47 protein-coding genes and 4 pseudogenes (2 of these 51 cut by a window edge) are annotated in these 57,671 nt (G+C 60.8%); 27 read left to right on the forward strand and 24 right to left on the reverse strand.

What is annotated here, in order from left to right; translation table 11 throughout:
* The 3 genes from LB566_RS26485 to LB566_RS30445 all read left to right on the forward strand — a co-directional run.
* Positions 1 to 423 carry the 3' portion of a YihY/virulence factor BrkB family protein gene (locus LB566_RS26485; RefSeq protein WP_318012877.1) on the forward strand. It extends 183 nt beyond the left edge of the window, so only the last 423 of its 606 coding nucleotides appear in the window; its start codon lies beyond the left edge, outside the window; the stop codon is at positions 421 to 423.
* A gap of 487 nt (positions 424 to 910) precedes the next feature.
* Positions 911 to 1,735, forward strand: coding sequence for a Ku protein (locus tag LB566_RS26490; RefSeq protein WP_224628822.1), 825 nt, complete (start codon positions 911 to 913; stop codon positions 1,733 to 1,735).
* A gap of 392 nt (positions 1,736 to 2,127) precedes the next feature.
* A complete protein-coding gene (locus LB566_RS30445; RefSeq protein WP_263493820.1) occupies positions 2,128 to 2,253 on the forward strand; it encodes a hypothetical protein in 126 nt (41 codons plus the stop codon).
* 438 nt (positions 2,254 to 2,691) lie between these two features.
* On the opposite strand, the gene LB566_RS26495 is transcribed toward LB566_RS30445, so the two are convergent.
* From LB566_RS26495 to LB566_RS26520, 6 genes and pseudogenes are all read right to left on the reverse strand, one after another.
* Positions 2,692 to 2,895: a CsbD family protein gene (locus LB566_RS26495; protein WP_224628825.1), complete on the reverse strand. Its 204-nt coding sequence runs from the start codon at positions 2,893 to 2,895 to the stop codon at positions 2,692 to 2,694.
* Positions 2,896 to 4,185: 1,290 nt separating this feature from the next.
* A complete protein-coding gene (locus tag LB566_RS26500; RefSeq protein ID WP_140554252.1) occupies positions 4,186 to 4,587 on the reverse strand; it encodes a response regulator in 402 nt (133 codons plus the stop codon).
* On the reverse strand, positions 4,584 to 8,201 hold the full coding sequence (locus LB566_RS26505) for a CheR family methyltransferase (protein ID WP_224628828.1): 3,618 nt from the start codon (positions 8,199 to 8,201) through the stop codon (positions 4,584 to 4,586). The genes LB566_RS26500 and LB566_RS26505 overlap by 4 nt, the downstream gene beginning before the upstream one ends.
* A gap of 6 nt (positions 8,202 to 8,207) precedes the next feature.
* Complete coding sequence (locus LB566_RS26510; RefSeq protein ID WP_224628831.1) at positions 8,208 to 9,266, reverse strand: chemotaxis protein CheB; 1,059 nt, start codon at positions 9,264 to 9,266, stop codon at positions 8,208 to 8,210.
* Between the two features lie 942 nt (positions 9,267 to 10,208).
* Positions 10,209 to 10,997: pseudogene (locus LB566_RS26515) on the reverse strand (alanine--tRNA ligase-related protein).
* Positions 10,998 to 11,639: 642 nt separating this feature from the next.
* On the reverse strand, positions 11,640 to 12,020 hold the full coding sequence (locus LB566_RS26520; RefSeq protein WP_224628835.1) for a hypothetical protein: 381 nt from the start codon (positions 12,018 to 12,020) through the stop codon (positions 11,640 to 11,642).
* On the opposite strand from LB566_RS26520, the gene LB566_RS26525 reads away from it, so the two are divergent.
* Complete coding sequence (locus LB566_RS26525) at positions 12,007 to 12,519, forward strand: helix-turn-helix transcriptional regulator (RefSeq protein ID WP_224628837.1); 513 nt, start codon at positions 12,007 to 12,009, stop codon at positions 12,517 to 12,519. The genes LB566_RS26520 and LB566_RS26525 overlap by 14 nt on opposite strands.
* Positions 12,520 to 12,561: 42 nt before the next feature.
* On the opposite strand, the gene LB566_RS26530 is transcribed toward LB566_RS26525, so the two are convergent.
* A complete protein-coding gene (locus LB566_RS26530; protein ID WP_224628838.1) occupies positions 12,562 to 13,701 on the reverse strand; it encodes a helix-turn-helix transcriptional regulator in 1,140 nt (379 codons plus the stop codon).
* Positions 13,702 to 14,236: 535 nt separating this feature from the next.
* Between LB566_RS26530 and LB566_RS26535 the strand changes: the two genes are divergently transcribed.
* From LB566_RS26535 to LB566_RS26550, 4 genes are all read left to right on the forward strand, one after another.
* A complete protein-coding gene (locus LB566_RS26535) occupies positions 14,237 to 15,391 on the forward strand; it encodes a YadA-like family protein (RefSeq protein ID WP_224628841.1) in 1,155 nt (384 codons plus the stop codon).
* A gap of 92 nt (positions 15,392 to 15,483) precedes the next feature.
* Positions 15,484 to 16,056 (forward strand): hypothetical protein, encoded by a 573-nt coding sequence (locus LB566_RS26540; RefSeq protein ID WP_224628842.1) that lies wholly within the window; start codon positions 15,484 to 15,486, stop codon positions 16,054 to 16,056.
* A 481-nt stretch (positions 16,057 to 16,537) separates the two neighbouring features.
* Positions 16,538 to 20,596 carry an autotransporter domain-containing protein gene (locus tag LB566_RS26545; protein WP_263498379.1) on the forward strand — a complete coding sequence of 1,353 codons (4,059 nt, stop codon included), beginning with the start codon at positions 16,538 to 16,540 and terminating at the stop codon, positions 20,594 to 20,596.
* 521 nt (positions 20,597 to 21,117) lie between these two features.
* Positions 21,118 to 21,486 carry a hypothetical protein gene (locus LB566_RS26550; protein WP_224628843.1) on the forward strand — a complete coding sequence of 123 codons (369 nt, stop codon included), beginning with the start codon at positions 21,118 to 21,120 and terminating at the stop codon, positions 21,484 to 21,486.
* A gap of 32 nt (positions 21,487 to 21,518) precedes the next feature.
* Here the strand turns inward: LB566_RS26550 and istB are convergent, their stop codons facing one another.
* Both istB and istA read right to left on the reverse strand, forming a co-directional pair.
* Positions 21,519 to 22,331 carry an IS21-like element helper ATPase IstB gene (gene istB / locus LB566_RS26555; RefSeq protein ID WP_224628844.1) on the reverse strand — a complete coding sequence of 271 codons (813 nt, stop codon included), beginning with the start codon at positions 22,329 to 22,331 and terminating at the stop codon, positions 21,519 to 21,521.
* Positions 22,321 to 23,809: pseudogene (gene istA / locus LB566_RS26560) on the reverse strand (IS21 family transposase). Before istA ends, istB begins: the two are co-directional and overlap by 11 nt.
* A gap of 437 nt (positions 23,810 to 24,246) precedes the next feature.
* On the opposite strand from istA, the gene LB566_RS26565 reads away from it, so the two are divergent.
* The 5 genes from LB566_RS26565 to LB566_RS26585 all read left to right on the forward strand — a co-directional run bounded on the left by LB566_RS26565 (position 24,247) and on the right by LB566_RS26585 (position 28,492).
* Complete coding sequence (locus LB566_RS26565) at positions 24,247 to 25,236, forward strand: NADP-dependent oxidoreductase (RefSeq protein WP_224628845.1); 990 nt, start codon at positions 24,247 to 24,249, stop codon at positions 25,234 to 25,236.
* A gap of 80 nt (positions 25,237 to 25,316) precedes the next feature.
* Entirely contained in the window at positions 25,317 to 25,967 is a 651-nt protein-coding gene (locus LB566_RS26570) for an HD domain-containing protein (RefSeq protein WP_224628846.1), read from the forward strand.
* An 84-nt stretch (positions 25,968 to 26,051) separates the two neighbouring features.
* The gene (locus tag LB566_RS26575) at positions 26,052 to 26,474 is read left to right on the forward strand and encodes a cupin domain-containing protein (RefSeq protein WP_224628898.1); all 423 of its coding nucleotides are present in this window, start codon (positions 26,052 to 26,054) and stop codon (positions 26,472 to 26,474) included.
* Between the two features lie 224 nt (positions 26,475 to 26,698).
* Complete coding sequence (locus tag LB566_RS26580; protein WP_224628847.1) at positions 26,699 to 27,757, forward strand: GlxA family transcriptional regulator; 1,059 nt, start codon at positions 26,699 to 26,701, stop codon at positions 27,755 to 27,757.
* A 93-nt stretch (positions 27,758 to 27,850) separates the two neighbouring features.
* Positions 27,851 to 28,492, forward strand: coding sequence for an HD domain-containing protein (locus tag LB566_RS26585; RefSeq protein ID WP_224628848.1), 642 nt, complete (start codon positions 27,851 to 27,853; stop codon positions 28,490 to 28,492).
* 275 nt (positions 28,493 to 28,767) lie between these two features.
* On the opposite strand, the pseudogene LB566_RS26590 reads toward LB566_RS26585, so the two are convergent.
* The 12 genes and pseudogenes from LB566_RS26590 to LB566_RS26645 form a co-directional block, all read right to left on the reverse strand.
* A pseudogene (locus tag LB566_RS26590) lies at positions 28,768 to 28,945 on the reverse strand (DUF779 domain-containing protein); the annotation flags it as partial.
* Positions 28,946 to 29,453: 508 nt separating this feature from the next.
* Positions 29,454 to 29,813: pseudogene (locus LB566_RS30600) on the reverse strand (IS630 family transposase); the annotation flags it as partial.
* Positions 29,814 to 29,909: 96 nt separating this feature from the next.
* Complete coding sequence (locus LB566_RS26600) at positions 29,910 to 30,908, reverse strand: sugar-binding transcriptional regulator (protein ID WP_224628851.1); 999 nt, start codon at positions 30,906 to 30,908, stop codon at positions 29,910 to 29,912.
* 81 nt (positions 30,909 to 30,989) lie between these two features.
* The gene (locus tag LB566_RS26605) at positions 30,990 to 32,045 is read right to left on the reverse strand and encodes a hypothetical protein (RefSeq protein ID WP_224628853.1); all 1,056 of its coding nucleotides are present in this window, start codon (positions 32,043 to 32,045) and stop codon (positions 30,990 to 30,992) included.
* Entirely contained in the window at positions 32,046 to 33,128 is a 1,083-nt protein-coding gene (locus LB566_RS26610) for an ABC transporter ATP-binding protein (RefSeq protein WP_140554244.1), read from the reverse strand.
* Positions 33,129 to 33,205: 77 nt separating this feature from the next.
* Positions 33,206 to 34,531, reverse strand: coding sequence for an iron-containing alcohol dehydrogenase (locus LB566_RS26615; protein WP_224628855.1), 1,326 nt, complete (start codon positions 34,529 to 34,531; stop codon positions 33,206 to 33,208).
* The gene (locus LB566_RS26620) at positions 34,524 to 36,053 is read right to left on the reverse strand and encodes a xylulokinase (protein ID WP_224628857.1); all 1,530 of its coding nucleotides are present in this window, start codon (positions 36,051 to 36,053) and stop codon (positions 34,524 to 34,526) included. Before LB566_RS26620 ends, LB566_RS26615 begins: the two co-directional genes overlap by 8 nt.
* 67 nt (positions 36,054 to 36,120) lie before the next feature.
* Complete coding sequence (locus LB566_RS26625; protein ID WP_140554240.1) at positions 36,121 to 37,650, reverse strand: ABC transporter substrate-binding protein; 1,530 nt, start codon at positions 37,648 to 37,650, stop codon at positions 36,121 to 36,123.
* Positions 37,651 to 37,697: 47 nt separating this feature from the next.
* On the reverse strand, positions 37,698 to 38,597 hold the full coding sequence (locus LB566_RS26630; protein WP_140554239.1) for a carbohydrate ABC transporter permease: 900 nt from the start codon (positions 38,595 to 38,597) through the stop codon (positions 37,698 to 37,700).
* Positions 38,597 to 39,508, reverse strand: a complete 912-nt coding sequence (locus LB566_RS26635; RefSeq protein ID WP_224628859.1) for a carbohydrate ABC transporter permease — start codon at positions 39,506 to 39,508, stop codon at positions 38,597 to 38,599. Before LB566_RS26635 ends, LB566_RS26630 begins: the two co-directional genes overlap by 1 nt.
* Before the next feature lie 260 nt (positions 39,509 to 39,768).
* On the reverse strand, positions 39,769 to 40,815 hold the full coding sequence (locus LB566_RS26640) for an NAD(P)-dependent alcohol dehydrogenase (RefSeq protein WP_140554237.1): 1,047 nt from the start codon (positions 40,813 to 40,815) through the stop codon (positions 39,769 to 39,771).
* 701 nt (positions 40,816 to 41,516) lie between these two features.
* A complete protein-coding gene (locus LB566_RS26645) occupies positions 41,517 to 41,693 on the reverse strand; it encodes a hypothetical protein (RefSeq protein ID WP_181172663.1) in 177 nt (58 codons plus the stop codon).
* Positions 41,694 to 42,480: 787 nt separating this feature from the next.
* On the opposite strand from LB566_RS26645, the gene LB566_RS26650 reads away from it, so the two are divergent.
* From LB566_RS26650 to LB566_RS26665, 4 genes are all read left to right on the forward strand, one after another.
* Entirely contained in the window at positions 42,481 to 42,732 is a 252-nt protein-coding gene (locus tag LB566_RS26650) for a hypothetical protein (RefSeq protein ID WP_224628860.1), read from the forward strand.
* 487 nt (positions 42,733 to 43,219) lie between these two features.
* Positions 43,220 to 43,549: a hypothetical protein gene (locus LB566_RS26655; RefSeq protein WP_224628862.1), complete on the forward strand. Its 330-nt coding sequence runs from the start codon at positions 43,220 to 43,222 to the stop codon at positions 43,547 to 43,549.
* Positions 43,550 to 44,109: 560 nt separating this feature from the next.
* On the forward strand, positions 44,110 to 46,815 hold the full coding sequence (locus tag LB566_RS26660) for a PAS domain S-box protein (protein WP_224628864.1): 2,706 nt from the start codon (positions 44,110 to 44,112) through the stop codon (positions 46,813 to 46,815).
* Between the two features lie 64 nt (positions 46,816 to 46,879).
* Positions 46,880 to 47,287 carry a response regulator gene (locus LB566_RS26665; RefSeq protein WP_140554232.1) on the forward strand — a complete coding sequence of 136 codons (408 nt, stop codon included), beginning with the start codon at positions 46,880 to 46,882 and terminating at the stop codon, positions 47,285 to 47,287.
* Positions 47,288 to 47,364: 77 nt separating this feature from the next.
* Here the strand turns inward: LB566_RS26665 and LB566_RS26670 are convergent, their stop codons facing one another.
* The 3 genes from LB566_RS26670 to LB566_RS26680 are packed head-to-tail and all read right to left on the reverse strand — an operon-like array spanning position 47,365 to position 49,210.
* On the reverse strand, positions 47,365 to 48,069 hold the full coding sequence (locus tag LB566_RS26670; RefSeq protein ID WP_224628866.1) for a thermonuclease family protein: 705 nt from the start codon (positions 48,067 to 48,069) through the stop codon (positions 47,365 to 47,367).
* Positions 48,066 to 48,599, reverse strand: coding sequence for a thermonuclease family protein (locus LB566_RS26675; RefSeq protein WP_140554229.1), 534 nt, complete (start codon positions 48,597 to 48,599; stop codon positions 48,066 to 48,068). The genes LB566_RS26670 and LB566_RS26675 overlap by 4 nt, the downstream gene beginning before the upstream one ends.
* On the reverse strand, positions 48,596 to 49,210 hold the full coding sequence (locus LB566_RS26680; RefSeq protein WP_224628868.1) for a hypothetical protein: 615 nt from the start codon (positions 49,208 to 49,210) through the stop codon (positions 48,596 to 48,598). The genes LB566_RS26675 and LB566_RS26680 overlap by 4 nt, the downstream gene beginning before the upstream one ends.
* A 567-nt stretch (positions 49,211 to 49,777) precedes the next feature.
* Here LB566_RS26680 and LB566_RS26685 point away from each other — a divergent pair.
* The 10 genes in view from LB566_RS26685 to virB9 are tightly spaced (at most 46 nt apart) and all read left to right on the forward strand, a layout consistent with a single transcriptional unit that may run on beyond the window.
* Positions 49,778 to 50,260, forward strand: a complete 483-nt coding sequence (locus LB566_RS26685; RefSeq protein ID WP_224628870.1) for a lytic transglycosylase domain-containing protein — start codon at positions 49,778 to 49,780, stop codon at positions 50,258 to 50,260.
* Positions 50,261 to 50,271: 11 nt separating this feature from the next.
* Positions 50,272 to 50,610: a TrbC/VirB2 family protein gene (locus LB566_RS26690; RefSeq protein ID WP_140554226.1), complete on the forward strand. Its 339-nt coding sequence runs from the start codon at positions 50,272 to 50,274 to the stop codon at positions 50,608 to 50,610.
* A 3-nt stretch (positions 50,611 to 50,613) separates the two neighbouring features.
* Positions 50,614 to 50,913, forward strand: coding sequence for a type IV secretion system protein VirB3 (locus LB566_RS26695; RefSeq protein ID WP_140554224.1), 300 nt, complete (start codon positions 50,614 to 50,616; stop codon positions 50,911 to 50,913).
* 2 nt (positions 50,914 to 50,915) lie between these two features.
* On the forward strand, positions 50,916 to 53,330 hold the full coding sequence (locus LB566_RS26700; RefSeq protein WP_140554268.1) for a VirB4 family type IV secretion/conjugal transfer ATPase: 2,415 nt from the start codon (positions 50,916 to 50,918) through the stop codon (positions 53,328 to 53,330).
* A complete protein-coding gene (locus LB566_RS26705) occupies positions 53,327 to 54,391 on the forward strand; it encodes a lytic transglycosylase domain-containing protein (protein WP_224628871.1) in 1,065 nt (354 codons plus the stop codon). The genes LB566_RS26700 and LB566_RS26705 overlap by 4 nt, the downstream gene beginning before the upstream one ends.
* 11 nt (positions 54,392 to 54,402) lie before the next feature.
* Positions 54,403 to 55,098 (forward strand): type IV secretion system protein, encoded by a 696-nt coding sequence (locus LB566_RS26710; protein WP_140554221.1) that lies wholly within the window; start codon positions 54,403 to 54,405, stop codon positions 55,096 to 55,098.
* Positions 55,095 to 55,316, forward strand: a complete 222-nt coding sequence (locus tag LB566_RS26715; RefSeq protein WP_140554220.1) for a hypothetical protein — start codon at positions 55,095 to 55,097, stop codon at positions 55,314 to 55,316. The genes LB566_RS26710 and LB566_RS26715 overlap by 4 nt, the downstream gene beginning before the upstream one ends.
* 9 nt (positions 55,317 to 55,325) lie before the next feature.
* Positions 55,326 to 56,327, forward strand: a complete 1,002-nt coding sequence (locus LB566_RS26720; protein WP_140554218.1) for a type IV secretion system protein — start codon at positions 55,326 to 55,328, stop codon at positions 56,325 to 56,327.
* Positions 56,328 to 56,373: 46 nt separating this feature from the next.
* On the forward strand, positions 56,374 to 57,066 hold the full coding sequence (locus LB566_RS26725) for a virB8 family protein (RefSeq protein WP_140554217.1): 693 nt from the start codon (positions 56,374 to 56,376) through the stop codon (positions 57,064 to 57,066).
* A protein-coding gene (virB9, locus tag LB566_RS26730; protein ID WP_140554215.1) for a P-type conjugative transfer protein VirB9 crosses the window boundary here: on the forward strand, positions 57,066 to 57,671 show its 5' portion. 207 nt of this gene lie beyond the right edge of the window; the window shows 606 of its 813 coding nt (coding positions 1–606); it begins with the start codon at positions 57,066 to 57,068; its stop codon lies off the right edge, out of view. The genes LB566_RS26725 and virB9 overlap by 1 nt, the downstream gene beginning before the upstream one ends.

Consider the following 57,671-nt stretch of genomic DNA (forward strand, 5'->3'; position numbering starts at 1 on the left):
ATTGGGCTGCTCTTCGCAGCGATCTACAAGGTCTTGCCGGATCGCACGCTCAAATGGCGCGATGTTGCCGTCGGGTCGGTGGTCACTGCGTTGCTGTTCACCATCGGCACGTCGCTGATCGGCTGGTATATCGGAACCAGCGCGATAGCGATTTCCTACGGAGCGGCAGGCGCGCTGATGGTGGTGCTGCTTTGGGTCTATTATTCAGCGCAGATCTTCCTCTTCGGTGCAGAAATTACGCGCGCTTACTCGGTCAGGCGTGGAAGCCGACCAGACCTTGCGCCGATAGTGGTGTTGAGCGGCAACAAGATAGATACGCCGCGCCGGCCTGAAGTGCATGACGGCGAGATCGCCGCGTGGATTGTCGTAAGCAGCCTGATCACCGCGCTGGTCTCGCAATTGTGGTGGCGAAAGCAGGATTGACGCCGCGCGGGGGCACCGTTGCAAAAAGCGAAAGCCGTAGCATCTTGATCCAGCCCCATATGGGCGCGACACTATTGAGGATAACAGGGTCCCGGCCGCAGGAGCAAGGCGAAGGTTATCCGTGCTGTCCGGCAGCCTTGATCCGTGGAGCGCGGCGCGGTCGTCCCGCGCGTTTGGACGCTCGACGCCTGTGGCTTTGGCAGAAGGAGTCGGTCTGCCACAGCGGGAGGCTCGGCACATAGCGCGGGCCCGCGCTGTGCTCCGGCATTCAGGTCCCGTGGGGAGGACTTAGGCGGTGCGAAGGCACTGTTTCGTTACCCTCGGACCTGCAAATCGGGGCCTTGGTCTCAGCCCTGAAACATAAGCCCATCTAACGGTATGGAAAGCCGCACCATCCGCGATCGCGTGCGTCGATGCTGATCAGGCGGGCGGAACGGAACGATCCGGCTGACGTTTGTGCCAAGGATCGGCGCGACAGGAGGACTGCATGGTGGCCCCACGAGCAGTTTGGAAAGGGTTTCTAAAAGTCGGGTCCGTGTCGTGCGGAGTGAAGCTTGTGGGTGCAACCAGCGAGGCGTCGAAAATCCACTTCAAGATTTTGAATCGGAAAGATGGATTGCCCGTCAAGGCTGCCTATGTTGACGAAGACACGGGCGATGTCGTCGATAGCGAAAACCAAGTCAAAGGCTATGAGGCAGACGCGGGCGATTTCATAAAGGTCGAACCGGACGAGATCAAAAAGCTCAAGATGACGTCTGAGCACACGCTTGAGGTCGACGAGTTTGTCGCCATCAAGGATATCGACACGCGCTACCTGGAAAAACCTTATTACCTGATCCCTGCCGACGGCGCCTCCACCGAGGCCTTCTCAGTGCTGCGCGAAGCGATGGCCAAGAAGGGTGTGGCGGCGCGGTCCTGCGTGGTGCTGTACCAACGCGGGCGCGAAGTCGTGATACAGCCATATGGCAAGGGAATGCTGCTCACCGAGTTGCGGACCCATGACGAGATGATCTCGGAAGACACGGTATTTGAAGATCTGAAAAGCCATGAATACGATCAGGACCTGCTCGAAATTGCGGGCCTGCTGATCGACAAGAAAGTGACCAAGTTCGATCCGTCGAAATTTGAAGATACCTACGAGGATGCGCTCATCGCGTTAATCGACGCAAAGCGCAAGGGCAAGCAGCCGCCCAAACCGGTTCCCCCGCCGAAGGAGAACGTTATCGATCTGGCGTCGGTTCTCCGCAAGAGTCTCGCCAAGGAAGGCATCAAGGACCGTCCCAAAGCCAAGGCCGGACGCAAATCAGCATAGTCGCAGCTTCACTGCCGCTCAAGGTCCCGTCCACCAGACTGAACTCGATCTGCCTCAGGCCGACGACATCGGCATCAACGATCCGGCGAGCGACCCCGACGATGCCATCGAGCTCGCCTCGATGGCGTTCGGGTCTGCGCCGGCCGGACCGAAAGGCGGGCCTGTGTTCAATTCGCTCCGAAAGGCCGGCAATTCGGTAAAAAGAAACGCTGCCTCGTTCCGGCTGCCGCGTTTTTCGAGTTCACCGGCACGAAACACCCGAAGGCGAAGCATCGCTTACGCTTAACGGCCCACCGTTCCTTGCGGTTACTGGATTTTGGCGGGAAGGCCGTCGGCAACAAGCCGCCGACCTTCACCAGTGACGACCGACCTCGGCCCAGAGGTCGCACCAGGTGGTAGCACTTCAGCCGGAGAATTGGACGGCGTGGATCAATCTCACCGGGCCCGAGGCCGAGCTTTTGCGGGCGCTTCCCGCCGGATCGCTCGCGGTGGAGACGGTGCGCCTCAAGCGCTCGTGACTCAGTTGCGCAAGGATCTCGGGAACGCTCAGTAGCGCAAGATCGAGGATGCGCTTGTATTCTTCGGTTCGTCGACGGACACCCGTCACACCGCCGTTCTCTCGGTCGGTCCTTGGATGCCGCCGGATCCGAAGCAATGCAGCCGCCATTGCCGTCGGGCACACCGCCGAGCAGCTTGTGGGTCATGACAGAAGTCCGCGATCCAGGGAGGTTTCGATCAAGGCATAGTCATCTGGGAAAGCGACCTGATGCGGTCAACAGCGCTCGATGTTAGATGGGGCAGGGGCCCAGCTGGGTGGGAAAGCGGCATATAGGCGACAGCTACCGACTAACGAGGTCTTTAGCCAATCGAAGGCCCTGTCGGTCAGCCGGCCCGAAGATCACCACTCAAAAAGGGCGCTGCGGTGTGACAGCGCCATATTTGATCTGAAACGATCCCTACCAGCCCTGCCGACCATACCAGTCGTCGACATCCCTACGAACACGATCCTTCTCGATGCCATAGCGTTCCTGAATCTTGCCTTCGAGCTGGTCGCGGTTGCCGGCAATTCGGTCTAGATCGTCGTCTGTGAGCTTGCCCCACTGTTCCTTGACCTTGCCTTTGACCTGCTTCCAATTTCCTTCGATGCGGTTCCAGTCCATGGTCTTTGACCTCCCTTAGTTTCGGGTGAAATTGAAACGGGCGGCAGGCTCGGGGGTTCCGATCAGATCAATCGGATACCAAGGGATCGATTACCTATTTTGATGATCAATAGCTGCGGGATCGCGCCGGATAGCAACAGCACCAGAGTATTGGGTGACATAGCGCCCCCTCGGACGGCGCGGCGTACGCTCTTCGGTTGGCGTTACCCGTCAACGGCTGCGGCGTGCAGGGGAAGTCTACATATTAGAGGCACTTCTGTATTGGAGCGGAGGCGGCCTGGTTGAAAGCTTCGGCGCCTTGCCGACGATGGGGCGATCCGCGAGCATTTTGGCGATAGGTGTCGTTTTGGGTTGCGAAGCGACCGCACGCCGACGGTTCAAGATCGCACCCATTAATTTTCTAACGTCCAAAGACATGATGACCTCCCATAATCATCAGCCCCTCCGCATACCCACACTATGCGCTTGCCGAGCATCCTGCATGCAAAATTGTGGTCCCGGTGAGCTTTTTTTCGCCACGCGTCATTCAACAGTCCTCAAGCACGCCACCCGGCCACTCTTGGTTGCCGTCGAGGCGCGGGTCTCTTTCAGCCTTCACAAGATGCCAACGAGAGTTTCACCATTGCCTGGAGAGGCTAAGCCACCTCATCGTTGCTGGTATCCGTAGGGGTGATGAACGGCTGTTTGAACCCGGCCGCCTGATGCGAGGAAGCCCGCGCCTCCGGCGGGAGGACGCGGGCCGATCGAGAGCCGATCTTCGACAGACATCGGAGGGCGATGTCAGTCGCTAACCTAAAATAATTAGAAAGCTCTAACGTTCCAAGCGAGATGTTTGACGGCTGGCTTCGGACCCTGCGCGTGGTCGACTAATGCCTTGTGGAAGGCCCAAACGCCGAATTCAGCCGGTTGCTGACATTCAGTCAGCCTTCATCCACAGCACCTGTTTAACTGAATCTTCGGCGGGAACGGGCAGACGTCGACATTCGTTGTACCATGCCCGCAGGCGACCGGCGCAATGCACACTGGCGTTCTGGCGCGTGAGTCGACCGACTGAGCCCGCTACCTGCAATCCCCCAGGGCCTGAATTTCTCGGTCAAGGTCTGACACGCGGGGTTGCCGGCGCCGCTCCGTTTGAAGACACCCTTGCCACCGCCCTGAACCAAACTTCGACGACAGCAACGGAGTACGCGGCGCGCCATGCCGACATTTCTCGTCCCCTTTGAAACATCTTGGCTGTGCCAAACGATAGGATCTCGCGCGGAAGCAGCATGGTCGGACGGATCGCCTCGTTCAGAGGCGTCCTCTGGGGGATTCCGCTTCTTTGTCCTGAAATTGCGCAACGGCGCTTGTCAGCGCCTTCTCGGAAACGGGCTTCGACAACTTCGGGATTTGCTTGAACGCCTCGGGAATAATTGTCACGCTGTCATAGCCGGTCAGAAAAAGAAACGGAATACCACGCGAAGCGAGCAATTCCGCTATCGGGAAACTCTGTTCCCCGGCGAGATTGACATCGAGCACGGCACCGTCCAGCGGAACGCTGTCTATCTTTTCCAGTGCCTGTTTCACCGATGAAGCAGGGCCGATCACCTCGCATCCCGATTCCATCAACTGGTCGGAAAGGTCCATTGCGATCAGAAAGACATCCTCTACGACGAGGACGCGAAGGCCACGCAAAGGGAACTGGTCATTCATGCAATGGTCCGGAACGGAAGCGACGTATCGCTTCTCGTGCCCGTGCTGGAAAGCGGAATTTTCAAAAGGCAAACCAAGCCCGTTTTCCTGAACTGCAAATCGGCGCTTCCGCCCAACTCATATTCCAAACTCTGCTGAATGAATGTCGTTCCGAAATTCCTCTTGATCGATTCCTCCACGGCCGGCCCGTCGATTTCTTTCCAGGAGACAGACAGGGGACCGTCGGGCTCTCCGATGCGCCAGTCGATCTCGACGCGCCCGTTCTCGACAGCGAGCGCTCCGTATTTGGCGGCATTGCTCGCAAGCTCGAAGAACACCATTCCCAAAGTCCCGGCAGCACTCGCATCAAGCTGGAACGGAGCGCCTTCCAGGATAACATTCCGCTGACGGTCGGCCGCATAGGGAGCGAGCGTTGTCCGCAACAGTTCCTTGAGGTCCGTGCCCCCCCAGTTATGCCGCGACAGGAGTTCGTGGGTGCGCGCCATCCCCTGAAGGCGTTCCTGAAAGGCGGTTGAGAAATCGGCTATCGAATGGGAGGAGCGCACCATGCGGGAGGTCAGGGCGGCGACCGTGGCGAGGATGTTCTTTACCCGGTGCTGCAATTCGTGCAGCAGTCTTTCCTGGTTGCGCTCGGCCTGCTTGTGACGCGATATGTCGACCACGGTGCTGATCGCCCCGCGAACTTTTCCAGCTTCGTCGAACAGTGGAGTCGCGGAAACCATGACGTCTACACCGACGGCGCCCGGTTTCTCGATGCGCGCCTCGTACTGCGCCACCGCCTCGCCCGTCCGGATCGCCGTTGCCAACGGCTGATTCACGGCTTGCACGGCCTTTCCCTGCCTTGTAACGTCGAAGCCACCCGGTATCGACGTCAGCTTGGCGCCGCTCAACGGTTCGCCAACCAGTTCAGCGGCGCGTTGATTGACCCGAAACTCTTGGCGATCGCCATCTTCGGCAATGACGATGCCCACGGGCACGAGATCCAGCAGCGTTTCCAGGCTTTCGATCCGGTTGCGCAGATCATGAGTCAGCGCGTCGATCTTCTCCTCCGCGCGGGCGATCTTCGTAACGTCGACGAAGGTGACGACCACGCCGGCGATGACATTGTCGAGCGTGCGGTATGGCAGCACGCGCATGATGTAGCGGGTGTTGCTCTCGGCGGTTTGGACCTGCCGCTCGATCGTGCCGAGCCGCCGCAGCACCTGCTCGATATCGGCCTGGAGGCCGTCGGCGGGGAATCGGGGGCGAACATGCGCAAGCGGCCGGCCCACATCGCTTTCGACGAGCCGGAACAGATCCCTGGTCGCCGGAGTGAAGCTTTTGATGGAGAGATCCCGGTCCAGGAAGATGGTTGCGATCTGCGTGCTTTCCAGCAGGTTCGCTATGTCGTTGTTGGCGCGGCTAAGCTCGTCGACACGGATATTGAGCTCCGAATTGACGGTCTGCAGTTCCTCGTTGATCGATTGCAGCTCTTCCTTCGAGGTCTCCAGCTCTTCGTTGGACGACTGGAGTTCCTCATTGATGGAGGACAGTTCCTCATTGGAGGATTTCAGTTCCTCATTGGAGGATTCCAGCTCTTCCGTGGTGATCTGAAGCCGCTCCCTGGTCTCTCGGAGTTCCTTTTCGAGTTGGCTGACATTCGCGCTTTCTACATCCGCGGTGAGGTGCGCAGACCCGCTTTCGGCGTCCGGCTTCAGGTCGCCGACATCCCTGAACACCAGCATGTAAAGCGGATCGGACGCGTCATGCGGCGGAAGCGGCTGCACGACCAGGCTGATAGTCTGGTCGCCGCCATTGGTGGCGATCGTGATGTTGTTCTGGAGCGACACCTGTCCCGTGTTGACCGATTTATGCAGGCCGGCCCGAAGGTCCATTCGCAGGCCGCGCCGCGCCATTGCGAAGATGTTGTGATCGGGAGCGCCGGCCGCCAGTTCAAGGTATTTTCCGGTACTGGCTGAACTGTGCACCAGTTCCCCAGCCGCGTTGACCACGACATAGGCAGGAGAATACCGGTCGAGAAGCAGGCGCTCCGCGCGCTCATGCGCTCCTCCTCCAGCCACCGTAGAGCGCGCCTGCTGGGGTGCACGCCGCGGGGCCGCAGCAAGGGGAAATTCCGGCAGTTTTTGGGCCATGCCTCCGCGCCTTTGGAAAATGCGACTTGGCTTGTCAATGGTGGCGAACAGGCGCGCGTGGCGGGTGACGTTTTCCGAAGAGCCGAGAAAGAGGTAGCCGTCCTGGCGCAGCGCATAGTGAAATAGCGGGATGATCTTTTCCTGCAATTCGGACCTCATATAGATGAGGAGGTTACGGCATGAGATGAGGTTGAGTCGCGAAAAGGGCGGGTCGCGCAACAGATTGTGCACTGAAAAAAGGCACATTTCCCTCAGTTCGGAGGCAACCCGGTACGTTCCATCCTCCTGCGAGAAGAACTCCTTCAACCGCTTCGGCGACACGTCCGTAGCGATGGCCGCCGGATACCGGCCTGCACGTGCTACTTCCAGCGCGCGCTCGTCGATATCGGTCGCGAATATCTGCAGTTTGGGCGATGCCGTGCCCCGGAGCGCGTTCTCCCGCAGCAGCATGGCTATTGAATAAGCTTCCTCTCCGGTGGCGCAGCCCGGCACCCATACCCTTATCGTTTCGTCGGGTTTCAGGTCCTCGAAAAGCTTCGGCACGACGAGGCGTTCCAGCGCTTGGAACGCCTGCGGATCGCGAAACAAGTTGGTCACGCCGATCAAAAGGTCCTGGAACAGCAGATCGATTTGCTGTGGCTCCTCCCGCAAACGTTGGTAGAACGCGGTCGGATCGTCGATCTGTAACACCTGCATCCGGCGCTGAATGCGTCTCAGTATCGTGTTATCCTTGTAGCCGCTAAAATCGTGACCGGTGCGGGCGCGAAGCAGGCCGGCGATCCGGGAGAGCTGTTCGGAGACATCGCGCTTGCGGCGGTCCCCTTCACCATCGGCCGCGACGCGGCTGGCGTGCCGGAAATAGTCCATCAGCTTGGCAGCCATGTCCTCCGCCGGCACGACCATATCGACCTGGCCGGCATCAACGGCGCTGCGCATCATGCCATCGTATTCGGCTGCCTCCTGCGCCAGCGTAAGTCCGCCATGCTCCTTGATGGCTCTCAGCCCAATGGTGCCGTCGCTGCCGGTACCGGAGAGAATAACCGCGGCAGCGTTTTCCCCCTGGTCTTCGGCAAGCGAAATGAAAAAGTCGTCGATCGGGGTTCGCCGAGCGTGGCTGCCCGCCATCTTCACCATATGGAAGTGGCGGCCCTTCACGGTCACTGAGACGCCCGGGGGGATGACATAAATCCTGTTCGGCCCGATGGCGGAGCCCTCGATTGCCGTCTGGGTCTCGATGGAGGTGCAGTGCTGAATGATGCTCGCAAGCACGCTCTCGTGCTCGGCGTCCAGGTGCTGGATTACCACATAGGCAAGCCCACCGTCGGGCGGAACATTGGGAAAGAAGCTTTTGAGTGCTGCTATTCCACCTGCCGACGCGCCGATGGCGACGATTGCGAAGGAAGCGCTCGGCTGCGCCGCGGATGCGCCGTTGAACTCAGTCCTCGAAGCCGCTTGCGTCGCCTTGGTCGGCCGTTGCGTCATTTCTCGTTACCGTACTCGCCTGCTCTCGAGAATGCGCTCGATCACCTCGGCATCTGCTTGATATTCTTTCGCCCGATCGCGCAGCTGCGTGGCGATTTCGGACCGGTCCTTCGCTTTTTCGCGATCCGCCATTCGTCGGGTGAATTCGGCCCGCTGCTGATGCGCCCTGAGAAGGCTCCACAGTATTTCGTCCGCCTCGGCCGACTGCGCCTCCATTATAGCGTCCGAGGTAAAGGCGTGCCCGGTATGGCATCGATACCGGATCATGTCACCGTCCTCAATCTCCCACAGAGGCCCATGGCATTCCGGGCATGTAAACACCGACAATTCGCCGAGTCGATCTTCTTCTTTCATGGTAGAGTGCTCCTGTGTGGCGATCGCCGCTTCGAGCCTCATGGCCGCAGGGGCGGGAAAGGTTTCGCCAGCCGGTTCGGCCACCAGTGTTGCCAAGAGACTGCCCAGTTCCGCGGCCGGTGCGCAATGGTCAATTTCGACATAGCGCAGCGCGTTCTGCACCATGTCCGGCACCAAGGCGTCGTTCGGGTGCTGAAGCACCGTGATTCCTCCGACGGCCCTGACCGCCCGCAACCCCGCCGTTCCGTCGGAGAGGGCTCCCGACAGGAGAACGCCGATGACTTGCGCGCCGTAACTCAATGCAGCCGAACGAAACAGGGGGTCGATGGCCGGCCGAGCCAGGTTTTCGCGCGGTCCGCGCCGCAACATCATGTGGTTATCGTGAAGCAGCAGATGGAAGCCAGGCGGCGCCACATAGATATTGCCTACGGTGAATGTCGCGCCGTTCATGGCCTTATAGGTGGGCAGGGGCCCGATGCGATCGAGGATTTCCGGCAAATAGCTTGCCGGGCCGACATGTAGCACAACAAACACTGCTGCCCTCAGCTCGGCTGGAAAATCGCTGACCACCTGTTTCAGCGCCTCGACACCGCCGGCGGACGCTCCGATCACGACGATGGAATGGTTGCGCGGACCGAATTCTTCCCCTGCCCCAGGGCGGTCTGCCTGCGCAAGAGTCACATGCGGAACATGGATGCGACGCTTGGCCATGGCTCACCTCCGGGCTCGAAACACTCTCGCAGCAACGGCCGCCGGCGACCCTTGCCAACGGATGCATCAAGACAATGGGTGGATACGAACTATGTTCCGGCTGAACCATAGCCTCGAAGCGGGGAAACTCGCGCGTGTGGGATTGCAGTGGCCAAACCTGCCTTCGGAAAATGTGAACGCTCTTCGGGTCAGCGTTGGGAGGATCGCCTGCACCAAGTCGATCGTCGCTTTCTGGTTTCACTTCGCAATCCGACGAGCAGGTTCGGCCCCAAATGCAGTCGCTCCGGAACATGCCTGAACGCGCTGGCCGACGGTCCCGTGCGCCGACCTTTCGCTGTCGCTGTCGCTCATCGCTGAGGCCGCGGCCCCGCCATCCTGTCACCAGACGCCTCGATCAGATCGCCCGCGGGTCCAGCGGGTCGAGCGCAACGTCGGCATTGCCATCGAGACGCTGTCTGCGCGGTACGACGCGTTCGTTGACGCCCTTGGCCGCAGGTTGAGCAAAGGACGGAGCGCTCCGGTGCTCTTCGCCTACGCCCGTCCGACAGAGATGCTTGCCACGACTGCGTGACGCAGCAAACCTCTGGTACTTCAAACTAGCAACTCTGGCGGTTGCACCGGTCGACGAAGATCGCGCGAATGCGGTCCGTTTCGATCCGTAGCACTCTTGTATGAACCTCGAGCTGGTCGCGTTTCGGGGCGATCGTTCAAGGTCGTCACGCGCGAGCTTGCCCCACTACTCCTTTACCTTGCCTTAAATTGCTTCCCGTTCCTCGACGTGATTCCAAGTCCACAATGACCGTCCTTTCACTATTCGCCGGCGTCAAGAACGACGGGTCAAAGAGGATACCTCTATGTGGCAACCGCTTTCCCAATCGCCGCCGCCTCCTTCGAGGCAGCGGCATTCCTCCAAGCGCAGTAATTTGTTCGCCCGCGATCTAACTAGCGCATATCTGCAACATCGATACCGTGCGTGTCGAACCACCATTCCGGACTTTTGTCGCAATAGCGGTCGCGAAGCCGCAGGTACTTGGTGCGAAGTCGCTTCTGGCGTTCAATCTCTTCCTCAAAGAAAGGGTGATCCAGCGTGCTGCCCATCACGTAAATGCGGCGAAGCAGTTTGCGCAGAACATATCCCTGCTCCTTGTTGCCGGGTCGATATCCGCTTTCCATCACCCTCATCGCTGTATCGCGCAAGGTAGCGAGTGCGTGGTCTACCGGGGTGTCGTTGACGATCATGTCGAGGCGCTCAAGGCCGAAGCCAACATCGATGCAGGTCCCGAGCGGATTGACGATGTTCCCGATCTCGATCCCGCACTTGTAGAACTCTGTGCAGTATCCGCTGATATTCCCACGCTCCACGTGCATTCCGGATCCGGGGTAATGGGCACGCGCCCGCGATAGAGCGGGCTCCATTCAGGCAGCCGGTCCGGATGAATGGTCACGTGATCCGGAACCAACCCAGCGTGCCCAGAAACTCGAGCCAAAAGTCTATTGCTTCGCCGAGGGTCATCTCCCTGAACGAGAAAAGGCCGAGCATGGTGAAGTGGAGAAAGTGGGTTCCGTCTCCTATCTTATCGAGGTCGCCCATACGTAAGCATGCCTGGCTGTTGGCGACGGTTCCAATGTAAGAGGGATCCGAGAAGAGGATTTGTACTGCTGCATTCCAGCGCTGCAGAAGAGCGTGGTTTCGTCGTGCGGCTGTACGGATTCAATGCGTGTGAAATTGATGCCCTTTTGGCGCCGGGCAGCATTGCCACCAGTGCATAGGAGATGGCGAACGGAAGCAACCCCGCCACGGCGGCACGTCCGCTCTCGAACATCGATTGGCCCACCCGCAGCACCCCCCTGTAAACGCAGGCGCATTCGAGGGCGGAACCTGGACGAAATGCGTATCCCCGAAAAGTCGGCATATTCCGACTGTAGGATGACTTTGAAGGTCATCTGCGCATTGAAGTATGGCGGGTCTTCGCTGTCGGACTGGCCGCTGCTTCGCTTCAAAACGGTATCAACCAGGAGCAATCCAGGGTTGACCTCAGCTTTCAGCATGGCATTTTGATTTGTGCGGGAATCGGTTGGCGTCTGGGAGCGTTGGCGATCCGGGTCGGTGATGCTGACTCTGAAAAAGGCTTTGCGCCCATGTTCGACGATCTTACGGACAAGATCTACGAAGCTGCCTTCGTTCCGGATTTGTGGGCTGGTGCCCTGGAGGCAGCCAGCGGCCTTTCGAGCTCGGCCAGCGGCGCGATCTTCGTTCTCAGCGACGGCTCGCCTGTTCGCGGCAGGTTCAGCGGTGATTCCCCGGTTCTGGCTAGATCTCTCGAGCACATTCGGCCGGTGTTCAAGGAATTCCTGATCGGCGACAACTGGAAGTTATCCCCTGGCGTCATGCGGATGTACGAGATGCAGCCAGTAAGCTTCGTCCATGTAGAAGCTTTCATGACCGCCCAAGAGATCGAGCGCGATCCCCAGCGGGTGCGCCTGAGAGCGGAGGGTATCGGCGCCCATCTTTGTTCGACAGTTGCCATGCCGAGCGGAGAACTGGTCACATTCGTCTTTCAGCGGTGGACCACGGATGGCGCCTACGATCAGGCGTCGGTCGACCGGCTCGATCAGCTTCGTCCGCACTTCGCACGCGCTGGCCTGGTTTCGGCGCGACTGGGAATGGAACAGGCCAGGGCGAGCGTCGGCGCTCGAGGCCATCGGGTTGCCGGCTGCGGTGATGACAGCATCGGGACGGGTGCTGACGGCCAATGTCCTGCTGGACGATATGCCATCCGTTTCCATCGCGACGGCTCATGGTGGTCTCGCGCTTGCCAATGCGCCCGCCAATTCTCTTTTCCAAGAAGCCATCATCCATAATCGCCAGGATCGCATCGTGCGCTCGATTCCCGTTTCGGCCAGGGAAGGCCAGCCGGCGCTGGTCATTCATCTTCTGCCGCTGCGCCGCGCCGCGCATGAAATCTTTTCGGGCGCGGACATAATGGTTGCGGCGACGGCGATGAGCCCGAGTTCCATCGTGCCTTCGCCAACCCTGCTTGCCGGTCTGTTCGATTTGACGCCCTCCGAGTCGCGCCTGGCCGCTGCACTTTCGCAAGGGAAGCCCCTGAAGGATGCCGCATCCGACCTGAAGATGACGGTGAAAACCTGCCGCACCTATCTTGAGCGAATTTTCGCCAATGGAACCCGCCAGCAAAGCCAACTTGTCGCGTTGCTGAGGAGCGCAGAGCCCTTACCGGGAGCATTGCGTTGACGGTCTCTAATCAGCAAATCCAGGAGGCAGGGCTCGTACGGACTACCGGCTACGCCCGCTGAGCGGTTCCGTGCTCTTCAGCAAGGCCACCAGTTCGCTCTGCTGGTGAGTGCGGGTCTTGGAGAAGATCCGTTCGAGATAGGTGCGGCAGGTTTTCACGGTGATGTTCGAACTTTCCGCGGCTTCCTTCAGTGTCCGCCCGGAAGCCAATGCGGCGGCAAGCCGGGCCTCGGCCGGTGTCAGATTGAACAGGCCGCGGACATGCGTCTCGAAGCCATCTGAAATACGCCGGGCGACCTCCGTGACCATGATCACCGCGCAACGTTCCGACGCGAGACCGTAGGCGCGGGCATCGACGAATGGCGCAACTGACAGCACAAGCCGCGTCAGCTCCGATCGCTTTTGGTCGGACGGCACCACCAACGTTCCGCCGGTTCCAGGCATGACGCCATCTTTTAACGAGCAGGCATCCGCGACCAGCCGTTGAAGTTCCTGCGCATCCCTGAGATCGGAGGCGACGATCGTGCCGCCGTTCAGCCTCAGAGGGCTGTCGGGCGGCGCCAGCATTGCCTCGGCGGCTTCGTTCATCTGCTCGATTTGCTGATGGCCGTTGACCAGAAACACGCCGAAGGGCAGGTGCGAGAAGGCCGATGCCAATGCCGACGTGTTCTCCAGACTCCGGCCGATCTGCCCGGCGCGCATCACATGCGGTACGATCTTTTGTAAAAGGTCGATGTCGTCGGTGCGGAATGCGTCCTGCCGTGAGCCGCGATGAATATCGAGCAGCCAGTGCGCGCCGCTGGAGGCGAGCAGGTTACAGACCAGCCCTTGATACATGTCGCGCGGCCTCATCCAGTCCTGCCAGAGTTCGCGGCGGCGGAACGCTGTCTCGTCGGATGTCAGCGGCCAACGATTGACCGTGCCGAGGGGCAAGGCGGCCGAGGCCGCAGCCAGGGGGTCGCGCAGCATGGCTTCGATACCTTTCTGCGAATTGAATTCCGGATCCAAGTCGGATGCCACCGCATCGAGCGTTTCCGGGCTGACGCGCACAATGCAGGAGCGCGAACCTCCGAACAGGTCGCGCAGGCCGGTTATCGCACCGAGCCAGCGTTCCTGGTCGTAGGCCGCCTCATAGATCTGGCCGACCACGGCGGAGACCGCTTCGATGGTGACAACAGCCATTGGGAGCTTTCCGATCCTGGGGAATGATCAGGTTTCGTGAAGAAGCCTAGCACACGGAAGCTCTCGCGCAAGTTGCATCAGGGGTGAATTGGGCGATGCTGCCGCCAATCCTCCCTCATCGATAATTAGCAAAAAAGCATGTGTGCCCTGCAGGCAACATCCAAGTCCAGCAAGCCAGTAGCTGGGCCACAAACCGACGAACAGTCGTCATATGACGACTGGCTAATGCCGACCGGCGCGGACAGCTTGTTCCAGTCGTTCTTGGGACAGGTTAACTTGGAGGGGCCACATGGCTTGTTGGGGAACTCGAGCAGCCTATGCTGCGATAGTGATTTTGACGTCTGCGCTGGCACCCTTAAACAGTCCGGCGTTTGCTCAGGTAATAGGCGACGAAGATGGATGCGACGGGGACGTCCAAGGCGATTTCGCGTGTGGAACATCATCGGGCGCGGTAGGAGGAGGAGGCACCGCCATTGGTGCTTCCAGTGGGGCGGGACATGAAGGAACAGCCGTCGGGTACAACGCCCAAGCCGGTATGGCTGGCAAGTTTGCCAATGTCGCGGTCGGATCGGGCGCCAAAGCGCTGGGTGAGGGCGCGATAGCGATCGGTGGCCGTCTCCCTGAGGCGGGGCAGCCGGCAACTCAGGCGCTCGGGGATGGTTCTATCGCGGTGGGAAATCAGACCGAGGCAGGAGGCTATGCCGCGGTGTCGCTCGGCTACCAGTCCAAGGCGGGCGGAAGCAGTGCCGTCGCGCTTGGCAATGGAGCCCAAGCCAACTATCAGGCGTCGATCGCTATTGGCAACGGCGTAGTTACCGATCGCGATAACCAGATTGCGATCGGCAATGGCAACCAGACATACACGATGCGCGGGATCAACCGACAGGCTAGCAAGGACGCGCAGTCCGGAACAACCTATCTGGTCACCTCCGATGACGCTGGAAATATGGCTACCTCCACCTTCGACCTCGCGACCCTGGAGAACCTGCCTGCACAGGTCGCCCAGAACAGCACCGACATCACCAATCTGAGCACCACGGTGAATAGTCATACGACGCAAATCACGGCCAACACGACTGAGCTTGCCGATCATCAGACGCGCATAACCAACAACACGGCGCAGATCGCGGCCAACACGACCGAGCTCGCTGATCATGAGACGCGGATCACCAGCAACACCAACGCGCTGATCACGCACACCACGCAGATCGCCGATCACGAGACGCGTATCACCAGCAACACGACACAGATCGCGGCCAACACGACCGAGCTCGCTGATCATGAGACGCGGATCACCGGCAACGCCAACGCGCTGATCACGCACACCACGCAGATCGCCGATCTTGACACCAGGGTGACGACGAACACCAACAACCTCACCCAGCTCGACGGTCGCGTCGGCGCGCTGGAGGCCGGGTTCCAGGATCTCGGTGACCAGATCAGCGAGAATCGCAGCGAGGCGCGTGCCGGAACGGCATTGGCACTTGCGACGGCGGGTCTGCGTTACGACGATCGACCCGGCAAACTGTCGCTCGCCGGAGGCTTCGGAAATTTCAAAGGACAATCGGGGCTAGCACTTGGCCTCGGGTACAACCCCAGCCTGGATTTCCGCCTCAACGGCGCCATCTCGGCAACCACCAACCATGGCGATGTCGGCGTCAGCCTCGGCGCATCGTGGACGCTCAATTGATCTTGGCAAGGACGGCGCCAACCGCACGCACGCGGCGTCAAAGCGTGCGGGGAAGCTGCCTTGCGCGGGGGACGATCGTTGCCGGTGCTCTGATGGTACTGGCGACGATCGTGGGGCCGCCGCCCACCGCTCATGCCCAGGCCAAAGAAAAGCGGATCGGCCAGAAGGCGGCTCATCCGGCCAGCATCGACCGCAACGGTGTGCTGATCCTGACGCGCAGTGCGCTGCTGGCACTCGACCAGGCCAACAAGACCGGCAACTACACCGTTCTACGCGATCTCGGTTCGCCCAATTTCCAAGCCAACAGCGCTGCCCAGCTAGGCGACATCTTTGCCAGCCAGCGCAAGCAGGCGCTCGACTTCAGCGCCGTCGCGGTGCTTGAGCCGCAACTGACCTTGCTGCCGCAGATCGAGCCGAACGGCATGCTGCACATGGCGGGTTTTTTTCCGTCGGTGCCGTTGCAGGTCAATTTCGAGCTTCTGTTCGAGCCGATGAACCGGCAGTGGAAGATCTACGGCGTGTCGGTCAATCTCACGTCGGGCGGGCCGCAAGCGCCGGACACTCCTGTCGCGGGGCAGCCGAAGCCGACCGATGCCGATCCGCCCCCGGATGCGCCTTCGATTGCTGTCCAGCCCAAGAAGGAAACCAGACCAGTCAAGCCATAGTGGGTGGCGCGTGTATGCGATGGTGCCTGCCAAATCCTTTGCTCGGCCCCGATGCGGGGAGTACCCAAATTGACCAATGAAAAAAGGCATCAGAGGTACGTTTGCGTACTCGACCCGACAAACGCATGGACGTCTGGGATTGCGAGATGGAGACGCCGGCTTCACCGGGCGGCCAGCATCTGACCGGCCGCCCGAAGGAGCGAGCCGACGCGGCTTGTGTAATTCTGCAGCGTATCCATAAAAGCAAACAGGATGGTAGCCGGCCACCGGCGATGATGTTGCGCCAAGGCAACAGGTGCCAGTAACCGGCCCCGATGTCGTCAAATGACGACTGTTCACCAAAACTCATTCCGTCACCTTCCGGCCACTGCGTCGCGGGCACTCAAGGACCGAGCCTCGCAATGTACCTTCGGGCGTCGGGGATCAAATGGAAATGCGTGCAACCGCAAACACAAGCCGGTCGCTCAGGCGTACGAAGTGGATGGCGTCCACGGCCTTGATCCTGGCCGGCATGGCAACGAGCTCCGCCTTTGCCACGGACTACCTGGTGGGCAATGAGGCCGAACTGCGATCGGCATTGGCCACCCAGGCAAACGGCGACACCATCATATTGTCGAACGACATCACCTTGACGGCGGGTGGCGGCGGCAATCTGCCTGAGGTGCACAGCGATGTGACGATCTCAGGCGGCGGCCACACGCTCTCTGGCGGCGGCGATTATCGCGGGCTTTTCGTGACGTCCGGTACTGTGCGGGTGGAAAACCTGACCATCTCGAATGCGCTGGCCCAAGGCGGTACCAGCATCTATGGCGGTGGCGGAGGAGCCGGACTGGGCGGGGCTCTGTTTATCAATGCTGGGGCAACGGTCACGGTCAGCGATGTAGACCTCTCCGACAATAAGGCCAAAGGCGGCGAGGGGCCGACCGGTTTAGTCACCAATCAGGGCGGGCCTGGTGGCGGTGGCCTGGTCGGCGATGGTGGCGTAGAGCTTTCAAATGCAGCCGGCGACGGCGGCGGTCCGAATGGAGGCCCCAGTGGCGAAGGAGGCGGTTCGGCCTCGATTCCCGGATCCGGAGGGACGGCGGCATCCGGAACCGGACAGCCCGGTACAGTGGGCGGCACTGGCGGCACCGGTGGCGGCGGCGGCGGCGGTGGTATGGGATATCAATTCACTGTCAGCAACGTGTCGGGCGCCGACGCCAGCGCAATCGGCGGTAAGGGCGGAGATGGCGGTGGAGGCGGTTTCGGCGGCGGCGGCGGCACGGGCGGGTCCGGGGGCCATGCAATTGCGTCTGTGACTGATGGCGGAACCGCTGCCGCGACGGGAGGCTTAGGAGGCAACGGCGGCAATGGTGGCTTTGGCGCCGGTGGCGGACGGGGCGGCTCCGGCGGTGGCGCGCAGACCTCCCTGCACAACAGCGGCACAGGCCAGTCGTTGGGCGGAAACGGGGGAGACGGCGGGCTTGCCGGCTTTGGCGCCAGTGCAGGCGACGGAGGAAATTTTGGTTCCGGAGGCACGTCCTTTGACAACTGCGGGGCAGCCAACGTCAACTGTCCCTACACAGGCGCCGTTGGCGTTTCAGGTGCCGGCAGCGGCGATGGCAGCGGCGCCGGCATGGGCGGCGCCGTGTTCGTGCGCGAGGGCGGCCAGCTGATCGTCGAGGGAAACCTCGCTCTCAACGGCAATTCGGTTGCGGCGGGCGGTGCCGGCAGCCAGGCCTTCGGTTCCGGCATCTTCCTGCAAGGCAGCGGCAACCTCCCCTTCAAGCCCGGCGCGAGCGAGACCCAGACGATATCCGACACTATAGCCGACATGGTCGGTGTGGTTGCGCAGGGCTATGTCCCGTCCGCCGGCACCTATCTCGGGAATGAACGCTGGGGCGTGACGGTAGATGGCGAAGGCACGCTCGTGCTCTCCGGCGCCAACAGTTTTTCGGGCGGTGTCCTGGTGTCCAAAGGCGTGTTGTCGGTCGGTGCCGACGCCAATCTCGGCAATCCGGATAGCGGCGTCGCGCTCGAAACCGGCACGCTGGCGACGACAGCAAGCTTTGCCACGGACCGTGACATACTGCTGTCGCTTGGCGGAACGGTTTCGCAGGCCGCCGGCACGATCTTCACGGTGAACGGCATCGTCTCGGGCGGCGGTCACCTGCCCAAGATCGGCGCTGGCACGCTGGTGCTGGCGGGTGACAACACCTACGGCGGAGGCACCAGCCTGGAAGCCGGCACGTTGCGGCTCGAGCACGACCACGCACTGGGCACAGGTTTGCTGAGCGCCGTCGACGGAACGACGATCCAGTATGGCCTCGATGACCTTACCATCGCCAATGCCGTGAACATCGCGGGCGATGTCAAGTTCGACTACGAGCAGCCCGGGCTCATCATCGTCGCGATGCCCGAACAGGCCGGCGAGATATCCGGCACTGGCAGGCTCATCCGGATCGGCACCGGTGGCCTCATCCTCTCGCATGCCAACAGCTATCTAGGCGGCACGATCGTCGAGGGCGGCAGGCTGGTCGCGAGCGTGACGGACGCGCTCGGCACCGGTGACGCGGACGTCAAGAGCGGGGCGGTGCTTGCCTTCACCGGCACCCAGGCGACACCAACCGACGCAGGCTCGCGCACGATCACGGTCGAGAATGATGGCCAGCTTCAGTTCTCGGACCATTCGAACGGCACGACGACGACCGTGCAGAACGAGGCGGGCGGTCTGGTCGCACTGAAGGGCAACGGCGCCCCGGTTGCAGTCGGCTCGCTCTCGGGCGCCGGTGACGTAGATCTCGACTTCGGGACCATGATCGTCGGTGGGCTCGGCGGCGACGACACGATCTCCGGGGCGATCCGCGACGGCAACGTGCCGCCAATATTGCTGCCGGCAACACAGGCGGGATCGCTGGTGAAGACCGGCGCCGGCGCGCTGAGCCTGTCCGGGACCAACAGCTATTTCGGCACGACGACGGTCGAGGAAGGCAAGCTTGTCGTGAATGGCTCGATCGCCGCCTCGTCGCTGACGACGGTCAATTCGGGCGCGGTGCTGGGTGGCGGCGGCACGATCGGTGCGACACGGGTCGAGGGGACGATCGCACCGGGAAATTCGATCGGCACCCTCAACGTAAAAGGGGCATTTACCCAGGTTGCGGGCTCGACCTATGCGGTGCAACTGGATGCCACGGCCAGTGACCACATCGCGGTAACCGGCACCGCCGAACTGCAAGGCGGCACGCTCGACGTCGAGGCCGCGCCGGGGGGCTACGCACTCGGCGCACGCTACACTATCCTGACAACCACCGGCGGGCTGACGGGAGAGTATGCGGCCCTTACCGGCGATGCTGGCCCGCTCTCGGCATTCATCAGCGTCATCGACACCTATGACGCCTACAACGGCTATCTGGACGTGGCGCAGGTGCGCGACTTCGCTGATGCTGCCCTGACGCCAAACCAGATCGCCACCGGCGAAGGGCTGGACGGCATTCCGCAATCCGGCCCGTTGTTCGGGGCGGTTGCCGGTTTGGCCACCGACGCCGAGGCGCAAGGCGCCTTCGACCAGATTTCGGGCGAGATTCACGCCTCGGCCAAGGGAATACTGATCGAGGACAGCCGTTTCCTGCGCGACGCGGCCACCAACCGTATCGCTGCCGCCTTCGGCGATGCCGGCGCAGCACCGCTGCCGGTCATGGCCTATGGCGAGGGCGGCCCCGAAATGGTCGCCGCCGACACCGACCGCTTTGCCGTCTGGGGTCAGGCTTTTGGTTCCTGGGGCAATACCGATAGTGACGGCAACGCCGCCGCTTTCGATCGCTCCACCGGCGGCCTGCTGGCGGGTGCCGACACACAGGTCGGCGGTTGGCGTGTCGGCCTGCTCGGCGGCTACAGCCATTCCGCCTTCGATGCCGACGATCGCAATTCCTCGGGCAAGAGCGACAGCTATCATCTTGGCCTCTATGGCGGCACCAATTGGGGCGCCGTCGCCTTCCGCGCCGGGGCGGCCTACTCCTGGAGCAGTCTTTCGACACAGCGCTCGGTTGCTTTCAATGGCTTCACGGATGGGCTCTCGGCCGACTACGATGCCGGCACGGCGCAGGTCTTCGGCGAACTCGTCTACAAGGCCGATGCTGGACAATTCGAGTTGGAGCCGTTCGCCGATCTCGCCTATGTCAGCGTCCACACTGACGGCTTCAGCGAGACAGGCGGGGATGCGGCCCTGACCAGCGCCGGTTCGACCACCGACGCCACCTTCACAACGCTCGGCGTGCGCGGCTCGACCGATGTCGCGCTTGGCGGCATCAACGCCACAGCACGCGGCAGGCTCGGCTGGCGCCATGCGTTCGGCGACTCCGCGCTGCAGTCGACGCTCGCCTTTGCCGGCGGCGATCAATTCACCATCGCCGGCGTACCGATCACCGGGGACACCGCAATCATCGAGGCCGGCTTAGACCTGAAGATGGCGGCCAATGCCATACTCGGCCTGTCCTATTCGGGTCAGTTCGGCGGCGGTAGCGTCGACAACAGCGCCAGGGTCAATCTTGGTGTGAAGTTCTGATGGTGCAAGGGCCGCCGGCAACTCCAACGGCCTTGCAAGCCCCGGGCTTCAAAAGTTCTCGTCGACACGCAAGGGTTAGGTAGGGCGCGTGAGCAACGATTACTGCGCATCGCGAGTTTGACGCGCTATTTGAGGCGGCGTTGCCGGGGAATATTATTGCTGACGAGGTGATAGAGATTCACGTCAAGGCCATTTCAGGGTCACAGCGGCGAACGATTTCGGATAATTCCGACCCTCCCAAGCGGGGATCTGATGGCACTATCGGTCGTGGCGATATCAAAGCCATTGCGCGCACTGGCGGATCTCCGAGAGCTCGTACCGGTACTCCGCGAGAATCGTACGACCGTCGTCAAATGACGACTGTCGTATAAACCCTGCGCGCAATAATAATCCTACAGTAACAGGAATGTCGCCCAGACTAGATCCTTACATAATTGTATATTAACGAAAGCTAATACGTGACAAAGAGTATTGCTTTAGAACTCCAGCCCAAGCGAATGCCCTTATAGAGAGGTTGCAAAGTGGCTAAAAATCCCAATTCGGCAGCGGCATTCGAAGGGAGGAACAATGGTGATAATATTATATATCAGCTGTGTCTGATGTTTCACGACAAAAAGCATGGTGTTCCGATAAGCAATTTGGAAGCGGTTGGGTTTGTCGTCGTCAAGGGCTTGAATTTGCCGCTCGGCAAACTCGCTTCCGATCATCTCGGATACATGTCTTTCGATCTTGAGCATGTCAACGCAAGCTTTGCGGCATCGTCGTTCGTCAAGAAGGAACTCGGCCTCTCCGTCGCTCCCACGAACATAGGTGACCTGCTCGGCAGCGTTGATATCAGGCTTTCGGTCAAACAACCGATGTCCGTCGTGTTGATTTTCACTGAGAACTGACCCGGCATTTCCACCGAGATTTGACCCGCCTTTCATGTATGTTTCGGTTCGGCGTTGAGGGTCAAGTTTCTGGCTTTCTCCTTCACTTTATTAGGCTCGTGTGCGGAACTGTTTTTGAACCGGAAGCTGTCGTTCCCAGTTTCCAGGATGTGGCAATGATGCGTCAGCCTGTCGAGAAGGGCGGTTGTCATCTTGGCGTCGCCGAAGACACTCGCCCACTCGCTGAAGCTGAGGTTGGTGGTGATGATGACGCTGGTGCGTTCGTAGAGTTTGCTCAGCAGATGGAAGAGCAATGCTCCACCTGATGCACTGAACGGCAGACAGCCAAGTTCGTCCAGGATCACGAGATCGGAATGCACGAGGCGATTGGCGATCTGGCCGGATCTCCCCTGTGCCTTCTCCTGTTCAAGTGCGTTGACCAGCTCTACGGTCGAGAAGAAGCGAACCCGTTTGTGATGATGCTCGATGGCCTGAACGCCGAGAGCCGTCGCAATATGGGTTTTGCCTGTTCCGGGGCCGCCGACGAGCACAATGTTGTGGGCCTCATCGACGAACTCGCAACGATGAAGCTGCCGCACGAGTGCATCGTTGATCTCGCTGCTGGCGAAGTCAAAGCCGTTGAGATCGCGATAGGCTGGAAAGCGTGCGATCTTGAGCTGGTATGCTGTCGACCTGACCTCGCGTTCCGCCGTCTCGGCCTTGAGCAGTTGCGACAGGATCGGAATGGCGGCTTCAAACGCTGGCGCTCCCTGTTCGGTGAGTTCGCCCACAGCTTGCGCCATGCCGTGCATCTTCAGGCTCCGGAGCATGATGACGATTGCGCCGCTGGCAGGGTTATGACGCATGGCGCGCCTCCAGGGCCTTCCTCAAGGCATCGTAGCGTTCGACATTTGCTTTCGGCTCATTGGTAAGCGTCAAAGCTTGGGGAGCGCTGATGGTCGGGGGCGTGAGCGATTTGCCGTCGACGAGCCGATGGAGAAGGTTGAGCACATGGGTCTTGGTCGGAACGCCGGACTTCAACGCCATCTCGAGGGCCAAGAGCACGGCCTGTTCGTCGTGTTGCAGGACAAGTGCCAGGATCTCGACCATCTCGCGATCGCCGCCCGGCTTCTTGAGCAAATGCTGCTGCAACGACCTGAATGCATCGGGAAGTTCGGCAAAGGGTGCTCCGTTGCGAAGGGCGCCTGGCTTGCGCTGAACGACAGCCAGATAGTGCCGCCAGTCATAGATCGTCTGCCCTGGTCGATCATGCGAGCGATCGATGATGCGGCGATGCTCACAGACAATCAGACCCTCCGCAGCGACAACGACACGATCCGGATAGACCCGAAGGCTCACGGGCCGATTGGCAAAGGACGCCGGAACGCTGTAGCGGTTGCGCTCCAGATGCACGAGGCAGGTTGGGGAGACCCGCTTGGTGTATTCGACAAAGCCGTCGAAGAGACGGGACGCCGGCATGAGAGCCTGGGCTTCCTCAGCCCAGACATCGGCAATGCTGCCGCGCATTTTTCCATGCGGGGTTTTGTGCCAAAACTCCTTGCATCGAAGCTCCAGCCAGTCGTTCAGGGCTTCCAGTGATGGAAAGCGTGGAACCGGTTGAAAGAACCGATGACGCGCATCCTGTACGTTCTTCTCGACCTGTCCCTTCTCCCAGCCAGAGGCCGGATTGCAGAACTCAGGCTCAAAGAGATAGTGGCTGGCCATTGCCATGAAGCGGACATTGACGTCGCGCTCCTTTCCGCGGCCGACCTTGTCGATTGCTGTTCGCATTTTGTCGTAGATGCCGCGCCGGGGAACGCCGCCAAAGACACGGAAGGCATGATTATGGGCGTCGAACAGCATCTCATGCGACTGCAACAGATAGGCCCGGACGATGAAGGCCCTGGAGTAGCTGAGCTTCGTATGGGCCACCTGCAGCTTAGTGCGCTCATTGCCGATGATTGCCCAGTCCTCGGACCAGTCAAACTGGAACGCTTCACCCGGATCGAACGAAAGCGGCACGAATGTCCCACTCCCGAGCGAAAGCGGCAACACGACCATAAGACCCCTGATAGCCAAGGCTCATCAGCTCGGCATGCAACTGCTTCAGAGTGCGCTTCTGCTTGCGGTTCTTTTTGGCTTCCGTCCTCAGCCACGCCGACAACCGGTCCGCAAACGGATCAAGCTTGCTCGGCCGATCAGGCACTTTGAACTTCGGTTCCACGCTGCCCTGGCGCAGGTATTTGCGGATGGTATTCCGGGCTAGGCCGGTCCTGCGGCTTATCTCCCGGATCGATAAATGCTCTCGAAAATGCCAGCGTCGGATCACGCTCAGTAATGCCATGTCGATCACTCCGTAGCCCCCGCTGAAAAACGCAGGGCAAGGTTCAAACATGGGTCAATTCTCGGTGGAAATATCCTGTGTTGCCGGGTCAGTTCTCAGTGGCAATCAACAGCCTTGTCAGGAAACGACGCACGGCTGTCCTGATTCATAGGATCGCGTTCCTGGTCGAGGGCAGGCTCTGTTGCTACATTCGACATGCCAACCGACAATCGCCCTGCTGGCGACCGAGGTGGCAGCCGCTGGCACCATCGCTCAGGCGGTCCGCTCGCGCAAGAGCCTGGGTCAGTCGTCATGCGGTTGCCGGGAGCGCCGCGACGCGGAGCATCGCGCTCGTGGCATTGCCCTCGGGTTGCCGAGGAGGGCAACTGGGCCGTAGTTGGCAACATCTCTCCGGCGGTCGACGGTGGTCATGACAAAGTGAGTGCAAGGAGAACGAGATGACCCGCAGCAGCATCGTTCCTCAGGCTGATGGGGAGCAAATTCATTCAACGATGATGGCTTGGCGCGTACACGAGTTTGGGGGGCCGGAGGTCATGAGGTTCGAGCGCGTCCCGCTGCCTGAGCCCGGTCCTGACGAAGTTCTGATCAAGGTTGGTGCCGTTGGGGTCGGCCCCTGGGATGGTTGGATCCGAGCCGGAAAGAGCGCCCTGCCGCAACCGCTTCCTCTCGTTTTGGGCTCGGATTTTTCAGGTGAAATCGCGGTCACGGGCTCTGGAGTTTCCAAACTGTGCGTGGGTGATCAGGTTTATGGTGTTACAAATCCGCGGTTTGTCGGAGCCTACGCCGAGTACGCTTTGGCTTCCGCGGCGATGGTCTCGAATAAGCCAGCCTCGCTAACCCACATTGAAGCCGCCTCCGTTCCTGTCGTTTCCGTCACGGCTTGGCAGGCGTTGTTCGATCGCGCCCAACTCAAGGCCGGTCAAACGGTGGTCATTCACGGGGCGGCGGGAAATGTCGGGTCGTACGCCGTTCAATTGGCCCACAACGCGGGTGTGCAAACGATCGTAACAGTGGGTGCGGATGAGATTTCCTTGGCGCGCGAGCTCGGCGCGAACACGATTATTGATTACCGGACGCAACGCTTTGAGGAAGAAGTGCGGGACGCCGACGCCGTAATTGATCTGGTCGGTGGCGAAACACAAGACCGGTCGTTCCAGGTCCTTCGTCGAGGCGGCAAGCTGATTTCGGCGGTGTCAAAGCCGGATCAGCAACTTGCAGTACAGCATGGCGTTGAAGCCGCCTTCTTTCTGGTCAACGTCACAAGCCAGAATCTGGCAGAAATCGCTCGTCTCCTCGATGGTGGAAAATTACGAACGAAGGTGGGGGCAGTCTTACCTCTCACGGACGCGCGCGAGGCTCATTTGATGCTAGAGCGCGTGCGGCCTCAGCCGAAGGGAAAGATCGTCCTAGCCGTCGGAGCGAATTGATCGATCAAAGCCTCCGCGTTGCGCTCGCGAGCGCAGATGTGCGCGGCCGAGCCCCATGGTTGCCTTTGAAAGGGCGAACAATGACCGCCAACATCATTCCCGATTCGTTGCTCGCAAGAGAGGCGACAGACATCCTGCGCGAGCACTCCACCGATTTGCTCTTCAATCACTCGATGCGTGTGTATCTGTTTGCGGCTGAGCAGGGCCGCCAGCGGAAACTGCCTTTCGATCCTGAACTCCTGTATGTGGCCGCCGCCTTTCACGATCTCGGCCTGCTCAGCAAGTTCTCGAGCCCGGACGAACGCTTCGAGGTCGATAGCGCCAATGCCGCCCGACAGTTCCTCAGCGCCCACAACGTCGCCGAAGGTCAGGTGCAGACTGTGTGGGAAGCCATCGCCCTGCATACCACTCCTGGCATCCCTAAATATATGCGCTCCGAAGTGGCGCTCCTCAATTCAGGGGTTCTTCTCGATGTGCTGGGAGTGGGGTTCGACCAATTTCCTGCCGAGCTGCGCGGGGAAATCGTCGCTAAGTACCCACGAATAAATTTCAAAGAAGGCTTTATTCAGGAGTATTTTGCCGGGTTTGCACACAAGCCCGCGACTACCTATGGCACCGTCAATGCCGGCTTCTGCGAGCGTTTCATGCCGGGATTCAAGAGCCCCAACGCGTGCGACTTGATCGCTGCATCTCCGTTCCCCGATACCGTAGTCCAACACTCAACAAAATGAGGCGTGACGATGTCGATCAATAAGCTCAGCACTAGTGCACTGTCGGATCGCCCAGGTGTGAAGGTGGAAGTAATAAGGGGAGCAGTGCGAGCGGCCTCCGTTATGCTGGTTGCGGCAGCAATAGCTCTGCGCGTTTCGTCGGCCCCTGCGCAGGACCGGGAGCAAGTTAGCGTCGTCTTCCAGCATCCCCTCCCAAATGTCGAAGGAAAGAGAATAGTTGCGGTGAAGGTAGATTATCCTCCCGGGGGCAAATCGCTGGCTCATCACCATGCAGGGTCGGCATTTATCTACGCCTATGTGCTATCCGGGGCGATCCGCAGCCAGATCGGCGATGACCCCACAAAGGTCTATCGAGCGGGCGAAGGCTTCTACGAAATGCCCGGCTCGCATCACAGGATCAGCGAGAATGCGAGCGACAAGGACCCGGCCAGCTTGCTGGCATTCTTCATTGTCAATTCCAAGGACGATCCATTGACGACACCGGACAAGGCGCCGGGATCGCAATAGTGGTGCGACTAACTGCCCGTCGCCTCGACAATTTCTGGGAGCTGTAAGGGCCGCTCAGTTGGCGGTTGGGGGAGCAAACTCGATCAGTAGACATCGTGGCCCCGGAAACCGAGGTGATCAGTCCCGGATGGATGTTCGTTCTGTTGCTTCGAGACCGCGCCAGGCCTTTATCAGTGTCGGGACTAGCTACATAATAAGGCACTAGACTGGAGAGGTAGTAAGAGGTGCCGGTACAAGCGGTAGCGATCGTCGTCTATGAGGGGGTCCAAGCCCTGGACGTGGCGGGGCCGATGGATGTGTTCAGCGAGGCGAACACGTTTGTCGACAGTGCCGACCGCTACGAAACAGTATTGGTCGCTGCGCACCGCAACCCGTTGCGCGCCTCGAACGGCATTCAGATAATGGCGGACCGAACCTTCGACGAGGCGGCGGGAGGCTTCGACATCATTCTGGTGGCCGGCGCTCCGACGCCACCCGAAACGGAGCCAGAAGCGTGCCTGGTTCGGTGGGTCAAGGAGTTGCCCTGGCGCTCGAGCGTTTATGGATCGATCTGCACCGGGGCTTTTGTCCTTGGCTATGCGGGTCTGTTGGATGATCGGCGTGTCACGACCCATTGGCAGGATGCACAAGCGCTGGCAGCCAGGTTCCCGAAAGCAAAAGTCGAACCGGATTTGATCTATGTCCGCGATGGACGGCTGATCACCGCGGCTGGTGTGACTGCGGGGATAGATTTGGGCTTAGCGCTTGTCGGGCAGCGGCACGGTGCGGAAACCGCGCTCAAGATCGCCAAGCGGCTGATTGTGGTTGCCCAACGTCAGGGCGGACAGTCGCAGTTCAGTCCCTATCTCACAGCACCCGCCGATCCGGGGGCGCCGATCGCACGCGTCCAAGACCATGTCATGGCAAACATCAGGGATCGTCACACGCTGGAGTCGCTTGCTGCTGCCGTCGGCATGAGCCCCCGGAATTTGGCGCGACATTTCGTGCAGGCAGCCGGGATTACACCGCACGAGTTCACCGAGCGCGCCCGCGTCGACGCGGCGCGCATGATGCTGGAAGGAAGCGACCGGCCGCTGAAGGCCGTCGCTTTCGATTGCGGGTTCGGGTCGGTGGACCGCATGAGGATCGTCTTCAGTACTCGTCTTGGGGTCACCCCTATCCAATATCGCGCCAGCTTCCGGCGGTCTGACCAGATCCCGGAATCATCCGACGAGAAATCATTGCGCTCCGGCCGCGAAGGCTCAGACTGGCATTTGTCAGGAAACGACGCACGGCTGTCCTGATCCGCAGGATACTGTTCATTGTCCGACGCAGGGCTCAGTTGCGTAATACCGCCGAGCCCGACCTGCCCGTTACCCCACCAAGGAGAGCGTTCCGTGACTGAGATCATCGCCGGCATCCGTCTGCCTGACAGCGCTATCGCGCGGGCCGCCACGCAGCTCGTGCGCGATACGGAAGACGACCTACTCTACAACCATAGTCGCCGCGTCTTCTTCTGGGGCGCGCTCACTGGCGAGCGCCGCGGCCTGAAGTATGATCCGGAGCTACTTTACCTAGGCGCCATGTTCCACGACATGGGACTGATGGAGAAATTTGCGAGCCCTGATCTGCGCTTCGAGGTGGACGGCGCCAATGCCGCACGCGAGTTCATGAAGAGCTACGGCGTGCCGGAGCGTGACGTTGAGGACGTCTGGACTGCAATCGCGCTCCACACCACGCCCGGCATCCCCGAGCATATGCGTCCCACCATCGCGCTGGTTACCGCCGGTGTGGAAATGGACGTGCTTGGCATCGCCTACCACGACTTCACGCATGAACAGCGCGACCATGTCTGCGTCCATCACCCGCGCGAGACAAACTTCAAGGAAAACATCATAGATCACTTCGCCAATGGCATTATCAAGAAACCGCACACCACGTTCGGGAACGTGAAAGCGGACGTGCTGGCGCTGAAGGACATGGACTACGTCCGCCAGAATTTCTGCTCGATCATCCTCGGCTCAGCTTGGCCGAACTGACGCCTCACGGGAAATAGGCCACCATCAACGTTGTTCCGGCACTGCCAACGGCGGCCGCGGTTGAGGTTGGATGGGTGCTTACCGCTGCATATTTATGACCAAACCGGTCCGTCAGCGGCTTCATCCGGATCTTTAAAATCGGCGAGGAGCGACAGCTGGACTGCCGCATGCTGGATCCTCCCTGACCTGTGAGGATGCCTAGAAGGCTAGGCGGACGTGCCCGTGCGCTGCAGCTCGACGACGGTCCTGCCTTGGCGCCGCTGCGCTTCCGAACACACCGCCGTGTCGCCGATTTCGCGCAGCCTGACATCATCTTCGCCGATGATGAAATCGCCACACGGATAGCACATCCGCGAAGACCCGTCGCAGCAGCCAGCCGGACTGGTGGAACAGCACCGGGCGGTGATCGGCGATGATCTCGAGCGCCTCGACCGCAGGAGCCAGCCCGCGCAACGTACACCGACAGCATGCGTTCTATTGAATGGCCGCGCAGTCGCCGATCTGAGGATCAGCTTCATGCGCAGACAAGTCGGAGGCGATTGGGATGAATAGGTTCAAAGAAGCCCTTGAGCGCGGCAAGACAGCCCCCCGCGAGCAAGAGGAGGATGGGAATGCTTCCATGGCGGACTTTGGCACCCAAGCCAGGCTAAACGATGTCGTGGTTGCGTCGTTGGAAGCGGCCAGGGCAGAGGTGGCGGGCGAGATGACCATCGACATAGATACCGCACCGCGCCGCCGGGGCCGAGTGTTAATGCCCTCTGTTCGGTTCCGACTCTACGAAAGCCAGGATTGAAAAAGACAGCCAAAAGGGCATTCACGGTCAACGTCCAGCTAAGTGGCGAGGTGTCGGTTTCCTCACCTGGTATGGTAGCCGGGGCTGTTGGAAACATCGGGGATAGGTCTCCGGAGAGGTTCCGCAATTTGGTCGTCAGGCTGATCGAGAACGTCGCTAAGGGCGTGTGACGCCGCCGTTCATGGCGCCATCATAGTCGAACTGCGCGGTCATGCCGGTCAGCCGCAGCGCCCTGATGAAAGTGGTGGTCTTCCAGGGGCCATGGTACAGGCCGGCCCGACAGCGCTCGCCGCGTGGAGCGCGCCCCAGCAGCCCCATCTTGATTGACAGGCCGCGTCAGCGGAGGCGAACCGGACGGGATAGAGTTCGGGCTAACCATGGGCCGAGGCGGCGTCGCTTCGGGGTGTCTGGCCGGTCCTGCTCCAAACCATGTTTGAACGTGCAGCCGCGACTGCCCAGCGACGCGCTTAGTCTATCAACGCGTAGCGACCGAGATGTACCGAAACGTTTGTCGACCGAAACGAGTTGGCTTGCCCGACGCACGATGCAGTCGGCATCGCAACTTTGCGCATGACTACCTCGTCGCTTCTTATCCTCGAGGGCGCAGCTGCTGGCAGATTTGCGCTATGGCTTTTCTGCAAGGATTGCCTCAGCGGTTTGCTCGTCGGTGATCAAAACATCGACGACACCGAGACGCAGCACGGCGCGCAACACCGGGACCTTGTCGAGGCCACCGGAGGGCAGGATCACGGTTTCGATGTCGCGCAGGTTTTGCGGGGCGAGGCCGATCACACGATGGTTGAGCGGGTGATCGACGAGCTGCCCATCGGCATCGATCCAATGGCCGCAGATATCGCCGACGGCGCCTGCTGCGTGCAGCGATATGAGATCGTCCTCGCCTATCAGTCCGATCCGAAAGATGGTGGCGTCCTTGTGCACCGCGCCAACCGAAACAAAAGCGGCGTCGACGTCGCGCGCATGGGTAAAGGCATCTTCCAGGATAGACTGGCGCATCAGCAGATCGCGCGTGGCCTCGGTATCGGTGAACACCGGTGCCGCGATGTAGAAACATTCCGCCTCGAAAAGCGCGGCGAGCCGGGAGGCCATCTCATAGATATTGATCGCCGACCCGCGCGTGAGGCCGCCGAGCAAGGAAACGACGGACATCCCCTTGACCGGACGTACGGTCACCGACCGTAGGCTGAGTTGGAGCGTCCGACCCCACCCCACGCCCACCGATATCCCATCGCAGATCCTGAGCGACAGGGCTTGCCCGGCGGCGGCTGCGATGACTTGTGGTAGCAGAGCAGGATCGGGCGGTGTCGGAACCACGATCGGATCCGAGACGCCGTAGCTGTGACGCAACCGGTTCTCCAGCTCGATGCAGTTCGCCACCTTCGAATTGATGCGGATCTGAACGATCCCCCGCTCGCGGGCCTGCGCCAGCATCCGGTTGACGCGAAGGCGGGTTAGGCCAAGAGACTTGGCGATTTGCGCTTGCGTGAGGTCTGCGACATAAGCCAGCCAGGCGGCGCGGACGAGGAGCCCTTCCTCGCGATCGGTTGAAACGGAGTTGGATACGGCCTGGCGGCCGTCGCGTTTTTTTCGTGGTGGTTTCTCCATCACAACATTCTGTCCACTGCGCGGGCTACGAACGGCTCGGCGGCGCCGTGTCCGAATCGATATGACTTTCTGGCATCGCTCTTAGCATCGGTGATAGCGATCGAAGGACAAGGCCAGCGGAGCATCATGGCAAATCGCGTCGATGATGGCAGCCGTGAGCGGCAGGCGATCGCCCGGAAGCGCACCCTGTGCCATCATTTTCTCCAACGTTTGGCCAAGATCCAGCGCCAGTTGCGCCCCCTCGACCGTGTCTGAACTCATATGGTCATGCTTGGCTACGGAATAGGGCAGGCCGCGGCCAAGCAAGCGTCCCATCCGGCCGTTGCGGCCCGCTTGGCAGGTCACATAAAGATCACCGGAGCCCGCCAATCCCTGCACTGTTTCGATTCTTCCGCCCAGCGCTTCGACCAAAATGCCCATCTCGGCGAGCGATTGCGAAAAAAGCGACGAGGCAAGATTGTGCATGAGGGCACCATTTGGCGCCTTGTCGTCGTGCTCCAGCAGCCCGACCGGAGCGCCAACGGCAAGCGTGTAGAAATTCTTGAAAGCGGCGCAGATCTCGACACCGATGAGATCGGATGACGCTCGCACGTGATAGAAAGGAGCTCGCAGCATGTGAGACGCCTTGGCGATCTGGTCGGGGTCGTGCCCGGCCACAATCACTGAGGTATCACGCTGTGCCGCCAGTTCGCCCGCAATGCACGGTCCGCCAACAGCCATTACGGGGATCGTCAGGGCGGTGCGTCGTTCAATTTCGCGAGCAAGCTGATGTGGCAGGATTTCAATGCCTGCCTCGCTCGCGGCGAGGCCTTTTGTAATCATCAGTATTGGCACAGGCGACTTGATGCTTTCCGCAATGCGGTCGATCGCCCAGGGAACGCCGGCCGACGAGACGCCGAGTACAAGCAGATCGGGTTGCTCATTTATCGCTGCCCCGAATTCCCTCCAGGAACAGGCTGTTACGGCGCCAGGTAGAGTGATGTTGAGGCGCGGATGACGACCTGTACCCGTCACGGAGCCAATGATCTCCTCATCGAGATGGGTGCCAACGAGAGTGATGCGGTTACCTGCGTGAGCAGCCGGAAAAGTCATGGCAGAGCCCATGACGCCGGCGCCGAGGATAACGATTCGTGCCATTCAATTTCTCTCGTTGTCCAGCCGTTTGCCGGTGTCTTGGTCGAATAGGTGGATTCGGTCAGGGGTGGGCTCCAAATGGATCACCGCTCCGGGAGAGAGTTCCATGCGGTCATGCAGCACCGAGCAGATCGCGATGTCGCCCATGCTTGCAAAGATATGGATCTCGGGGCCAGTCGGCTCCACGACTTTGACTGTCGTTGCGATGCCGCTTCCGTTTGCTACCGGTCGAAGATGTTCGGGGCGAATGCCATAGATCACCTTTTGCCCGGGGTGGACCGCAGCCTTCGGGGGCAGCGGGAGGGACAGCTTGTCGGATCGCACCACCCAGGCGTCGCGCTCAGGTGCCACCTCGCCATGGAACAAGTTCATTGCAGGCGAGCCGATGAAGGAGGCGACAAAGAGGTTTGCCGGGTGATCGTAGACATCGAGCGGCCGGCCCATCTGCTCGATGTAGCCGTCGCGCATGATGACGATGATATCGGCCATGGTCATAGCCTCGATCTGGTCGTGCGTGACATACACGGTGGTGGTCTTCAGGCGCTGATGGAGTTCCTTGATTTCAGTCCGCATCTGCACGCGCAGTTTGGCGTCGAGGTTGGATAGCGGCTCGTCAAACAGGAATACGGTTGGATCTCGCACGATGGCTCGGCCCATGGCAACGCGCTGCCGCTGGCCGCCCGAGAGCTGGCGGGGATACCGTTCGAGGTAGGGAGTGAGGTTGAGGATCGAGGCTGCCCATCCCACCTTCTGTTTGATCTCTTCCTTGGACCGTTTCTTCAACTGCATGGAGAAGGCCATATTGTCGAAGACCGTCATATGCGCGTAAAGCGCGTAATTCTGGAAGACCATTGCGATGTTTCGATCCTTGGGATGAAGAGTGTTGACGACCTTGTCGCCTATGGCGATCCCACCGGACGTGATTGGCTCAAGACCGGCTATCATGCGCAACAGAGTGGACTTGCCGCAGCCGGACGGTCCCAACAAGACGACAAACTGGCCATCTTCGATCGAAAGATCGAGCCCATGGATGACCTCGATGGCGCCATACTCTTTCCTGATGTTGTTGATGGTGACGGACGCCATAGATGCGATTCCTTCGATTGCCCTTGCCCTTGGCTATCACTTCGCCGTGCGAGACACCGGTAACGATCCAATGCGGTTCACCATTCGCCCTCCAGGAACTCTTCTAGGAGTCCCGCATCGGCGGCCAGATTGACAAAGGACCAGCGACCGCGGATTTCTCGCGAGTAGCGGATGGCGTCGTGCCAAAGCTGTCGCGGCAGGCCTAATTCTGCGCCGGTGAGCGGTCCTCCGGCAGCCTTGAGCGCCGCCTCCATGCGGGCAACCGGTATCGCCATCGGCCGAAGCTCGCGGCGCAGAGCCGGCCAGATTTCCCCAAGTTTGCGATTGAAGGCTTCCGTCTGGCTGCGATCGAGTGCTGTCTTCTTCATCTCGGCAATGCAAAGTGGCCCCAGTTGCGCCCCATAGCGGGCCAGCATAGCGGCCTCATCGACAACGGTCGGCCTTGCGAGTGGCGGCTCTTGCCTGTCCATCAGCCAGGCTTGCAGACGCGCCATGACCAGCGAGGCAACGCCAACCTGCTGACCATGAGTGGTGCCGGGATGATGCTCTCGCGCGAACATGTCGATCCAATGGGAGATTTGGTGCTCTCCCATGGAGCCGGGATGGGAAACGCCGGCGAAGCAGACGCCCATCGAGCATAGCGTCAAGACGCGATGGAGGTGCCCGACCGCGGTGATGTCATGGCTGGCAAGGCCAGACGCATGCGCCAGCATGGGTTCCTCATCGCCCGCCTGCAGTAGGTAGGGCACGTCGGAATAGTAGGTGCCGAACAGCCGATGCGAGGCCCACCAATCAATCTGGGCGGTGGAACGGCAAAGGCTGTCGCCAAGTCCGGCCGCACTGAGCCAGGTCGGCGCCGCGGCTGAAATGCCAAGGTCCAGGAAGATGCCGCGCGGAGCATGCGAGGGCAGTGAGATTTTGAGCCCTGACGCCAAGGTCACCGACGCTGTCGAGGCGCCATAGCCATTCATCGACGCTGCCGTGCCGAAGACGGCATAAGGCCGGTCGTCAAGGAAGGTCGCTTGTTTGCAGCTGTCGTTGAGGACCCCGGATCCCACGGCCACGACACCGTCGGCGGGCCCCGTTCTGTCCCGGATCATCTGGATCGTGGCCTCGTCGCAGTCGAGATCTTGAGGCAACACGATTTCGTCGACATGGGCGATGGAACGCAGCGCCTTCGCGACGCGCCGGCCCATCACTTCGACGGTATTGGCGTCGGATACGACAGCGATGCGGCTGCCCAGCGTCAGAGGAGCAACGAGATCCGCCTCGCGGCCCTCCGACGTCGCCAGCAATTGGATCGTTTGGAACGGCAGGTCAGCGGCCGCGCCTGTGTTGGGGTCCTTCCAGCGTCCTGCGACAACATCCTCGATCAGGGCGTTCCAGTTGACCATTTCAGGCATGGTCAGCCTCCGCGAAAGCCGCGAGTCGCTGGTTCCAAGTGGAAAGCGCTGGCCAAAGATCGGTATGAATCGCAAGAAGTTCGGCATAGCGGCTGGCACGGCCGGCATCGGGTTCGAAGGACTTGGCGGGTTCGGCGGCCATCGTGAGCGACGCTTCTGCGATCGTGGAAAACCAGCCCACCCCCTTTGCCGCAGCCATTGCCGCGCCGAGCGAGGAGGCTTCCACGGTCGTGGACCGTTTTATGGGACGGTTGAGTGCATCCGCCAGAATCTGCATCCACAGGTCGGACTTCGCTCCTCCGCCGATCGCTATGAAACGGTCGATGTTCTGACCAGCCGCGGAAGCGGCCCGCTGGCTTGTCGCGGCTTGGTGCAGCGCTATTCCTTCCAGCACGGCGCGATAGAGATCGCCGCGACGGCTCGAGCCGGAAAGCCCGGCTATTACACCGCGGGCCGCACTGTCCCAGTGCGGATCCATGACGCCCTGCCAATAGGGCAGGAGCATTATGCCGCCTGCGCCGATCGGGCTGGCGGCGGCTTCGGCCTCGAGCGTCTCCAGGGCGCCGCTGGACCCATGTAGATCGACACCAAGCATTTCGCGCGTCATCCAATCGACGAGAAAAGTGCCGGCGCGAAGGCACGTTTCGTAAATATATCCAGCGTCGGCGACCGCCGTTTCGGTGCGAAAGGCCGGGTCATGGACGTAGTCGAGGCCGAAGCTGCCGGACACGACTGCCGTGCCCAGGTTTATGTAGGCGCATCCCGCTTGCAACACCCCAGCGCCCGTGCCGGCACATTGACCGTCGCCGCCGCCAGCGACGATCGGCGTGCCCTCCCGCAAGCCCGTCAGCATGGCGGCTTGCGACGTCACTCGGCCCAAGACGGTGCCGGGCCGCGCCAGGTCCAGCATCATACGTCGCGCGACCCCGGCCGCGTCCAGTATGTCCTCCGACCAGTCCATGGCTCGCATGTCGAGCACACCCATCGGGTCTGCGGAGGCGGTCGACGTTACCCACCGGCCGCTCAAGCGAAAGACCAGGTAGCCGTGCACTTCGGCCATTCGCTCCACGCGCGCAAAGGTCTGGGGCTGCTCCTGGCGAAACCAGATCATGCGATAGAGACAAGGGATGACGTCCAGCGGCTTGCCGGATATTGCGTGGATGCGTGCCGCGCCGAAGGACGCGCCGAAGCGGTGCGCCTTCTGGCGGGCGCGCTCATCGAGCCACAGCGTCGCAGGCCCGATCGCCTCACCCTGCTCGTCGAAAAGGCCGAAGCTTTCGCGCTGGTTGGAAATGGCAAGGCCCGCAATGCGTCCGGGCGAAACTGTTGCCGTCACGGTGCGGAGCGCTGTCACCGTCGAGGCCCACCACTCAGCCGGATCCTGTTCGAAATAGCCCGAACGAGGGTTGGACATTGCAATCGACGCACGACCCTCCGCCACGGCGCGACCGTTGCGGTCCCAGGCAATCGCCTTGGTTGCCGAGGTCGAGGAATCAATGCCGATAACGAGATCCGGAACCATTGCCGCCACATTGCCAAAGGGCGAGGGCGGCCGAAACCGCCATCGCCGAACTCACCGGAGTATCCCGCTAAAGGCCGGCATCCTTGACTTTGCCGTCGACGATACCGGCAATGACATCCAGGCATGCCTTGGCGTTGCCGCCATAGTCTTGGCCCGTCAGCAGCTTGCCGAGTTCAACCGGGATGTCATTGTTCGACAAATCAGCCCAAATCGGCATGTCGGGCTCCGACCCCATCTGGTTGTCGATGGTGTATTTGATCGCGTCGAAATGGCGTGTCGTTCCGGGTCCAACAACGGCTTTCTCCTTGACCCGAGGATCGGTGAAGGAGGAATTGCGCATCGGCGAGGCGCCGCCGCCGAGCGTCGAGACCCGCGCCATTACGTCCTTCGAGCAGACCCACTGCATGAACAGCCATGCCGCTTCCTTGTTCTTGGAATATTGCGACAACGAGATCGTCGAGCCACCTTGGTGGCCGACGGCCGGAATTTCGTTGAAGCCGCAATCGGCGGCGGCGCGACGGCCAGGAACCTCCTTGGGCGCGGGCAAGGCCTCGAACAGGCCTTTGACCTTGGAATCGTTGGCATCGAAGCCGGGGAAATCCTCGCCCCAGGTGATTGCCATGGCCGCCTGGCCCTGTGTCAGGGCCTGCCCCTGACCGTCCCAGGTCCATGTCGTCGCGGAGGGCGGCGAGTTCTTGACCAGCTCCTGGTAGAATTGTAGCCCGGCCACACCACGCTCGTCATTCCCGACAAACTTCTTGTCCTTGTTGAAGATCGAACCCCCATGCCCCCAGAGTGCGAACGTCCAGTCGCATTCGAGCGAATAATGGCCGGACTTGGCCTGGCACGCGGTGCCAAAGATGCCATTGGCCTTTTCTGCCTCCGTGAGCGCCTGCACCGCCTTGAGGTACGCGTCGAGGTCTGTCGGGAGCGCGATATTGTGTTTGTCGAAAAGATCCTTCCGGTACATCAGGATGAAGATCGGAATATCGAACGGAATTCCGCACTGCTTGCCGTTGTACATGGCGATGCCATCGACAAGCGGCTTGGAGAAATCGTCCCAATCGAAGTTTGGCATCGCCAGTTCTTTGTTCTGGCCATAATATTCGCGCGGATCGATGACATCCTGAGCAAACGTCGCCATCCAGGACTGGTCGAGATAGTAGACATCATATGTGCCCAGCTGGCCCTGTACGTCCTGCGTAGCCTTGGCGAGAACCTGCTCCAACGGCACGATCTCGACCTCGACCTCAATGCCGGTTGCCTTGGTGAACTCACCCGCCACGAGCTGGTTAGCCACGATCGTTGGCGGCGTCGCTTCCGAAGTGTAGCGGATTTTCGTGCCGGCATATGGTTTGCCGACATCGGCCAGCCACTTCAACATATCTGTGTCCTGGGCGCGGGCGTCTTCGATGCCCAGGCCCAGCCCCCCGCGATGTGAGCGGCCACCACCCAACATGGCCGATCCGAAGGCGGAAAAGCCAACGCCAGCCAGCGCCATCTTCTTCATGAAGTCGCGTTTGCTTATTCGGCGCGCCGTAAAGTCGTTGCAGGTATCGGCGACGAATGTCTTCTTGTCGTGATCTCTGAAGCTCATGATCGTTCCTCCGTTGCGATTTTGTCGTCGTTGTTCTCGTCGGGGCCTCACTCTTTCAGCGATCCGAGCGTGAGGCCCCGGACCAGATGCCGTTGAACCAGCAGGATAAAGATGAAGCTGGGAATGATCGCGGAGGTACCGAGTGCTGTGATGTAGCCCCACTCGGTCGCGGTCGAGGTGACAAAAGTCGAGATCTTCACCGGCACGGTGCGGATCGACGTTGTCAGGAACAGTGAGAGCAGGAACTCGGTCCAGGAAAAGATGAAACACAGCACAGCTGTCGCGGCGATGCCGCCTTTCACCATGGGTAGGACCACACGTCGAAAAGTCTGCCAGCGCGTCGCCCCGTCAATCAGCGCCGCCTCGTCGACCTCGCGCGGGACATCGTCGAAGAACGACTTCAAAAGCAGAACCGCCAGCGGCAGATTGATCAAACTGTGGACGAGGATGAGCCCTGTATAGGTGTCGCGCAAGCCGAGATCCCGAAACATGAAAACGACCGGTATGACGATGGCGATTGGCGGCATGAAGCGCTGCGAGAGAATCCAAAAAAGGAAAGACTGCTGGCCGCTGAACTGCATTCGTGACAGGCAATATGCAGCCAGTGTCGCCAGCAACAGCGTCAGCGCCGTCGACCCAACGGCTATGATCGCGCTGTCGAGAAGCGACTGGCGTGAATCGTAGGAACTGGCGCCGCCCTTGATCACCCCCGCCGCCTCGCCGCCCTGTTCCATGCCTATGTCGACGCGCGAGACGCCAAGCAGGGTCACGCGGTAATTGTCCGGCGTCGGTGTGAAGCCCGTGTAGACCGGTCCGCTGCGGTCGAAGATCGCGGAGTAGGGTTTGATAGAAGACAGGGCCCACCAGGCGATCGGAAACATGAAGATCGCCACTACCAGCACGGCGAGCACGTCTCTGGTGATCATCTTGGCGCGGGACGGTTCCATCAGAACCTCACCTTGAAAAGCCTGACGAAGAGGTTCGACACGCCGATCAGAACGACGAGGACGATCAGCGACAGGGTCGCGGCGTAAGGGAAGTCTCCTGTGAAGTAGATACGGCCAGCATAGAACGAAAGCGTTTCGGTAGCGGTGCCTGGCCCGCCGGCCGTGATGATGTAGACGTAGTCGTAGATGCGAAAGAGATCGACGCCGCGGATCAGTACGGCGACCGCAATCACCTTGCGCAGCATCGGCAATGTAAGCCGCAAGAATGTCTGGATGCCGTTGGCGCCGTCGATCGCTGCCGCTTCGAAAGGTTCTTTCGGCAGCGCGCGCAGGCCTGCCAGGATGATGAGCACCATGAACGGCGTCCATTGCCATATGTCTGCCAGCAGGATCGCCAGCAAGGCGGTAACCGGCTGCGTCAGGATCGGCTGCGCCGGCGAGATCAGGTTGAGAGCGTAGAGGTAGAACGACAGGACGCCGAAAGAGCCGTCCTGCATCAGCAAGAACATCATTCCAGTCACGGCCGGCGGCACGACGAGCGGCAGCGTCATCAGCGCCCGCAGGATCCCATAGCCCTTGCGATCGGTATCAAGTAGCAGCGCAATGAGAATGCCGAGTGCAAGCTGAACGGCCAGTGCGACAAAGGTGTAGATCAGCGTCGTTTCCAGCGAGTGCCACATACGCGTATCCGAGAACGCTCGCGCCCACTGGTGCACTCCGGCGAAATCAAGCTGCCTAGAGACGACATTGCGTTTGTGAAACGACAGCCAGACCGAATAGGCGAGAGGATAGATGCCGAAAACCAGAAGCATCACGGTGATCGGCGCGAGCCAGGGAAAAGGATGCTCGGCCGTCATAAACCGGGGCAGGGCCCATGTGGACCTCGCGCGCGCGAAGGTCGCGGTGGTCACGCGCAAGTCTCCGCTTGGTGACAGAGATGCATTGGCCTTCTCCTATCGGCCAGGTCGTGCAACGTTGAACTTTTGTAAGTTTGTTGTGCCTTTTGTTAAGGCAGCGTGTGGGACAGGCGCCGACTTGTCAAGTCCGATCGGTGTCCACGGGGCGCTGCCGTCGCGCGGCGTCCGTCACGTCCGGAGGTGGATTGTCTTCTGGAACACGACGCACCAGCTAACCGGCTGCATCAGGCAAGCCTGTTTGCCCGGGCCTTGTCTTAATCCGGCAGTCTAATCTGCAGCTTCACGTCCGCCGGCCGGCCTTCGACCGCTCGGTCGAACGCCGCGATGGAGTCTTCGAAGGGGAAGGTCGCCGAAATCAGTGGCTTGAGGTCGACCCGTCCCGATCCCATCAGCGCGATCGCCCGGTCATATTGGTGGGCATAGCGAAAGACCATCTCGATCCGGATTTCCTTCGTCGAGGCCGTGGCGATGTCGAATGCCACCGGCGCCACCGGCAGGCCGACCACCACCACGGCGCCGCCGGGTCGCGGCAGATCGAGCAACGTCTCCCATGCTTTGGACGAGCCGGAGCATTCGAAGATGACATCGGCGCCCCAGCCGTCGGTCAGGCGCTTCACCTCCGCCGCCAGGTTCTTGTCGCGGATGTTGACCGGGACCACACCCTGGAAGCTTGCGGCGATGTCGAGCTTGGGTTGAGCGAGGTCTGCGACGATTGCCCGTGCACAGCCGCCGGCAAGAGCGGCGATCGCCACCATCGTGCCGATCGGCCCTGCGCCAATCACCACCGCCGTGTCACCCGGCACGATCTTCGCCTTGGCCGCAGCCTGCATGCCGACCGCGAAAGGCTCGACCATGGCTCCTTCGGCGAAGCTGACATTGTCGGGCAATTTGAAGGTGTAGTTGGCGGGGTGAACGACGTGGGCTGTCAATACGCCATGGATGGGCGGCGTCGCCCAGAACCTGACCGCCGGGTCGATGTTGTAGAGGCCGAGCCGGCTCGCTCGCGAATTGGGGTCGGGGATGCCCGGTTCCATGCACACGCGGTCACCGACCTTCAGATGCTCGACGCCTTCGCCTGTTTCCACAATGGTGCCAGCGGCCTCGTGGCCCAAGACCATCGGCGCTTCGACCACGAATGGGCCGATGCGCCCATGGGTGTAGTAGTGCACATCGGAGCCACAGACACCCACCGTGTGGATCTTGATACGAACCTCGCCCGGGCCGACTGTCTGCGGCAGATCGACATCACGCAATTTGAGTTGGTGCTGACGTTCAAGGACAAGGGCGCGAACTTTCGTCATCGCCGTAACCTCCTGTAGAGCAAATTGCCGCTCTCGCTACACGACCGCCTGCCATCCTCGTCGAACAGCGAACCATTGGGTGGTTGGACATGGACCGCCGTTGACAATCTATCGGATTCTGCTGGTCCGCGTCGATATGAACGAGCATCGAATGCATCCAACTGTTCAGCGGGCACCCTGGCGGTCCTCTTCATGGGGCGGGAACATATGCGCGCAGTCAGGGTTCTTACCCTGGGCCGTGTCACCCGATGCGGCCTCGCCTCCTATCAGTTGCCCCGCGGGCTTCGGCTGGCGGGGCTTTTTGCATCGGCGAATATCCCCGAGCATTAAGGTTTTGACGCCGACTGCTTGGCGTGGCGGTTTCTCCCGACCACCGTCCGCTGGCTCCGGCTGCCCGGCCTTTTGGACCCAGTGTCGCTGTCGCTGACAACAGCGACCTACGCAGGCCAGCCGGAAGCGTTTCGACGAGATCCGGTTGCCGCAGGTCATAACGGCGCTGCGAGCCTACTTGCTCAACAGGAGCCGCCGACCGAGCCGACTGCGCCAGCCGAAACCTTGGCGATCCATTCTGCCGGAGGATCAACTGAGGCCTGTTCCAACGATCATGAAGTTAATGGCGAGCGCGAAGATCGGTCCGAGCATCAAGAGTGCTGAGCCGACGATATGCTATATGCCGGCTGGGAAGTGTCTCAGTTTGAAATTTATGAGCCGCCTTTTCCAACCTTCTTCAAGGCACGGGCATGGAAAAGAAGCGAAGAAGAGTTAAGCCCCAGCAGTTGCACCAACTCTAGCGCCTGCTCCGCCGATATCCCGGTTTCAACCGCCAAGCCTTTTGCGACCTGCGCTTGCTTGCTTGGATTGGGATTGGTGTCCGACAACGTGCTCGCTCCCGTCTAGGCGGGAGCGCAATGCGGTCTCTCAGCCGGGTGCGCCTTTTGCCAGTTTGCACCCGATGTCATCCAAGCTAGAGCAAAGAATCCGATTGGGCAACGCCCTTAGCGGCAATCTCAGTTACGCAGGATCTCGGGCACGCTGGCGGCCCAAGGTGCAGAATGCGTTCATACTTACCGTTCCGGCGCCAGACGCCGCGAGCGCGCCCCTTCTCCCTGTCTCGTTTCGGATCGAACATGATGCCGCCGAATTGGTCAAGGAACGTGCTGGCGGCGGCCAGGTCAGCGAAGCAATGCAGCCGCCATTCTTCGTACTTGCCGTCGGGCCATGTCGCCTGCACTTTGCGAGTTAGGTACCGGATGCCCTGCGCCTTACAGAACTCCGTGATCCGCGTGAGATTTCGGTCAACGCACAGGTCGTCAGGCAATGCGACCTGGTGTGGCCAATCGCGATCGATGACAGACAGGGCAGGGGTGGCCCTGCTGCGCTTTGGCATCAGTGCGATGTCGGCTTTTCGGTTGCCGCCTCAAGAGCATTGATGGCGAGCCTTGCATGCCACTGCCACCGGGTTGCCTTCGCAGGAGAGGTCTGCAATAAATTGCCTCTGCGCCAGCTTCCTGGTTTTGCTTGCGAAGCTGTAGAAGGCCAGGAACGACACGACGAATATCCTGGGCGCGACGTCTCAGGATCGTGGCTCACTCCCCCGTGGGTTCCAACGTTCGGCCTCGCAGCGCATCGCTGCCCCGCGCCGGACCCATCCGCGGGAGTTTTGGCGTGCCGAAAATTCACTCCACCCAGTCTGGTATCGGCTATGGTAAATTGACGCTGTGGGAATTAGCGGATCCGGCGGCGACGGTACAGGCAGCGATTGAGCTTTATGGTTCGGATGCCGCAACCGCTGCGGCATGGTGTGCATTGACCGCGAATTTCGACGGGCGCGAAGACGACTACCGCTTCTGGTGCGCGGTTTTCTCGAAACTGGGCAAAAAACTGCAGGCTAAGGCACTCAGCCTTACGCCGCTCTGAGGATGAACATTTGCCACTGCAACCGATTCGAACCATTGGAACAAATCGTTCCGGGACTTGCGTTGGGCACGGCAAAGCCATCGGCAAAAGAGCTCGAGCTCTTCAATGTACGAACAATATATTTTAGCCCCGTAACATCATTTCATTTAACTTTAGTACGGCTCCCGGAGGCGATTGGGTTATTCTTCCTTGCACACCCGTTTCGAGGAGAAGCTGTTTCTCAGATGGACCCAAAAACGATCTCCGCGGCACGCGAAGATACCCCTCCCGGGAGCGTCGTTTATCGGGATCTTGACCTTGTGAAGCCCACTTCTTTCGATCCTGGAAGAGTGACTGGACAAAGGCTCACTGGAACCGTCGGGTGGCAACTGGCCAAAGACGTTGATGGGGCGCTGCGCGCCGGTCCAAACGCTCGAACATATTAATGACGGCGCGCCGGGACGATAGCGGCTGCCACCGCGCCAGACCTGCAAATTCGCCCACCGCCATGGCGCGCAGCATCGATCGGCATCGGCGCCTTCTTGCCGCGGTCGACAAATTCTCCTGTAACCGGAGCGCCAATCGCTGGGCCGCGCGATGGGTTGCTTTCAGGTTGGGCCTGGCTGTAAGCCGTCTTCTCGAGCGAGCGGCGCGGCGGCGATTGATCGAGCTTGAGGCCGTTGACGGCTGTGATGCCAACCAGAAGGTTCTCTACCTAGTCGCCGCAACCCTGGCGCGGAAGACGGAGTTGCTGCCTGCGGACGTCGCGGAGGTCGAGGCCAGTGTCGAGGCGTTCCGGCCCGATATTGCTGCTTTTCTGCGGAAACATCACACCTGAGTTCCGAAGTAATTCATGGGATGGAACCGGTGGCATCGGTCGCCGTCCAAAGGCCTGGGCCCAGCTATCCGCCAGCAGTCATGACACTGTTCAGTCGCTATGGGTGAACACATCAGTGGCCGGCGTCAGACCCAGAATACTGATCGCGCGCGCGCCGCCATCGATCTTGATAGTACCATTCCAGAGTGCTGACGTTACGTGCGCGAGGCCTTACCGCACTGGCCTATCTGTGGGCTCGCAAAGGCGGGCTCGATCAGGCCGCCCGGGGGCTGGATGGTTGAAGGTCAAAGTGCTTGTTGTGGGAGCGCCCGCGTTGCGGCGCAAAGATGCAGCGCTTCAGTCTCGCTTACCGCCCTGGAGCTGATAGCCGCCCAGGTGGGCCTCCACCAAGAACCTGCCCCGCACATCGTTTCACAGGTCGTTCCCGGGCTGCTTAAGGCGCGTTCGGTTCGTCGGACCCGGGGGCCCTTCTCCCAGCCGGCGAACAGGTTCGGCACTTGAATGGAACCTTTCTTCCGTTCGGGAATTTGCGTGGGTCAAAGGGGATTCGGGACCGCAGCATGGAACAAGGAGTTTCGCCGGCTGGAACCTGCGCAGCGGGCTCCCAGACCCATGAGACGAGGTGCGAAGCGGAAATTCCGGACCTCGTGCTCAGCAGCGAACTGGACGATTTCTTCGAGAATGCGGCGGTCGGGCTCCATCTTGTAGCAAATGATGGAACCATTTTACGTGCCAATCGCGCGGAACTGGACATGCTGGGTTATTCGGCCGACGAATATATTGGCCGAAACATCCGCGAATTTCACGCCGACAGCACGGCAATCGAGGATATTCTAAGCCGCCTGTCTCGGCATGAGCGACTTCAACATTACCGCGCCAGGCTACGAGCCAAGGACGGCTCCGTCCGTTGGGCCGAGATAACGTCCAATGTGCGCGCCATTGGCGGGCGGTTCCTCAATACGCGTTGCATCACCATCGACGTGACGGAAAAGGTCAAAACGGAAGAGTTGCTGCTCGAACAGGAGCAGAGACTTGCGCTTACCTATGACAGCGCCGGTACAGGCATTGTGGAAACGGATGCCGAAGGCCGGCTCCTGCGGGTGAACGCGCATTTGTGCAATCTTTTAGGCTATACATCGGAGGAACTGGTCGGACGATCGATTTTCGATCAGACTTTTCCCGCCGACGTCGAAGCGGACCGCGAGCAATACCGGCGGCAGGTTGCAGGTGAGATCAAGAGCTACACGATGGAAAAGCGGTTCGTTCGAAAGGACGGGTCGGCTTTTTGGACTGACATGACCTCCTCCAGCGTCTACGACAGCAGCGGCCAGTTTTGCTATGCGGTGCGGGTGCAGCATGACATCAGCGAGCGCAAGCAGATCGAGGCTATGCTCGCTCAAAGGGCGGAAGAGCAGGCGGCGTTGCACCACTTCACCGAAAGGCTCCAGCATGCCCGCGCGCAGAAAGATGTCTACGAGCCGGCGCTCGACGCAATCCAGCGCGCGCTGGGCTGCCAGCGCGCTTCGATCCTGCTGCTGGACAAAGAAGGTGTCATGAAGTTCGTTGCCTGGCGCAACCTGTCGCAGGCTTATCGCGCCGCGGTAGAAGGCCATTCGCCCTGGTCGGCAGACAGCCTGGATCCGCGGCCGATCTGTTTGGAGGATGCGCAGAAAGCCGACCTTCCTGCAGGATTGAAGGAGGCGATCCGAACCGAGGGCATTGGCGGGGTCTGCTTCATTCCGATCATGGAATCCGGGCGGCTGCTGGGCAAGTTCATGGCCTACTTCAACCAGCCGCACAGTTGCTCTGTAGAGCAGATCGAAGTGGCTCGGACCATCGCCCGCCAGCTTGGGTTCGGCATCGAGCATCTGAAGGCCGAGAATGCAGCCCACCACCTCGCGGCCATCGTAGAATCTTCCCAGGACGCGATTGTGAGCAAGGATCTCAACGGCATCATCTCGACCTGGAATCGAGGTGCCGAACGCGTGTTCGGCTATTCGGCCGCAGAGGTGATCGGCAAGTCCATCACCGTCATTATTCCGGCCGATCGGCTGGACGAGGAGCCGTTGATATTGCGTCGCATCCGCAATGGAGAACTCGTCGACCACTTCGAGACGGTCCGTCAGCGCAAGGACGGAACTTTGGTTGACATTTCCTTGACAATATCGCCTGTGCGAGACGGAAAGGGCCGTATCATCGGCGCCTCCAAGATCGCCCGCGACATAACCGAGCAAAAGCAGGCGCAAGCGAAGCTGCGCGAGAGCGAGCGCCACCTTCAGGACCTGCTCGCAGCCATTCCCGCCGCGATCTACACAACCGATCAGCAAGGCAAGATTACTTATTTCAATGAAGCCGCGGTGGAACTCGCCGGCCGCAGGCCGGTGATCGGCAGTGACGAATGGTGCGTAACCTGGAAGCTTTACTGGCCGGATGGAACGCCGCTTCCTCACGACCAGTGCCCGATGGCTGTTTCCTTGCGAGAGGGCCGGCCGGTCCGAGGATATGAAGCGGTTGCCGAGCGACCGGACGGAACGCGGGTCCCGTTCATTCCTTATCCGACACCCATGCGGGATGCGCATGGGAAAGTCATCGGCGGCATAAACATGCTGGTCGACGTGAGCGAACGGAAGCAGGCTGAAACCCAACAGCGGATCCTGCTCGACGAGCTTAACCATCGCGTCAAGAACAACATGATGATGCTGAAGTCCCTGCTTTCAGTGTCGGCAAGAACGAGTCGAAGCCCGGAGGCTCGCCGCACACTCGACGAGGCAAGCAAGCGCGTGGCGACCATGGCTGCCGCGCAGCGGGTTCTCTATGATACGGGCGACGCCACCAACTTCAGCGCGCAGCCTTTCCTGGGCGCCGTTTGCGAAACCGCCAAGCAAATGTTCCCGCCTGATATTAAGCTGGTTTGCGAGGCGGATCCTATCCAATTGCCGAACGACGTTGCGATGCCTCTTGCCCTCATTGTCAACGAGCTTTTGATCAATGCCGTAAAATATGGCCTGAACGGCAACACAAGCAGAACCATCCACGTAGACATCCGAAGGAATGGTCACGGCAATGTGCTGGTGGTCGAGGATGAAGGCCCAGGTTTCGACCTGAGCTCGGTACGCCAGTCATCTTCGGGCTTACGGCTGGTCGAGGGCTTGGCGCGACAGATTGGCGGCACCTTCGAAGCACAGCGGGATCCCTGCCGATGCATGGTGACATTTTCTCATACACCGGAGGGGCTTGGCGATGCGACCAGACGAATCGAGGCCTGAGGTAGACCAAGCCGGGGGGCTTGAACGAGGATTTCGCCCGCAACTGGCTTTCTCAAGAGACGACATGGTCAGTGGCCCCCCCGAAATCCCAAAGGGCCCTTTGATACTCATCGTCGAAGACGATTATCTGATCGCGCTCGACATAGAGGACGGTCTGACCGCGGCGGGCTTCTCGCTGGCGGGAACAGCAAGCAGCGCCGATGAGGCGATCCGCATCGCGCTCGCGACCAAGCCGGTGCTTGCCCTGATGGATATCCGCCTACTTGGCCAACGCGATGGCATCGACGCTGCGTTGGAACTGTATCGTGAACACGGCATACGATGTATTTTCACGACCGCGCATAGCGACCGTGAGGTGAGGCTTCGAGCCGAAGCGGCAAGGCCGCTCGGGTGGATGCAGAAGCCCTACTCGGTAGAAGCTGTTGTTGAAGCCATTTGGAATGGCCTCGAAGAGCTCGGAAAGCAGAGCTGAAGCCTGCAAAATTTCGCAACTGGCACTCGCTTCGAGACAAAGCTCAAAACTGCTCTTTGAGCTTCATCGCAAGAACGCTACCGATCCGAATGAATTGAGCGTCTTCTGGCATCCAGGAAAGGCGGCGTGATCTCATGTTCGCGCTCGGCGAGCAGATTGAGATCGGCGATCGGCTTTCGCATCAGGCTGTCATCGGCGGCCTTGGCCCGCCATTCGTCCATGTCGAGAACGTATGTCGCCCACATCCCGTAGCGCGCGGACATGGCCTGGCGTTGCCACTGCCAGTACTCCGGGCGGGCAGGGGAGCGCGTTTCGACCCGTGCCCAGCCCGTGCGCAGCATCTCGATGGCGAGGTCGCGTTCATGCGCGAAACACCTGCCTCTCAGCGAACCGCCATGATCATCAAACGTGCCAGAACAGACGATCATTCTGCCGCCGACCACCCGCCTGAGCCAGGCTTTAGCCAACGGCCCACACGGGAGCGGCTTGAGAAAAGGGCTTTCGCCGTGCCGCTGCGGATCGAAGGCCCATTGCGGCAATTCGCAAGTGTCAATGCCCGCGAGGCGAACCTCCAGGGCCGATCGAGGAAACCACAAGGTACGACCATCGATCACGCTCGCACGCCCGACGATGGTGTCGGCGACTTCGCTAAAGTCCTTCGACGCCGGCCGCTGAACCTGCGCTCCACCGGGCCCGTTGGCAAGGTCGACAGCCGACGACGGAGAAGGAAGGCAAGCACAGATCAGCGCCGCCAGTGCCCGCGCGACATGGCGCGCGCTCATGGCCGTGACGCCTCCACCCTGGCAGCCTGGCCAAGCAAGATGGCTGGATGCTGGACATCTTTGAATTGCCACAAGCCGGCGTGTCTGTCGCGCGCGGCCTGCTCCGCGACAGCGTAGCCGAGATGGTAAGGCAATCCGTCGGCGCGCAAGGCAGCAAAGGCAAAGCCGGTTGTGATCATCAGGTTGCCAAGATCGACCCGGTCGCGCCCGATCGTGACGAAACAGGCAACGTGCAACGTATCGCTCACCCTCGCCACGGGCGCGCATTTGGGCTTTGCATCGGCGATGTAGGCGCCAAACATGGCGAGTGAAGCTTCGCCGCAATCGGCACGGCGGCCGTTGCCGCCGGTGTAGAAAGTCCCGCGAAGACAAGCCTGGACACCATAAAGATGATACTTCGTGCCCGCTTCGATCCAGCTGTCGCCGCTCTCCAGCGTCACGCCTGGACGCAGCTCGAAATAGCCGGGCGGCGCCGCCCTCGCCGGACTTGCGACCAGCGTAAAGACCAGGAGGATAGGGGCGGTCCTCATCGCGCTTGCGCCTTGATTCTCGGATCGACCCACATGCCGTAACCGCCGCGGCCGATCTTTTCTGCGTCCGCCAGATCCTTGCGCGCCGGCGTGCCATCGGGCTTTCTGGCGATCCGGTGAGTGCCGATCGAGACCAGTTGTTCCTCGAACATGTCGATCGTGTCAAGACTGCCAGGATAATTGTAGTAGCCGTAGCAGGTCGCGTCCTGGACCGGGGCGTTCGCTTCACTGACGAAGGCCCGGCAGAAGATCACCCTGGGCGACTGCAACAGAGTTTCGAGGCCCTTTCTGGCATAGTCGGCACAGCTGCCTGAGAAATCCTCGCGGCGGTTGACCAGATCTCCCTCGCAGGGCTCGAGGCCGTAAAGGTGGATGACCGTCTTGGCATCGATTCGGAAGTCGGTTGGCGAGATGGCCCTGAAGCCACTGGTGGATGCGAAGCCTTTGCGTTCGGCAATGCCGCCCTGGCCGTCATGGTATTCCACGACCAGCACTGTTTTGCCCGCTGCCGCAAGGGACCTCACATAGCCCTGGTCGATCCGTTCGGCCGCCATGGCCGGCAACAGTGACGCCAGGCAAAGAACGAAGCTGCTGCATACAGTGCCCTTCATGCCGAACTCCCAAATAGCGCGTCATTCTCATCGCAATTTGCCCATTTCCGGTCCGTCGCGCAACAAAAAACAATATCGATTTGACATTCTTTTTTCCGTCGGCTACCGATTTGTCGAAATCGACCACCCGGCAGCAAGAGACCCAACATGGCTCATCGCTTGTCCAGATCGGCGAACCGTCGCCTGGTTGCCCTGCTGACCTCGGCCATCCTGACCTTATGCTGGACGCAGCCGTCGACCTGCTTAGCCGAAAGCCGTCAGCCCGCCCAACCTCGCACCGATCATGCGCCCGGATCGCCAGTGCAGGACGACGGTGCGATCGATGCGATTTTCGACACACGCTGGTCCAACGCGGCGAGGGAGTATGTGCTCGACCCGGACGGCAGCGTTCGTCAACCCGGGACTCCACACAACAGCGGTTTCGGCGCTGCTGAACCGGGGCCGATGGCGGCCATCTCACACGCGGCCAGGCATAGTCGGTTTGACTTTGTTCTAACCGACGCCGCAACTCCGGATATCAGCGAATGCGCACCGTCACCGCTGAGCTCGGATGAGGTCGCAAGGCTGGTGGCGCAAGCTGCCTCGAGACACGGCGTCGATGTGGATTTCGCGCTCGCTGTCGCCTCGGCCGAAAGCCGCCTCGACCGGGCCAGAAATTCTCCTAAAGGGGCGCGTGGCCCGATGCAGCTGATGCCGGCGACCGCGGCCCGCCTCGGCGTCAGCGACATCTGCGATCCGGCCGACAACATCGATGGCGGCGTGCGGCTGCTGCGCGATCTGTTTGCCACCTACCGCAATCCGCTGATCGTCGCGGCCGCCTACAATGCCGGCGAGGCGCGTGTTCACGAACATGGCGGGGTTCCACCATTCCCGGAGACGGTCCGGTTCGTCGCCGAGGTCATCAACCGGCAGCTAAGGCTGCCAGGTCTCAAGCGGGAGACCGGCGGCGATGCCGCCGATCCTGGCTTGGCCGGCAGGGCTACCACTTTCATCGGAATGAACTCTACGGGCAAGCCGCGGCAGTGGGTTGGCGGCGTCCTGCAATTCTAGCGGAGGAAGACATGAAGCAAGGTCTCTCGAGCGCGCCCCCGACCTCAACGACGCGAACCGTCAGCGTCGCCATTGTCGTGGGCCTGTCATTGTGTGGCGTTGCCGATGCGGCGTTTGCCCAGACCTCCGGCGCTTTCGCGCCGCTCGAGACGGCCGTGCAGATGATCGTCGATTTCATAACCGGCCCATTCGGACGATTGCTCGCCATCATCGCTGTCATCGGCCTTGGCTTCCTGGCCTTTGCCGGGCGCCTGTCGTGGTTCACCGCAGGCGCGGTAGTGATTGGCATCGGGCTGGTGTTCGGCGCGCCGGCGATCGTCGATCAGATGATATCGGCTGTCGGGAAATGAGCGATGAGTGACCGTTCCGAGGACAAGCCGCAACTGACACCCCTGGTCATCGGGCTCACCCGGCCGCCCATAATGTGGGGCGTGCCGCTCAACGCCTTCTACATCATCGTCGGAATGACGCTGATCGCATTCCTGGTGACCAGCAGTTTCTGGGCGGCGGCAATCGCGCCCGTCACCTACCTTGCCCTGTTTGCGCTCTGCAGCCGCGACGTCCGCATCCTCGATCTTGCCCAGACCGCAGGCCGCCGGACACCGCGCACACCAAACAGGACGTTCTGGCAAACCAATTCATACGGTCCATAATCATGCTCAACATCGTCGCCGAAGAATTGGGCTTTGGACGTCAACGGCGTCGCGACAGACCAATGGCCATGCACGTGCCCTACATGCGCCACCTCTCCGACACGGTGATCGGTCTCGAAAGTGGAGCCCTGCTCAGCGTGATCAAGCTCGACGGCCTGTTCTTCCAGACCGAGGACCAGGCAGAGCTCAACATGCGCGCCAGCGTCCACAACACCATGATCCGGGCGCTTGGATCGAGCCGGTTTTCGCTCTGGTCGACGGTCATCCGCAGGCAAGTCGTTCCCACAATCGGCGGTTCGTTCTCGGACCCGTTTTGCGAGCTCATCAACGCGCGCTACATGGCCGAGCTCAAGCAGCGGCGCATGTTCACCAACGAGCTTTACCTCAGCGTCGTGCGCGCCCGCATGCGCGGGGCATTGGGGGTAGCCGACACGCTGTCTGGCCTGTTCAACCGACCGTCGGACAAGGAGGGGGAGGCACAGCGGGCTCGCGAGCGTGTCAACGAGCTGGAGGAAGTCGTCTCCAACATGACGCGCGAACTGCTGAAATACGCAGCCCGTCCGCTCGGTATCGCCTACCGCGACGGCCAGCCCTATTCGGAACCCTGCGCCTTCTTCAACGCGCTTCTGACCTGCGGCGCATCCAGGCCGATGCGCCTGCCCCGCATGGCCATCCGCAACTATGTGGGCACGTCACGGCTGCACTTTTCCAGGAGAACCCTGCAGGCGCAGGGGCCAAGCGCGGCTGACAGCCGCTTCGGCGCCATCCTGTCGATAAAGGAATACCCGCCTTTTTCGGGACCGGGAATGCTGGATGGGCTGCTGCAGGTCAATCATGAGTTCATCCTGACCCAATCCTTCACCATTGCCGACAAGCCGATCGCGCAGGAGCGGATCGCAAGATTGCAGCGGCAGATCCAGGCGTCCGACGAAGCGGGCAGCACGGTCGAAACCGACATCGATTTCGCCTTCAACAGCCTGGTGAACCAGGAAGCCGTGTTCGGTTATCACCATTTCAGCCTGATGTGCCTGGCGCGCGATCTGGCCGGTGTCGACAAATCCGTGTCGGAACTTGGTGCCTGCCTGACCGACATGAACATCAACTGGCTGCGCGAGGACCTCAACATGGAGGCCTCGTTTTGGGCGCAGCTGCCAGGCAACCACAGCTACATCGCCCGCGCCTCGATGTTGTCGAGCGCCAATTTCGCCGGCTTTTCGTCCATGCACAATTTCGCCACCGGCAGGGCGACGGGCAATCACTGGGGCTTGCCGATCTCGATCCTGGAGACGACGTCGCAGACGCCTTACTGGTTCAATTTCCACCAGCGCGACATCGGCCACTTCCTGGTCACCGGTCCAACCGGGTCGGGCAAGACCGTGGTGCTCAGTTTCCTGCTGGCACAGGCGCTTCGTATCTCGCCCGAGCCGCGCGCGGTGTTTTTCGACAAGGATCGCGGCGCCGAGATCTTCATTCGCGCGGTAGGCGGCAACTACGAGGTGTTGGAGCCCGGGGTCGCCACCGGATTCAATCCTCTGCAGATGGAGAACACGCCGGCCAACCGCGAATTCCTGCTGCGGCTTTTGAAGGCGATGCTGCAACCTGCCGACGGCCGCGGCTTTTCGCAGGAGGAAGAGTACACGCTTGAAGCAGCGATCGGCCGGATCTGCCAGGAGCCGGCGCAACGACGCACCTTGGCCAATCTGTCCGGCCTGCTGATGGGGCGAGCGCGCTCCGATGCCAATGACCTCCAGTCGCGTCTCAGGCCCTGGTTCGAGGGCGAGAAGGGTTGGTTGTTCAATGCGCCGCGCGACGTGCTGTCGTTCTCGGGCAGCCGCATTTTCGGTTTCGACATGACGCACGTCCTCGACAATGCGGAGGTGCGCACGCCAGCGTTGATGTACCTTTACCATCGGCTCGATGAACTGCTCACCGGCGAGCCCGTCCTGATCTTCATGGATGAGGGCTGGAAGCTGCTGCAAGACCCGACCTTTTCGCGCTACATCGTCGACAAGATGAAGACGATCCGCAAGCTGAACGGCATCGTCGGGTTCGGCACGCAGTCGGCAGCAGACATTGCCAGGGCGCCGCAGGCGCACACCCTCATCGAGCAGTCATCGACAAACCTGCATTTTCCCAATCCGCGCGCCGATGAAGAGAGCTATGTCGGCCGCTTCGGCCTGACCGCAAAGGAGTTCGCCTTCGTCAGGAACACGCCGCCGGAGCGACGAACGTTCTTGATCAAGCATGGCAAGGATTCCGTCATTGCCCGTCTCGATCTCTCGGCCATGCCCGATATCCTCAAGGTCCTTTCAGGCCGCAAGGACACCGTCGAGGCATGCGCGGCCTTGCGCGTGCGCCTGGGCGACGATCCGGCGCTGTGGCTGCCGGAATTCTGTGGCTGGGAACAATCCCGATGATCCGGCGTCTCCCTCTGCTGTTAATGCTTCTTGCCTCGCCCTCGGCCGCTGATGTCGCGACCATCGACCAGCCGGTGCTCGAAAGACGAAAGGATCGCAACGGCAACGTCGCCGCCATCGAAAAGGCCGATCGCGACCGCTACGGCATCAATGAGAGCATCACGTGCTCGATGTATCGGCCAGGTCGAAAGGACGATCCCGTCGCGGCCGCCAATGCCAACCCGTCCATAGCGGGCCTTGTCCGGCGCGTGGCGCGGGAGGAGGGCGTCGACGAGAACCAGTTCCTGGCCCTGGTCTACCAGGAAAGCAGGTTCAACCCGTGTGCAAGATCCGGCGCCGGCGCCATCGGGCTGGCACAGCTGATGCCCGGCACCGCAGCGGACCTGGGCGTCAACGCCTACAGCATCGAGCAGAACCTGCGGGGCGGGGCGCGCTACTTCAAGCAACAGCTCAGGTGCTTCAACGGAAACATCTCCTTGGCGCTGGCGGCTTACAATGCCGGTGCCGGCAATGTTGATAAACACGGCGGCATTCCGCCCTTCCGCGAGACACAGACCTATGTCGCGGCCATTACGCAAAAGTGGCTGCCGGCCTTCGGCGGCTCCGACAAGTCAGGCATTCCATTGAACTATGGCGGCACTGGCGGAGCCTATGAAGGCATGCGCATGGCGACGTTGAACGCCATGGCGGCGACCAGCGCCGCCGGCGATGGATTGGGCGATGTCGCATCATGGTTCCAGCAGTTTGGGGCGCTCGAATCCGGCACGCTCCAAGACAGCTGGGACCACAATTCCGGAGCCCGCAATGCCAATCTCGAGATGTTGAACCGCCTGATCCAATTGGGCGCGAGCCTCGCCGATCTCGTCAACTCCAACAACGCGGTGACGCTGAGCGACGTGTCGGGTGCGAGCCGTTCGGCAGACTACGCAAAACCCGCTAATCGGCGGCCTACGAACGGGGGCTTGTGCGACGTGCGTCCCGGTCTGATCTGGAGCGGCGAAGCTCAGGGCTGCGTGCAAAAGCGCGAACAGGATGACGAGTTGCTGCTCAATGCGCAATAATGGAGGTTGCAATGCGTGCTCTTCTGCTTCTGGTTACGACGGCGATCGCCGTCACTTCGGCCAAGGCCGACATTCCCGTCATCGACAAGACGAACTATGCCGTTGCCAGGGACACCGCGGAGAAGACGGCAAGAATCCTCGACATCAACAGGGATATCCTGACCACCGTCGAAAAGACGTTGCAGGCCGTGACGGGGGACCGTGGCAGCGATGCCGGTTCGCTCAAGGACCTTGCGATCGGTAACGGCTTCAGCGTCTCTTCGGTACCCTCCTTCGACAGACTGCTCCAGAACGGTGTGCCCGATTTCGGCGCCATGGGACCGGAGATCGCGAAGGCCGCGACGGTGTTCATCAATGGCATGCAACTGGTGAAATCGCTTTCGGGCAAACAGGGCAGTTCGCTCGCCAGCGACAGATCCTATGAGGAACTGGTCAAAACGGTGCTGGGCGTGTCGGCCCTGATTGCAGGCTCGCGACAGGCGATCGAGACGCGCCGCGCCGCGCTCGAACGCGCGGGGCAAAGGATTGGCCAGGCGCGGGACATCAAGGGCTCGATCGATCAGAATACGCAGTTGCAAGTCCAGACCGGGCTGACGCTCAACGAGATGATCGGTGTCTTGAACAGTGCCGTCCAGTCGCTGCAGGCCGAGAACCAGCGCAAGCTGACCGACATCTCCAACACCAAGAAGGCGCTGACCTACCAATGAAGACGGTTCCGCAGGGACTGATCGCCATGTGCGGGATCATGCTGCTTGCAGGATGCGGCACGGCCAAGGAGAAAACAGCGCCCTGTAAACGGCCGGCCAGTCTCATGAGCTACGCGACGCCCGCTGCAGGTCTCGAATGCGGGCCCATGCAAGCGCTCAATGGCGACGAAGGCGCGGCCCGGGCATTGATCGGCGATCTTCCTGCTCGATCGCAATAGGGGGAAACCGTGGACAATTTCATTGGCGAACTTCTCCAGCGCATCGATGCCTCCGGCGAGAATTTCTCCGAGCACGCGTTCGATGCGCTAAGCAGAGACATCGAGCCGCTGCTTCGTCTGCTCTTCGTGCTGGTCGTTCTCTTCTACGGGGCTCAACTGGTTCTCGGCACGGCGAAGGTGAGCGCCGCGGAAGTCGTCGGCCGCATCGTCCGTGTCATGCTGATCCTGGTCCTGGCAAGCACCTGGTCCAATTTCCAGGCGCTGGTCTATGGCTGGATCACGAAGGTCCCGGAGGCAGCGGGACGCGCCATTCTGGCCGCGTCCGGCACGGGGGTGACGGAACCGAGCAATGGGCTATCGGAAATCTGGCAGACCGCCAATGTGGCCGCTTCGACATTTTCCGAACAGGCCGGCTATTTCTCGGTGCTGCCTGCATTGATCGGGATGATCATCATGGCCTTCGCAGGGCTGTTCGTCTCCGTCGCCCTGGGAATCCTGGTGCTGGCAAAAGTGATCCTTTGGGTCCTGCTTGGGACGGCACCGGTGTTCATCGCCTGCATGTTCTTCGATGTGACGCGCCACTACGCGATCGGGTGGCTGAACCAGTCGCTGCTTTATGCGCTGATCCCGTTGTTCGTCTACGTGATCGCCGCCTTCCTGATTGCGGCCATGGCGCCGGAACTCACAAAGATCAACCAGTCCTCCGGCACTCGCGAACTGACACTGAGCGACCTTGGAGCCTTTGTGATGTTGTGTCTGGCCGGCAGCTTTGTCCTTTTCCAGATACAATCGCTGGCGCAAGGTATTGTCGGCGGACTTGCGATGCCCATCGGTCAACGCTCACGCGCGCTGACCGCCAGCGGGGTGCTGGCGGGACGCGTGGCGATCGCCAGTTCGGCCCGGCAAATGCAGGCCGCCACTCATCGCGTGCAGGCAAGGCTGCACAGCACTCAAACGCTGCCCCGCGAGGCCATGCAACGCGCCATCACCGCCAACGGGCAGACGCGATAGCGACCGACGCGGCGACAGACATCTCACCAAGGTTGCGACAGAAACCATGGCCCGAACCACCGACGAAAAGTTGCGATCCTACTTCCAGGATGGGGCCATCTGGGAGCACGAGATCGTCAAGCGCGCCAAACGCTCCAGCCGCATCGCCTGGACCATCGCGCTGATGTTTGCCGCCATCACAGCCCTTGCCCTGCTGGCGCTGGTGCTGATGCTCCCGCTGAAGAGCTTCGAGCCGTATCTGGTGGAGGTGGACAAGAACACCGGCTACATCGAAGTGAAGTCGGGACTGACGCGGGTCTCGAATCTCACCGATCAGGAGGCGGTCACCCAGGCCAATGTGGTGCGCTACATCCGCAACCGCGAGGGTTATGATCCCTTTGCCATTGACGAATATTTCGGGATCGCAGCCCTCTTGTCGACGGGCGAAGCGGCCCACGACCTGCAAACGCAGTTCAGCGCCGCCAACCCGCAAAATCCAGCAAAGCTATATGGCCGGTTGCGGCGGGTTATGGTCGACATCAAATCCGTCAGCTTCCCCAATGCCAGCACGGCCATCGTGCGCTTCTCGACGACCCAAAAGAGCGAGACGGAATCCATCGACAGGCATTGGATCTCAGTGGTGAGGTTTCGCTATACCGAGACGCCGCTGAAGAACGAATGGCGCTTTGAAAACCCGCTAGGCTTCCAGGTCTACAGCTACCGTCGAGACCAGGAAACGGTGACATCGGGCGCCGAATGATGGCGAGCAATGTTGTCGCCTTCGCATCCCTGATCCTGGCCGGGCTGACCGCTCCCGCGCTGGGGGCGCAGACGCCGAAGGGCGGCCGCCTGGACGCGCGTGTCACCAGCGTCACCTATCAGGAAAACAACGTCGTCCAGGTGTTTGCCACCTATGGCATATCGACCATGATCGTGTTCGACGAGGACGAGAAATTCGAGACCATATCGCTCGGGGATACCGAAAGCTGGCAGGTGGTGCCGGCCGAGAAGGGCAACATCCTCTTCCTGAAGCCGATCGCCCGGAACGTGACGACGAACATGAACGTCGTCACCAGCAAACGCATCTACTTTCTGGAACTGCATGACAGCGCTCCAGACAAGGGCAGGCAGGTCTTCGCCATCCGTTTCACTTATCCGGACAAGAAGCTGAACGCGGCGCTGAGGCAGGAAGCCGAGCAGCGCGCCGCCTGGCCCAGCATCGCAGCCATCGACAAGGCCAACGTCAATATCGACTACTCGTTTTCAGGCGATGCGCGGCTGAAACCATCGTTGGTCTTCGATGACGGGAAAAAGACCTTCTTCCGTTTTGGCGGGCGTGCTCCTGCGATCTTCGCGGTCAATTCC

This window comes from Mesorhizobium sp. CA13 (assembly GCF_020165235.1).
Taxonomy (GTDB): domain Bacteria; phylum Pseudomonadota; class Alphaproteobacteria; order Rhizobiales; family Rhizobiaceae; genus Mesorhizobium.

What these genes read in the sequence shown, in the direction of transcription:
- LB566_RS26490 (WP_224628822.1), top strand. Translation starts at nt 911, where the DNA reads ATGGTGGCCCCACGAGCAGTTTGGAAAGGGTTTCTAAAAGTCGGGTCC.
- LB566_RS26495 (WP_224628825.1), bottom strand. Translation starts at nt 2,895, where the DNA reads ATGGACTGGAACCGCATCGAAGGAAATTGGAAGCAGGTCAAAGGCAAG.
- LB566_RS26500 (WP_140554252.1), bottom strand. Translation starts at nt 4,587, where the DNA reads ATGAATGACCAGTTCCCTTTGCGTGGCCTTCGCGTCCTCGTCGTAGAG.
- LB566_RS26505 (WP_224628828.1), bottom strand. Translation starts at nt 8,201, where the DNA reads ATGACGCAACGGCCGACCAAGGCGACGCAAGCGGCTTCGAGGACTGAG.
- LB566_RS26510 (WP_224628831.1), bottom strand. Translation starts at nt 9,266, where the DNA reads ATGGCCAAGCGTCGCATCCATGTTCCGCATGTGACTCTTGCGCAGGCA.
- LB566_RS26530 (WP_224628838.1), bottom strand. Translation starts at nt 13,701, where the DNA reads ATGGCTGTTGTCACCATCGAAGCGGTCTCCGCCGTGGTCGGCCAGATC.
- LB566_RS26535 (WP_224628841.1), top strand. Translation starts at nt 14,237, where the DNA reads ATGGCTGGCAAGTTTGCCAATGTCGCGGTCGGATCGGGCGCCAAAGCG.
- LB566_RS26540 (WP_224628842.1), top strand. Translation starts at nt 15,484, where the DNA reads ATGGTACTGGCGACGATCGTGGGGCCGCCGCCCACCGCTCATGCCCAG.
- LB566_RS26545 (WP_263498379.1), top strand. Translation starts at nt 16,538, where the DNA reads ATGGCGTCCACGGCCTTGATCCTGGCCGGCATGGCAACGAGCTCCGCC.
- istB (WP_224628844.1), bottom strand. Translation starts at nt 22,331, where the DNA reads ATGCGTCATAACCCTGCCAGCGGCGCAATCGTCATCATGCTCCGGAGC.
- LB566_RS26565 (WP_224628845.1), top strand. Translation starts at nt 24,247, where the DNA reads ATGACCCGCAGCAGCATCGTTCCTCAGGCTGATGGGGAGCAAATTCAT.
- LB566_RS26570 (WP_224628846.1), top strand. Translation starts at nt 25,317, where the DNA reads ATGACCGCCAACATCATTCCCGATTCGTTGCTCGCAAGAGAGGCGACA.
- LB566_RS26600 (WP_224628851.1), bottom strand. Translation starts at nt 30,908, where the DNA reads ATGGAGAAACCACCACGAAAAAAACGCGACGGCCGCCAGGCCGTATCC.
- LB566_RS26605 (WP_224628853.1), bottom strand. Translation starts at nt 32,045, where the DNA reads ATGGCACGAATCGTTATCCTCGGCGCCGGCGTCATGGGCTCTGCCATG.
- LB566_RS26610 (WP_140554244.1), bottom strand. Translation starts at nt 33,128, where the DNA reads ATGGCGTCCGTCACCATCAACAACATCAGGAAAGAGTATGGCGCCATC.
- LB566_RS26615 (WP_224628855.1), bottom strand. Translation starts at nt 34,531, where the DNA reads ATGCCTGAAATGGTCAACTGGAACGCCCTGATCGAGGATGTTGTCGCA.
- LB566_RS26620 (WP_224628857.1), bottom strand. Translation starts at nt 36,053, where the DNA reads ATGGTTCCGGATCTCGTTATCGGCATTGATTCCTCGACCTCGGCAACC.
- LB566_RS26625 (WP_140554240.1), bottom strand. Translation starts at nt 37,650, where the DNA reads ATGAGCTTCAGAGATCACGACAAGAAGACATTCGTCGCCGATACCTGC.
- LB566_RS26630 (WP_140554239.1), bottom strand. Translation starts at nt 38,597, where the DNA reads ATGGAACCGTCCCGCGCCAAGATGATCACCAGAGACGTGCTCGCCGTG.
- LB566_RS26640 (WP_140554237.1), bottom strand. Translation starts at nt 40,815, where the DNA reads ATGACGAAAGTTCGCGCCCTTGTCCTTGAACGTCAGCACCAACTCAAA.
- LB566_RS26655 (WP_224628862.1), top strand. Translation starts at nt 43,220, where the DNA reads ATGGCGCGCAGCATCGATCGGCATCGGCGCCTTCTTGCCGCGGTCGAC.
- LB566_RS26660 (WP_224628864.1), top strand. Translation starts at nt 44,110, where the DNA reads ATGGAACAAGGAGTTTCGCCGGCTGGAACCTGCGCAGCGGGCTCCCAG.
- LB566_RS26665 (WP_140554232.1), top strand. Translation starts at nt 46,880, where the DNA reads ATGGTCAGTGGCCCCCCCGAAATCCCAAAGGGCCCTTTGATACTCATC.
- LB566_RS26670 (WP_224628866.1), bottom strand. Translation starts at nt 48,069, where the DNA reads ATGAGCGCGCGCCATGTCGCGCGGGCACTGGCGGCGCTGATCTGTGCT.
- LB566_RS26675 (WP_140554229.1), bottom strand. Translation starts at nt 48,599, where the DNA reads ATGAGGACCGCCCCTATCCTCCTGGTCTTTACGCTGGTCGCAAGTCCG.
- LB566_RS26680 (WP_224628868.1), bottom strand. Translation starts at nt 49,210, where the DNA reads ATGAAGGGCACTGTATGCAGCAGCTTCGTTCTTTGCCTGGCGTCACTG.
- LB566_RS26690 (WP_140554226.1), top strand. Translation starts at nt 50,272, where the DNA reads ATGAAGCAAGGTCTCTCGAGCGCGCCCCCGACCTCAACGACGCGAACC.
- LB566_RS26695 (WP_140554224.1), top strand. Translation starts at nt 50,614, where the DNA reads ATGAGTGACCGTTCCGAGGACAAGCCGCAACTGACACCCCTGGTCATC.
- LB566_RS26700 (WP_140554268.1), top strand. Translation starts at nt 50,916, where the DNA reads ATGCTCAACATCGTCGCCGAAGAATTGGGCTTTGGACGTCAACGGCGT.
- LB566_RS26705 (WP_224628871.1), top strand. Translation starts at nt 53,327, where the DNA reads ATGATCCGGCGTCTCCCTCTGCTGTTAATGCTTCTTGCCTCGCCCTCG.
- LB566_RS26710 (WP_140554221.1), top strand. Translation starts at nt 54,403, where the DNA reads ATGCGTGCTCTTCTGCTTCTGGTTACGACGGCGATCGCCGTCACTTCG.
- LB566_RS26715 (WP_140554220.1), top strand. Translation starts at nt 55,095, where the DNA reads ATGAAGACGGTTCCGCAGGGACTGATCGCCATGTGCGGGATCATGCTG.
- LB566_RS26725 (WP_140554217.1), top strand. Translation starts at nt 56,374, where the DNA reads ATGGCCCGAACCACCGACGAAAAGTTGCGATCCTACTTCCAGGATGGG.